Origin of the sequence: Methylobacterium sp. J-048, from assembly GCF_022829515.1 — a bacterium.
Classification (GTDB): Bacteria; Pseudomonadota; Alphaproteobacteria; order Rhizobiales; family Beijerinckiaceae; genus Methylobacterium.
Window position 1 is genome coordinate 1 of record NZ_JAKSYL010000230.1, and the last position, 41,543, is coordinate 41,543.

43 protein-coding genes and 1 pseudogene are annotated in these 41,543 nt (G+C 69.5%); 23 read left to right on the forward strand and 21 right to left on the reverse strand.

Annotation, left to right across the window (positions count from 1 at the left end; all coding sequences use genetic code 11):
* Together MKL09_RS23270 and pgeF are read right to left on the reverse strand one after the other, a co-directional pair.
* A pseudogene (locus tag MKL09_RS23270) lies at positions 1 to 254 on the reverse strand (porin family protein); the annotation flags it as partial.
* A gap of 285 nt (positions 255 to 539) precedes the next feature.
* Complete coding sequence (gene pgeF / locus MKL09_RS23275) at positions 540 to 1,310, reverse strand: peptidoglycan editing factor PgeF (protein ID WP_244024217.1); 771 nt, start codon at positions 1,308 to 1,310, stop codon at positions 540 to 542.
* Between the two features lie 147 nt (positions 1,311 to 1,457).
* Between pgeF and MKL09_RS23280 the strand changes: the two genes are divergently transcribed.
* Positions 1,458 to 1,655, forward strand: coding sequence for a fibronectin-attachment protein (FAP) (locus MKL09_RS23280; protein ID WP_244024151.1), 198 nt, complete (start codon positions 1,458 to 1,460; stop codon positions 1,653 to 1,655).
* 34 nt (positions 1,656 to 1,689) lie between these two features.
* On the opposite strand, the gene MKL09_RS23285 is transcribed toward MKL09_RS23280, so the two are convergent.
* The 14 genes from MKL09_RS23285 to MKL09_RS32095 all read right to left on the reverse strand — a co-directional run bounded on the left by MKL09_RS23285 (position 1,690) and on the right by MKL09_RS32095 (position 11,990).
* Positions 1,690 to 2,730, reverse strand: a complete 1,041-nt coding sequence (locus MKL09_RS23285) for a class I SAM-dependent methyltransferase (RefSeq protein WP_244024153.1) — start codon at positions 2,728 to 2,730, stop codon at positions 1,690 to 1,692.
* A gap of 26 nt (positions 2,731 to 2,756) precedes the next feature.
* Positions 2,757 to 3,662 carry a prolipoprotein diacylglyceryl transferase gene (gene lgt, locus MKL09_RS23290; protein ID WP_244024155.1) on the reverse strand — a complete coding sequence of 302 codons (906 nt, stop codon included), beginning with the start codon at positions 3,660 to 3,662 and terminating at the stop codon, positions 2,757 to 2,759.
* Between the two features lie 63 nt (positions 3,663 to 3,725).
* Positions 3,726 to 4,109 (reverse strand): type II toxin-antitoxin system VapC family toxin, encoded by a 384-nt coding sequence (locus tag MKL09_RS23295; protein ID WP_244024157.1) that lies wholly within the window; start codon positions 4,107 to 4,109, stop codon positions 3,726 to 3,728.
* A complete protein-coding gene (locus MKL09_RS23300; RefSeq protein WP_244024159.1) occupies positions 4,106 to 4,426 on the reverse strand; it encodes a type II toxin-antitoxin system Phd/YefM family antitoxin in 321 nt (106 codons plus the stop codon). The genes MKL09_RS23295 and MKL09_RS23300 overlap by 4 nt, the downstream gene beginning before the upstream one ends.
* Before the next feature lie 14 nt (positions 4,427 to 4,440).
* Entirely contained in the window at positions 4,441 to 5,343 is a 903-nt protein-coding gene (locus tag MKL09_RS23305; protein ID WP_244024160.1) for a VOC family protein, read from the reverse strand.
* Entirely contained in the window at positions 5,340 to 6,242 is a 903-nt protein-coding gene (locus MKL09_RS23310; protein ID WP_244024162.1) for an SMP-30/gluconolactonase/LRE family protein, read from the reverse strand. Before MKL09_RS23310 ends, MKL09_RS23305 begins: the two co-directional genes overlap by 4 nt.
* Before the next feature lie 10 nt (positions 6,243 to 6,252).
* Positions 6,253 to 6,702 (reverse strand): cupin domain-containing protein, encoded by a 450-nt coding sequence (locus MKL09_RS23315; RefSeq protein WP_244024164.1) that lies wholly within the window; start codon positions 6,700 to 6,702, stop codon positions 6,253 to 6,255.
* A 91-nt stretch (positions 6,703 to 6,793) separates the two neighbouring features.
* Positions 6,794 to 7,291: a DUF29 domain-containing protein gene (locus MKL09_RS23320; RefSeq protein ID WP_244024166.1), complete on the reverse strand. Its 498-nt coding sequence runs from the start codon at positions 7,289 to 7,291 to the stop codon at positions 6,794 to 6,796.
* 109 nt (positions 7,292 to 7,400) lie between these two features.
* Positions 7,401 to 8,888, reverse strand: coding sequence for a replicative DNA helicase (locus tag MKL09_RS23325; protein WP_058194725.1), 1,488 nt, complete (start codon positions 8,886 to 8,888; stop codon positions 7,401 to 7,403).
* Between the two features lie 298 nt (positions 8,889 to 9,186).
* A complete protein-coding gene (gene rplI, locus MKL09_RS23330) occupies positions 9,187 to 9,759 on the reverse strand; it encodes a 50S ribosomal protein L9 (protein WP_243965212.1) in 573 nt (190 codons plus the stop codon).
* Positions 9,760 to 9,800: 41 nt separating this feature from the next.
* Entirely contained in the window at positions 9,801 to 10,823 is a 1,023-nt protein-coding gene (locus MKL09_RS23335; protein WP_244024168.1) for a hypothetical protein, read from the reverse strand.
* 127 nt (positions 10,824 to 10,950) lie between these two features.
* Positions 10,951 to 11,208, reverse strand: coding sequence for a 30S ribosomal protein S18 (rpsR, locus tag MKL09_RS23340; RefSeq protein ID WP_091712669.1), 258 nt, complete (start codon positions 11,206 to 11,208; stop codon positions 10,951 to 10,953).
* A gap of 3 nt (positions 11,209 to 11,211) precedes the next feature.
* On the reverse strand, positions 11,212 to 11,679 hold the full coding sequence (gene rpsF, locus MKL09_RS23345) for a 30S ribosomal protein S6 (RefSeq protein WP_244024170.1): 468 nt from the start codon (positions 11,677 to 11,679) through the stop codon (positions 11,212 to 11,214).
* 185 nt (positions 11,680 to 11,864) lie between these two features.
* Complete coding sequence (locus MKL09_RS32095) at positions 11,865 to 11,990, reverse strand: hypothetical protein (RefSeq protein WP_279606078.1); 126 nt, start codon at positions 11,988 to 11,990, stop codon at positions 11,865 to 11,867.
* 55 nt (positions 11,991 to 12,045) lie between these two features.
* On the opposite strand from MKL09_RS32095, the gene MKL09_RS23350 reads away from it, so the two are divergent.
* The 5 genes from MKL09_RS23350 (at position 12,046) to era (ending at position 16,012) form a co-directional block, all read left to right on the forward strand.
* Positions 12,046 to 12,795: a pyridoxine 5'-phosphate synthase gene (locus tag MKL09_RS23350; protein ID WP_244024172.1), complete on the forward strand. Its 750-nt coding sequence runs from the start codon at positions 12,046 to 12,048 to the stop codon at positions 12,793 to 12,795.
* Positions 12,792 to 13,202: a holo-ACP synthase gene (gene acpS, locus MKL09_RS23355; RefSeq protein ID WP_244024174.1), complete on the forward strand. Its 411-nt coding sequence runs from the start codon at positions 12,792 to 12,794 to the stop codon at positions 13,200 to 13,202. The genes MKL09_RS23350 and acpS overlap by 4 nt, the downstream gene beginning before the upstream one ends.
* A 250-nt stretch (positions 13,203 to 13,452) precedes the next feature.
* Complete coding sequence (lepB, locus tag MKL09_RS23360; RefSeq protein WP_058194718.1) at positions 13,453 to 14,253, forward strand: signal peptidase I; 801 nt, start codon at positions 13,453 to 13,455, stop codon at positions 14,251 to 14,253.
* Positions 14,250 to 15,029, forward strand: a complete 780-nt coding sequence (gene rnc / locus MKL09_RS23365; protein WP_409566973.1) for a ribonuclease III — start codon at positions 14,250 to 14,252, stop codon at positions 15,027 to 15,029. Before lepB ends, rnc begins: the two co-directional genes overlap by 4 nt.
* On the forward strand, positions 15,026 to 16,012 hold the full coding sequence (gene era, locus MKL09_RS23370; protein ID WP_244024176.1) for a GTPase Era: 987 nt from the start codon (positions 15,026 to 15,028) through the stop codon (positions 16,010 to 16,012). The genes rnc and era overlap by 4 nt, the downstream gene beginning before the upstream one ends.
* A 131-nt stretch (positions 16,013 to 16,143) precedes the next feature.
* On the opposite strand, the gene MKL09_RS23375 is transcribed toward era, so the two are convergent.
* Positions 16,144 to 18,222: a prolyl oligopeptidase family serine peptidase gene (locus MKL09_RS23375; protein WP_244024178.1), complete on the reverse strand. Its 2,079-nt coding sequence runs from the start codon at positions 18,220 to 18,222 to the stop codon at positions 16,144 to 16,146.
* A 244-nt stretch (positions 18,223 to 18,466) separates the two neighbouring features.
* Between MKL09_RS23375 and MKL09_RS23380 the strand changes: the two genes are divergently transcribed.
* Positions 18,467 to 19,372 carry a class I SAM-dependent methyltransferase gene (locus MKL09_RS23380; RefSeq protein WP_244024180.1) on the forward strand — a complete coding sequence of 302 codons (906 nt, stop codon included), beginning with the start codon at positions 18,467 to 18,469 and terminating at the stop codon, positions 19,370 to 19,372.
* Positions 19,369 to 20,109, forward strand: a complete 741-nt coding sequence (locus MKL09_RS23385) for a pseudouridine synthase (protein ID WP_244024182.1) — start codon at positions 19,369 to 19,371, stop codon at positions 20,107 to 20,109. Before MKL09_RS23380 ends, MKL09_RS23385 begins: the two co-directional genes overlap by 4 nt.
* Before the next feature lie 36 nt (positions 20,110 to 20,145).
* Here MKL09_RS23385 and MKL09_RS23390 read toward each other — a convergent pair whose 3' ends face one another.
* Positions 20,146 to 20,391: a hypothetical protein gene (locus MKL09_RS23390; RefSeq protein ID WP_244024184.1), complete on the reverse strand. Its 246-nt coding sequence runs from the start codon at positions 20,389 to 20,391 to the stop codon at positions 20,146 to 20,148.
* Positions 20,392 to 20,608: 217 nt separating this feature from the next.
* On the opposite strand from MKL09_RS23390, the gene MKL09_RS23395 reads away from it, so the two are divergent.
* Together MKL09_RS23395 and tsf are read left to right on the forward strand one after the other, a co-directional pair.
* Positions 20,609 to 21,676 carry a 30S ribosomal protein S2 gene (locus tag MKL09_RS23395; protein ID WP_244024186.1) on the forward strand — a complete coding sequence of 356 codons (1,068 nt, stop codon included), beginning with the start codon at positions 20,609 to 20,611 and terminating at the stop codon, positions 21,674 to 21,676.
* A gap of 117 nt (positions 21,677 to 21,793) precedes the next feature.
* The gene (gene tsf, locus MKL09_RS23400; protein WP_244024188.1) at positions 21,794 to 22,720 is read left to right on the forward strand and encodes a translation elongation factor Ts; all 927 of its coding nucleotides are present in this window, start codon (positions 21,794 to 21,796) and stop codon (positions 22,718 to 22,720) included.
* 770 nt (positions 22,721 to 23,490) lie between these two features.
* On the opposite strand, the gene MKL09_RS23405 is transcribed toward tsf, so the two are convergent.
* Together MKL09_RS23405 and MKL09_RS23410 are read right to left on the reverse strand one after the other, a co-directional pair.
* Positions 23,491 to 24,306 (reverse strand): metallophosphoesterase family protein, encoded by an 816-nt coding sequence (locus MKL09_RS23405; RefSeq protein ID WP_244024190.1) that lies wholly within the window; start codon positions 24,304 to 24,306, stop codon positions 23,491 to 23,493.
* Positions 24,303 to 25,205 (reverse strand): diacylglycerol/lipid kinase family protein, encoded by a 903-nt coding sequence (locus tag MKL09_RS23410; protein WP_244024192.1) that lies wholly within the window; start codon positions 25,203 to 25,205, stop codon positions 24,303 to 24,305. Before MKL09_RS23410 ends, MKL09_RS23405 begins: the two co-directional genes overlap by 4 nt.
* 186 nt (positions 25,206 to 25,391) lie before the next feature.
* On the opposite strand from MKL09_RS23410, the gene pyrH reads away from it, so the two are divergent.
* The 4 genes from pyrH (at position 25,392) to dxr (ending at position 28,863) form a co-directional block, all read left to right on the forward strand.
* Complete coding sequence (pyrH, locus tag MKL09_RS23415; RefSeq protein ID WP_243967233.1) at positions 25,392 to 26,114, forward strand: UMP kinase; 723 nt, start codon at positions 25,392 to 25,394, stop codon at positions 26,112 to 26,114.
* Positions 26,115 to 26,219: 105 nt separating this feature from the next.
* A complete protein-coding gene (frr, locus tag MKL09_RS23420; protein WP_244024195.1) occupies positions 26,220 to 26,783 on the forward strand; it encodes a ribosome recycling factor in 564 nt (187 codons plus the stop codon).
* Between the two features lie 19 nt (positions 26,784 to 26,802).
* Positions 26,803 to 27,651, forward strand: coding sequence for a phosphatidate cytidylyltransferase (locus MKL09_RS23425; protein WP_244024197.1), 849 nt, complete (start codon positions 26,803 to 26,805; stop codon positions 27,649 to 27,651).
* A 33-nt stretch (positions 27,652 to 27,684) separates the two neighbouring features.
* A complete protein-coding gene (gene dxr / locus MKL09_RS23430) occupies positions 27,685 to 28,863 on the forward strand; it encodes a 1-deoxy-D-xylulose-5-phosphate reductoisomerase (RefSeq protein ID WP_244024199.1) in 1,179 nt (392 codons plus the stop codon).
* 110 nt (positions 28,864 to 28,973) lie between these two features.
* On the opposite strand, the gene MKL09_RS23435 is transcribed toward dxr, so the two are convergent.
* Positions 28,974 to 29,612: a TetR/AcrR family transcriptional regulator gene (locus MKL09_RS23435; protein WP_244024201.1), complete on the reverse strand. Its 639-nt coding sequence runs from the start codon at positions 29,610 to 29,612 to the stop codon at positions 28,974 to 28,976.
* 139 nt (positions 29,613 to 29,751) lie between these two features.
* Here MKL09_RS23435 and MKL09_RS23440 point away from each other — a divergent pair, with 139 nt between their 5' ends.
* From MKL09_RS23440 to lpxB, 9 genes are all read left to right on the forward strand, one after another.
* A complete protein-coding gene (locus MKL09_RS23440; RefSeq protein ID WP_244024203.1) occupies positions 29,752 to 30,996 on the forward strand; it encodes an HlyD family secretion protein in 1,245 nt (414 codons plus the stop codon).
* Between the two features lie 62 nt (positions 30,997 to 31,058).
* Entirely contained in the window at positions 31,059 to 32,588 is a 1,530-nt protein-coding gene (locus tag MKL09_RS23445; protein ID WP_279606079.1) for a DHA2 family efflux MFS transporter permease subunit, read from the forward strand.
* Between the two features lie 183 nt (positions 32,589 to 32,771).
* Entirely contained in the window at positions 32,772 to 33,926 is a 1,155-nt protein-coding gene (locus tag MKL09_RS23450) for a M50 family metallopeptidase (RefSeq protein WP_244024207.1), read from the forward strand.
* Between the two features lie 418 nt (positions 33,927 to 34,344).
* On the forward strand, positions 34,345 to 36,915 hold the full coding sequence (bamA, locus tag MKL09_RS23455) for an outer membrane protein assembly factor BamA (RefSeq protein WP_244024209.1): 2,571 nt from the start codon (positions 34,345 to 34,347) through the stop codon (positions 36,913 to 36,915).
* A 50-nt stretch (positions 36,916 to 36,965) separates the two neighbouring features.
* A complete protein-coding gene (gene lpxD, locus MKL09_RS23460; RefSeq protein ID WP_244024211.1) occupies positions 36,966 to 38,036 on the forward strand; it encodes a UDP-3-O-(3-hydroxymyristoyl)glucosamine N-acyltransferase in 1,071 nt (356 codons plus the stop codon).
* 122 nt (positions 38,037 to 38,158) lie between these two features.
* Entirely contained in the window at positions 38,159 to 38,635 is a 477-nt protein-coding gene (gene fabZ, locus MKL09_RS23465) for a 3-hydroxyacyl-ACP dehydratase FabZ (protein ID WP_147855074.1), read from the forward strand.
* Positions 38,632 to 39,450: an acyl-ACP--UDP-N-acetylglucosamine O-acyltransferase gene (lpxA, locus tag MKL09_RS23470; protein WP_244024213.1), complete on the forward strand. Its 819-nt coding sequence runs from the start codon at positions 38,632 to 38,634 to the stop codon at positions 39,448 to 39,450. Before fabZ ends, lpxA begins: the two co-directional genes overlap by 4 nt.
* Before the next feature lie 10 nt (positions 39,451 to 39,460).
* Positions 39,461 to 40,324 carry an LpxI family protein gene (locus MKL09_RS23475; protein ID WP_244024215.1) on the forward strand — a complete coding sequence of 288 codons (864 nt, stop codon included), beginning with the start codon at positions 39,461 to 39,463 and terminating at the stop codon, positions 40,322 to 40,324.
* Positions 40,321 to 41,508 carry a lipid-A-disaccharide synthase gene (gene lpxB / locus MKL09_RS23480; protein WP_409566974.1) on the forward strand — a complete coding sequence of 396 codons (1,188 nt, stop codon included), beginning with the start codon at positions 40,321 to 40,323 and terminating at the stop codon, positions 41,506 to 41,508. The genes MKL09_RS23475 and lpxB overlap by 4 nt, the downstream gene beginning before the upstream one ends.
* Positions 41,509 to 41,543 lie beyond the last annotated feature (35 nt).

Sequence of the window (41,543 nt, forward strand, 5' to 3'; positions counted from 1 at the left end):
AAGGTGGCGACGGCGGCCGGGCCGCTGGTCAGGCCGACACCGCCCGGCACGACGAAGGTCGAGTTGTTGGAGCGGCTGCTGGCGTCGAAGGCGTAGCCGGCGTTGATACCGAAATAGGCGCCGGTCCAGGTGAACACCGGCACGGGGGTGAACACCGGCGGCGGGGCGGCGCGACGCGGCAGGTCGGCCGCGAAGGCGGATCCGGCGAGGGCGACGCCCGCGAAGGCGGTGGTGGCGCGAAGCAGGGATTTCATCATCTGGTCCTCACTGGTGGCCCCGCACCGGCCTCACAGGACCGACACGGAACACGGATCTGGTTGTCGTCCAGCGGTTCCAGGGCGCTTTGCGCTCTGCGGTATTGCCGACCGCTCATCGCGGCCCCTTTTGGCAATCCGCCGTTTTTCCCCGGCACCTTGTGCGTCTAAACGCGCCCGAATGGTCAAGGTTCGCTTACGGTCACGCTTTTTTTCGGCGCCACGGTTTGACAAAGTGTCGCACCCCCTGGTCAGCAACGGCCGCGCTTGAGCATTCGACCGGGGTTACGGCGTCAGCGCGATGGCCGAGATCAGCCGTCCGTAATCGGTTTCGCCGCGGTGGGTGGTCCGGCGGTAGCTGTAGAAGCGCTCCGGGTCGACATAGGTGCAGAGGCCGAGCATCGCGGCCTCGCCGATGTCCGCCTCGCCGAGCCGGGCCAGGATGAAGCCCGGGAGATCGAACTGCGCGTGGCCCTCCCGGACGCCCGGCCCGAGAAACCGTTCCATGCCGGGGGCCTCTGCGCGGAAGCGTGCGACAAAATCCGGACCGACCTCGTAGGAGGCTTGGCCGATGGTCGGCCCGAGCACGGCCACGATCCGCCGCCGCCGCGCACCCAGCGCCTCCATGGCCTGCACCGTCGCGTCGATCACGCCGCTGAGCGCGCCCTTCCAGCCGGCATGGGCGGCTCCCACCACGCCGTTCTCGGGATCGGCGAACAGGATCGGCCCGCAATCGGCGGTGGCGATGCCCAAGGCGAGGCCGGGCACCCGCGTCACCATGGCGTCGGCCTTCGGTCGATCCGCGGCGGGGAACGGCGCCTCGACCGTGACTACCGCGGCGGAATGGACCTGATACAGGCTGACCAGCCGGTCCGGCGGCAGGCCGAGCTGGGCGCACATCCGCGTCCGGTTCTCGGCGACGCGCTCCGGGACATCCTGCGAGCCGAGGCCGCCGTTGAGCGTGGCATAGACGCCCTCCGACACGCCGCCCGCCCGGGTGAAGAAGGCGTGACGCACACCGGCGTGCGAGGAGAGTTCCGGCGCCTCGATAAACATGCCTGCGGTCACGGTCGGCTCCCTGGCGATCCTGATGTCACGCTCGATACCGGAATGGCCGCCCCTTGACGATGTCGTGGAACCGTCAGATTCTTGCTGCATTGCAGCATGAGTCCGGGTCCCGGATTCATTCCGAGAAGGATCGCAATGTCACGACGGAACGAGAACGACTCCCCGATCGAGACCAAAGCGCAGGAAGCTCCGGAGCACCGGAGCCAGAGCGCGGCCGAGCAGCCCGCCGAGCGTGAGCCCGGCGCCTTCGACCCCTCCGATCCGAACCCGCCCGCGCCTCCGACACCGCGGGCGCCGAGCGCCTCCGACGCGGGGTTCGGTTCGTTCGGTTGATCACATCCCGAGCCGCCGCCCGGAGGCCGAAGCGTCAGGCTTCGGGAAATCCGGGCAGCGGCCCGAGATCCCGGCCGCTCACGGCCAGGACCTTGAACAGGCTGCCCATCCCCTCTCGGCTCGCATCCGTGAGCCGTTGAACGGCGGCATCGATCGCCGCGGCCTGAGCCGCGGTGGCGCGGGTCTTGAGGCGCTCGGCCCGCGCGTTCAGACCGAGGGCGAGCAGGAAGTCCCGCTGCGCCAATGGACCGTGGACCATCGCACCCTCCGCCTGGGCGGCCTTCGCCAGGGCGGCGAAATCGACATGGTGCGTGAGATCCGCCTCGCCCGGCGCCGCCAGCGGGTCGGCGAAGCGATGCCCCGCCAGGGCCTGGAGCGTATCGCCGAAGCCCGGCCGGACGTGGCCGTAATCGATCGCCAGCAGCGCACCGCCGGCTTCGCGCAGGCGCCGAGCCAGCTGCCGCATCAGCGCGAGGCCGACTGCCGGCACGCTCATCAATGCGCCTTCCGGCCCGTCGGCGTCGAGCCCCAAGGTCGCTTCCGGGGCGAGCCCGAAGACGAGATCGCCCTCGGGCCCCAGCCCAACCTGGCGCTCGTGCCAGCCGGTGGCACGGCGCTCGAACTGGCGCACCGGCAGGCAGTCGAAGAACTCGTTGGCCAGGAGGATCGCCGGGCCTTCGGGCAAGGTCTCGAGTCCCGCATGCCAGGTCGCGCCGGTGCCCGTCAGGGCTCGCTCCTGCACGGCCCGCAGGATGGGGCTGGTCTCGACGAGATGCGGCCTCACCCGGGCGTCCGGGGCCGCTGCCCGCAGCGCACGCAGGGCGTCCGCCATCAGCGTGCCCCGGCCGGGACCGAGTTCCACCAGGACCAGCGGGTTCGGCCGGCCCATCCGACCGTGGACGTAGCCCGTCCAGGCGCCGAGCAGCTCGCCGAACATCTGGCTGATCTCGGGCGCCGTGGTGAAGTCGCCCTGCGCCCCGAGCGGATCGCGGGTGCGGTAGTAACCGTGGACCGGGTGGCCGAGGCAGAGCGCCATGTAGCGGTCGATGCCGATCGGCCCGCCATGCCGGATCATAGCCGCGATTTCGGCTCCGAGCAGTGTCACGCCTTCGCGGGCGCCTCGCGCGCCGCCTCCTGCGGATCGGACGCAGCGACTGGATTGCGCGGACGGGTCCGCCCGGTCCCAGCGAGCACGATGTAGGTCAGCCCGACGATCATCATCGGCACGCAGAGCAGCATGCCCATGGTCACGCCGCCGCCCATCGGCCCGAGATGGTCGCCGAACAGGAATCCGAGCTGCCGATCCGGCTCGCGGAAGAACTCGCAGACTGTCCGGGCCAGGGCGTAGCCGAGGACGAAGATGCCGCCGAGCAATCCGGGCTTGCGGAAGCCGAACCGGCGGACGGCGAGCGCCATGACGATGAACAGCACCAAGCCTTCGGTGACCGCCTCGTAGAGCTGGCTCGGATGGCGCGGCAGCGGCCCGCCGGTGGGGAACACGATCGCGTAAGGGAAATCCGGCGCGACCCGGCCCCAGAGCTCGCCGTTCACGAAATTCGCGATCCGCCCGAAGAACAGGCCGATCGGTACGACCACGGCACCGATATCGAGCAGGGTGTAGCCGTTGAGCTTCTTGGCGCGGGCGAACAGCAGGAAGGCCAGGATCGCGCCCAGGAAGCCACCGTGAAACGACATGCCGCCGTTGCGGATCGCCAGGATCTCCATCGGGTCGGCGAGATACATGGGCAGGTTGTAGAACAGGACGTAGCCGATCCGCCCGCCCAGCACGACGCCGAGCGCCACCCAGACGACCAGATCGTCGATGTCGACCACCTGCGGGCGCTTGACCACACCCCACAGGCCGTCGGCCATGACGAGGCGGCGCGCGTAATACCACCCGCCGATCAGGCCGGCGATGTAGGCGAGCGCGTACCATTTGATGGTGATCGGCCCGATCGCGAGCGCCACCGGATCGATGGCCGGAAAGGGCAGGGCGAGGAGCGGCATCGGTCTGGCCTCCGGGGCGGCCGGATTGGACGCCGGAGGGGCAGCGCGTCAAGTGCGCGGGATCTACCAGATCCGCGGGACGGTGCCGTCGAAGGCCGTGTCCGCGGAGATCAACGGGTAGCCGTAGTGGAGCGCCGTGGCCGCCAGGAGCCGGTCGAAGGGATCGCGATGGCTCCGGCGCATCAGGCCGGCGGAGAGACAGATCGCGGGTTCAAGTGGGGCGACCTGTCCGCCTTGTTGGTTGAGCAACGCGACCAGTCGATCGACATGGGCGGCCATCTCTGGCCATTTGCCCACCCGGACCTTCTGGGCGATCTCGAAAAACGAGACAGGACTGACCGTCACCGAACCGGCTGCCGCGATGGCATTCCGTGCACCTGCCGACAGGCGCGGATCGGCCGTCAGGCTCCAGGCCCAGCTATGTGTGTCGAGCAGGACGGCATTCACCGTTCGCCTTCCCAGAGGGCAAGATCGTCATCCGGCATCGGTTCGAGCCAGTTTGGTCCTGTCCCGAGCGTCTGGTGCGCAAGGATGCCGATTCGGAATGGCGACGCGGCGATCGGGACGATCCGTGCGATCGGCACGTCGTCGCGCGCCAGCACGACTTCCTCGCCGCCCGAGGCGACCTCGATCAGTCGGGGCAACTGACCTTCCGCGGCTTCGACACTGATGCGCATGGCGGCGATCGCTCTCAGAATCTGAAGTTCGGAGCCTATCCACTCTGCAGGCATGGGCAAGCCGGCATGTCCGGGCATGCGATCCACCGGCGAGATCCCCTTCAGGCATTTCGGAACAGGAACCCGTGCCCGTCCGGCCCTGCACAATAGGCCGTTGAACCATCCTCGGACCTGTGCGGCGCGAATCCGGCCCCACGCAGCGCCTGCAGCAGGCATTCCATGTCTTCCACCGCGAAGACAAAGCGGGTCGAGGCCCGGTCGGCCGGGCCGAACAGAGCGGGGCATGCTGGTCGGGAGTTCGGCCTTCGGTAATGCAGCAGCTCGACATGCGGCGCGGGTGCGGGCGGTTCGAGCGCGAGCACGTCGACGTCCGGATCGTCGAGCCCGTCGAGCCGTGCCTGTTCGGAACCCCGGTTCAGCCCGGTTTGCGCGACCGTGAGGCCGAGGGGGCCGGTGAGGAACGCCAGGGCCGCCTCGAGAGCGGTGACGGTGATCGCCGAGTGGTCGATGCCGAGGAACAGGCCCGGCGCGTCGCGCCAGCGCTCCGCCGGCGGGCCGTCGGGAAAAAAGATCAGCTCCAGCGGGTGACCGTCCGGGTCGCGGAACTTGTAGGCGGTGACGCCGCCGGAGGAGGCCGGCAGGACCTGCGCGCCGCCGCGGCTGATCGGCGTCGGCCCGAGCCGGGCGAGCCGCGCCATCGCGGCCGCCATGTCACGCACCGGGATCGCGAGGTGCTGGAAGAACGGATCGGTCGCGGCCGGATCGGCGGGGTAGGGCGCGCCGGGTGGATCGACGGACAGGAAGGTCACGATCTGGCCGCCGAGCTGCAGGCGCAGCTGCCTCGCCTGCCGCCCCGCGAGTCCCATCGCCTCGGCTTCCGCGTCCGGTACCGGCTCGGGCGGGGCGACGCGTTGGAAATCGAGGCCGTCGCGGTAGAAGGCTTCCGTGACGGCGAGGTCGGCGACGGTGCGGCCGAAGCCGGCGATGGCCCGGACGCCGCTCACAGCAGCCGCGCCCCGCGCACGTTGGTGTAGATCGCGTAGAGCGTGTGCGAGGCGCACAGGAACAGGCGGCTGTCGTTGCGGCCCCCGAAGGTGAGGTTCGCCACCGGGGAGGGCACCAGGAACTTGCCGAGCAGCTCGCCACCGGGATCGAGGCAGTGGACGCCGTCGCCGGCGCTCGACCAGAGGTTGCCGTGCTCGTCGCAGCGGATCCCGTCGGCGTTGCCCGGCGCGATCTTGCAGAACACCGTCCCTCCGGACAGGCGGCCATCCTCGGCGACGTCGAACACGCGCACGTGCTGGATCGGATCGGCGGCGAATTGCAGCCCGGTCTCGACGACGTAGAGTTTTCGCTCGTCGGGGGAGAAGCACAGGCCGTTCGGCCCCTGGAAGTCGTCCGCGACCACGCGCAGCGCGCCGTCGCGCGGATCGAACCGGTAGAGCGCGGCCGGCAGCTCGGAGTCCTGCTTGCCGCCCTCGTAATCGGTCTGGATGCCGTAGGGCGGGTCCGAGAACCAGATCGTGCCGTCGGACTTGCAGACGATGTCGTTGGGCGAGTTCAGCCGCCGGCCCTGGTAGTGCTCGACCAGGCTGGTGATGCGGCCGTCGAGCTCGGTCCGATGGATGCGCCGGCCGCGATGCGAACACGAGAGGAGCCGGCCCTGGCGGTCCCGGGCGTGGCCGTTCTCGAAGTCGCTGTCCTCACGATAGACGCTGAGGCCGCCGGGATCGGTCCAGCGCATCACCCGGTTGTTCGGCAGATCCGAAAACAGCAGTTCGTTGCGGTCGCCGAAGAACACCGGCCCTTCGGTCCAGCGGAAGCCCTCGGCGAGCTTTTCCAGCGGCGCGTTCGGCAGCACATACGCCTTGAAGCGCGGCTGCGTCAGCTCGATCCCGTCCATGCCGCGGCCCCTACGTGAAGCGCCCGGGCTGGTTCACGGTGGGCTCGACCTGGAGGCCCGTGACGATCATCGTGCAGGGCTCGTCGCCCACGGTGCCCGAGAGGTGGCCCTTCTTGCCGTCGCGCGCCTTGGTGTTCTGGTCCTCGCCCATCATCAACTCGCCCGGGCCCATCTCGACCCTGTGGCCGTCCATGGTCTCCACGAACCAGCGGCCCGACAGGATCGCGATCCATTGCGGCCGCGGGTTCTCATGCCACTCGCCGACCCAGCCGACCGGAAGAACCGTGAAGGTCACCACCGAGGGCGCCGGGTCCATCTTGTCGTTCCATTGCGGCGCGGTCTCGGGATTGATCCCCTCGAACTTGAAACGCGCGAGGGAAAAGAGCTCCTGGCGGCTCACCCCCTCCGCGTCGGTATAGACGTGCCAGTACGGCATCTTCGGAGGGGTCGGCTCGCTCATCGTCGATCCTGCGCGGCGGAAAAAATCGTCTTCCGCACAACGGCCGGATCTGGTGTTGGTTCGCGGCGCCCCGGCGCCGACCACATTGATCCTAGCTCCGGCGAAAACCGGTCTCGCCGTCGCTCGGCGGCCAGGGGATCGGCCGGGTCATCAGGGTTGTGAAATCGTAGGGGCAAGCTGACGGAAAGGCCGCCTCGTCGAGCCCGGTCTCGCCAGCCGCCTCGATCCGCGCACGGTGATAGGCCCGCGCAACCAGCACCGCGATCTGAGGCTTGAGGCTCGGGCTGTCTTTGAGACGCTCAGCTACGATACTGCGCTGCGTCCGGATCGATGTCACCCAGCTGCGCGTCCGCCGGGCCGGCTGATGATCCCACTTCAGAAGGTGCAGCAGGATCACGCACAGAGCGCCGGTCAGCGCGTGACGTTCGCTGCGACCCACGTCCGCGATCTCGTCCGCAAGGTGCTCGACGTCGAGGCGCGCCCAGGCGCCCGCCTGCAGGAAATGCACCTGCTCCTGCGCCCAGGCATGAACGTCGTCCTCGTACCGCGTCGTCTTCAGCTTCTGCGGTGCGCGCTTCGGAGCTGTCACGACCGCCTCCTCGCAGCCGCCCATTCGCACGGGCGGCTCTGAGCCCTTGCTTCAACGCGCTCGCTGACGCCGAACCGGTATCCACTTCGGCGGCGAGCGCTCTAGCCTATCACATCTGCTCGGGCAGCCGCTCGCTCTGCGCCAAGTTCGAGAACCGGGTGATGTTGGCGTCGAACTGCAGCTCCACCGTTCCGGTCGGGCCGTGGCGCTGCTTGCCGAGGATCACTTCGGCCTTGCCGTGGACGCGGTTCATCTCCGCCTCCCAGGCGAAGAATTCTTCTGTGCCCTCGCGGGGCTTCTTGTTGTTGACGTAGTATTCCTCGCGGAACACGAACATCACCACGTCGGCATCCTGCTCGATCGAGCCGGATTCACGCAGATCCGAGAGCTGCGGGCGCTTGTCGTCGCGGTTCTCGACCTGACGGGAGAGCTGCGACAGGCCGATGATCGGCACCGCCAGCTCCTTGGCCAGCGCCTTCATGCCGGTGGTGATCTCGGTCATCTCCTGCACGCGGTTGTCGCTGCGCTTGCCGGAGCCGGAGAGCAGCTGCAGGTAGTCGACGATCAGCAGGTCGAGCCCCTTCTGGCGCTTCAGACGCCGGGCTCGGGCAGCGAGCTGGGCGATCGAGATGCCGCCGGTCTGGTCGATGTAGAACGGGATCGTCTGCATGTCCCGGGCGGCGTCGGTGATCTTGTAGAAATCCTCAGGCCGGATGTCGCCGCGGCGGATCTTGTACGAGGGCACGCCCGATTGCTCGGCGATGATACGGGTGGCGAGCTGCTCGGCCGACATTTCGAGGGAAAAGAACCCGACGATGCCGCCGTTGACGGTCTGCATCGTGCCGTCGGCCGCCTTCTCGCCGCGATACGCCTTGGCGATGTTGAAGGCGATGTTGGTCACCAGCGAAGTCTTGCCCATGGCCGGGCGGCCCGCGAGGATGATCAAGTCGGAGGGCTGCAGGCCGCCCATCTTGGCATCGAGGTCGGACAGGCCGGTGGCGATGCCCGAGAGCTTGCCGTCGCGCTGGTAGGCCTTGGCGGCCATATCGACCGCGGCGGTGAGCGCGTCGGAGAATTTCTGGAAGCCGCCGTCGTATTTCCCGGCCTCGGCCAGTTCGTAGAGGCGGCGCTCGGTCTCCTCGATCTGGTCGCGGGGCGCCTGCTCGACCGGCGCCTCGTAGGCGCCGTTCACCAAGTCCTCGCCGATGGTGATCAGGCGGCGGCGGATGGCGAGATCGTAGATCGTCCGGCCGTAGGCGCCGGCATTGATCACGGTAGTCGCATCGGCCGCCAGTCGGGCGAGATACTGCATCACCGTCTGGCCGCCGAAATCGGCGTCGCCCAGATAGGTCTTCATGGTGATGGGCGTGGCGAGCTTGCCGGCCCGGATCAGGGATGCCGCCACCGAAAAAATCTGCTGGTGGGCATCCTCCATGAAGTGCTCGGCCAGGAGGAAGTCCGACACCCGGTAATAGGCATCGTTGTTCACCAGGATGGCGCCGAGCAGCGCCTGCTCCGCATCGATGTTGTGCGGGGCGACGCGGTACTCGGCCTGGACCGCTTCCAGCTTGGCCGTGAGCGCATTGGGCAGGGCCATCGGCGGACGACTCCGAATCAAGCGCCGGGACGGGCGCACCAGGATCACACCGCGCGACCTTGGCTACGGTATGGTTGACCAAAGCTTAGCCGACGGCCGGTTCGTCCGGCCTCGGCCCGGACGAACGGACGCCCGCCGACTCTCACGAGGGGCGGGCGTCCATGCTGGAACAAAACTGGAACGTGTCAAGTCTCGGGGCGAAGGATCCCCAATCTTCACCGGTATACAGGGAGGTGGCCGACGCCATCCCGCGAGGGCCACAGGGCCCTCACGGAACGGCGCAAGCCAAGTCCCGAAATCAACCGCGGTCGTCGGCACCCTCGCCGGCATCGGCCAGCGCCGCGCCGACTTCCAGGCCGAGGTCGTCGAGGTTGAACGCCTCGCGCTCGGTGACCGACTCGCCGCGGGCCTGACGCTCGGCCTCTTCGGGGCTGCGGGCGACGTTGACCGTGACCTGGACCTCGACCTCGGGGTGCAGCACCACCGGCACGTTGTGCAGGCCGAGGGTCTTGATCGGCTGGTTCAGGATGAACTGGCCGCGATCGACCGTGAAGCCGTCCTTGGCCACCACCTCGGCGAGGTCGCGGGTGGAGACGGAGCCGTAGAGCACGCCGGACTCGCCCGACTGGCGGATCAGGACGAAGCTCTGGCCATTCAGCTTCTCGGCGACGGCCTCGGCGTCCTTCTTGCGGTCGAGGTTGCGGGCCTCGAGCTGGGCGCGCTGCGCCTCGAAGTGCTTCTTGTTGGATTCCGTCGCGCGCAGGGCTTTGCCGCGAGCGAGCAGGAAGTTGCGGGCGAAGCCCGGGCGGACGTTCACGGTCTCGCCCATCTGGCCGAGCTTGGCCACGCGCTCGAGCAGGATCACTTCCATCGTTTTTCTCCTTCAGTTGGTCGGCCTCGCGGGCCGGGGACTCACGGCGCCGGGGTGTCCTTGGGACGGCGGCGATCGAGGGCGGTGTCGGCCAGGCCGAACAGGGTGAGTGCCACCAGGGCGACGCCCTGGGTCACGAACAGGATCAGGTACATGCCGAACAGCATCAGCCCGCGCCCGGGCCGGCCGCGCGAGCGGTCGTGGAAGGCGGCGAGCCCCTGGAGCGCGAAGGCCGCGCTGAACGCGCCGACCAGGGCGACGCCGAACACGCCGACGAAGCCGGGGGCGAAGCACATCAGTACCGCCGCTGCCAGGGTCACCAGGGTCGTGCGCGGCATCGCGGTCGCCGGCAGGTCGGGCCAGGGCCGCGGCAGCCGGCCCGAGATCTTCACAATCCTGGCCGAGGCCCAGAGATAGAAGGTCAGGAGCAGCGCCAACCCGTTGGCCGCGAAGGCCGGGACGACCCGGGCCAGGGCGTCGGCAACCTCGGTTCGGGTCACCTCGGCGTCGTCGGTGCCGGGCTTCGGTGCCGGGTCCGGCGCCTCCTGCGGCCCGGACTCGCTCGCCTCGACCTGGGGCGTGTCAGCGCGGCTGTCCGTCGTCTGCGTTGCGGGGTCGCGTACCTGCACCAGCGTGCGGGCGAGACCGCGCAGCTGCGTGTCGAAGGCCGCGTGGTTCGGCGAGGACAGGACCGCGATGGCGATGAAGGCGAGGGCGGCGGTCGCGGCGGTCCAGCCGAGCAGGCGGCCGGTCGGATACCATTCGAGCCCCGACGGCGTCTCGCGGCCGAGCAGGGTCAGGTAGGCGAGCCACCAGGCGGGCAGGGCGATGTAGGCGGCGAAGGCGAGGCCCATGAAGGGCGCGATCACCAGGGCCAGCGCGAGGCTGCCGGCCGCCACCGCAGCGAGGGCGGCTTTGTGGCTCCAGCCGAGGCCGACGATGAGGATCGGCAGCGGCGCCACGAGGTAAAGCAGGATCGCCAGCGGGGTCGCCTTCAACAGCACTCCGAACAGGAGTGCGGAGACGAGGCCCGCGCCGATACCGATGCCGATATGCTGTGCCATGGGTTCCGCTGTCCCGCTGCCCATTCGGCAGGGTTAGAGGCGACGCTGCGCCCCAACGATCGAGCGATGCCGGATCGCTCTGTGAAGGCCGGCCCGGACGGATGCCGGGCCGGCCGCTCTCGAAAACCTACTTGATCACGTAGGGCAGCAGGCCGAGGAAGCGGGCGCGCTTGATCGCCTGGGCGAGCTCGCGCTGCTTCTTGGCCGAAACCGCGGTGATGCGGGACGGGACAATCTTGCCGCGCTCGGAGACGTAGCGGGACAGAAGCTTGACGTCCTTGTAGTCGATCTTCGGCGCGTTCGCGCCGGAGAACGGGCAGGTCTTGCGACGACGGAAGAAGGGACGGCGTCCGCCGCCCGCACCAGCACCAGCACCAAATGCCATGGCTCAGGCCTCCCCGCCGAAGTTGCGCTCGGGACGATCGCCACCGCGATCGCCACGGTCCGGACGGTCGCCGCCGAAGCCGCCGCCGCCACCGAAGCCATCATCGTCGCGACGCCGGCCGCGCTCGCGATCCTTGCGGTCGTCGCGGTCGCGCTTCTGCATCATCGCCGACGGCTCGGAATCGAGATCCTCGACCCGGACGGTCATGAAGCGCAGCACGTCCTCGGAGATCTGCATCTGGCGCTCCATCTCGGCGATGGCGGCCGGGGGGGCGTCGATGTTGAGGAGCGCGAAATGCGCCTTGCGGTTCTTCTTGATGCGGTAGGCCAGGGACTTCACGCCCCACATCTCGATCTTCTCGAGGCGGCCGCCGTTCTGCTCGATCACACCCTTGTAGGTGTCGATCATCGTCTCGACCTGCTGGGACGTCACGTCCTGCCGGGCCAAGAGCACGTGCTCGTAGAGAGGCATGTTCGGGCCTTTCAGTGTCAAAAGGAGCCCGGCCGCTGACAAGCGGCTGGTTCGGGCCGGTTCATTCGCGAGACGCTCGGCGCCAAGCCCTCCGAGCCGATTTTCAGGCCCGAGCGGTTGATCGAAGGCGGAGACACCGGACGACGGATCGATGAAGACCCTATGCCGCAAGCGGCACCATCCGTTCAGCCCCCGGCCGGAGCGAACGCGAGGGGCGGCGCATAATCGGTTTTTTCCGAACTGGCAAGACCGGAGGCCCACGACGGGTCCGTGAGCTGGCGCGTCTTGCCGGTGAAGCGCAACGCCAGCATATCGGCGCTTCGAGGGCGCCCGCCGGACCGCGGCGGCCCTGGGACGAATGAGCCCATGACATCCCAAAAGCAGCGCCTCGGCGTCAACATCGACCACGTCGCCACCGTGCGCAACGCCCGCGGCGAGCATTATCCCGACCCGGTGCGGGCGGCCCTGCTGGCGGTCGAGGCGGGGGCGGACGGAATCACCGCGCATCTGCGCGAGGATCGCCGCCACATCCGCGACACCGATATCACCGCGCTGAAGCGCGATCTTACCGTGCCGCTGAACTTCGAGATGGCGGCAACCGACGAGATGGTGGCGGTCGCCCTGGCGACCCGGCCGCACGCCGCCTGCCTGGTGCCGGAGAAGCGCGCGGAGCGCACCACCGAGGGCGGCCTCGATATCGTCGGCGGGCGCGATCACCTCGCCCCCCGCATTCGGGTACTGGCCGAGGCCGGCATCCGCGTGTCGCTGTTCGTCGAGCCGGAGCCCGCGATCATGGACGCCGCCCGGGCGCTCGGGGCGCCGGTGGTCGAGCTGCATACCGGCCGCTACTGCGAGGCCGCCATCGCGGGCGATGACGGGCGCGTCGCCCACGAGCTGGCGCGGATCACGCGGGCGGCCGAGCATGGCGCCGGGCTCGGGCTCGAGATCCATGCCGGGCATGGGCTCACGGTCGAGAGCGTCGGGCCGGTGGCGGCGCTGCCGCAGATCCGGGAGCTGAATATCGGCCACGCGCTGATTGCCGAGGCGATCTTCGTCGGGCTCGCCCAGGCCGTGCGGGACATGCGGTCCGCCATGGACCGCGCGCGGCGCCCATGATCATCGGCATCGGCTCGGACCTCTGCGACATCGACCGGATCGGGCGCACGCTGGCGCGCCACGGCGACCGCTTCACGCACCGGGTGTTCACGGATGGCGAGCGCGCGCGCTGCGACCGCCGCGCCGCGCGCGCACCGGGCTACGCCCGACGCTTCGCCGCCAAGGAGGCCTGCGCCAAGGCCCTGGGCACCGGTCTCAGCAACGGCGTGTTCTGGCGCGACATGGAGGTGGTGAACCTGCCCTCCGGCCAGCCGACCCTGCGGCTCTCCGGCGGCGCCGCGGCGCGCCTGGCCGAGATGCTGCCCCCGGGCCATGAGGGCCGGCTGCATGTGACTCTCACGGACGATCCGCCGATGGCTCAAGCCTTCGTGATCATCGAGGCGCTGCCGACGGCCCAAGCCGGTTGAGACCCCGGACGATGGATTAGGTCGCCACGCTCGCGCGTTGCGGGGGGCTCGCGCTTGGTCTAGACCCCCGCACCAGCGGACACGATTGCGGCGCATTCCTCGGGACAACCGCAGATCAGCCGCAAGCGGCGGGGCTCAGCCTCGCGGGCGGCTGGCGTATGATGCGGAAAATGGAATCCGGTTTTCCGAAGCCATCATGCGATAACGGAAGCGCCGGAGCACGCTCCGGCGACGGAATCTGAGTCTGAAGATGGAACGCGCACGCGTGGATCACGACGGCAAGCCGCTGATGAAACAGGCCGAGACCGGCACCTGGGCCAGCATCCGCGAGACCCTGAAGGTCGGCATCCAGGCGCTGCTGATCGCCCTCGTGGTGCGGACGCTGCTGTTCCAGCCGTTCAACATCCCGTCCGGATCGCTGGTGCCGACGCTGCTGATTGGCGACTACCTGTTCGTCTCGAAATATTCGTACGGATACTCGAAGTATTCGCTGCCGCTGTCGGAATACATCCCGATCCAAGCGGATGGGCGGGTCTGGGCGGCCGAGCCGAAGCGCGGCGACATCGCGGTGTTCAAGCTGCCCAAGGACAACGCGACCGACTACATCAAGCGCGTGATCGGCCTGCCGGGCGACAAGATCCAGATGATCGACGGCGTGCTCAACATCAACGGCAAGGCGGTCAAGCGCGAGCGGATCGCCGATTACGAGACGACCGATCCCTACGGCCAGGCGACCAAGGTCCCGCAATACATGGAGACGCTGCCCAACGGCGTCGTCCACCGGGTGATCGAGCGCGACGGCGACAACGGCTTCTGGGACAAGACCGAGCTGTATACCGTGCCGAGCGGGCACTTCTTCATGATGGGCGACAACCGCGACAACTCCACCGATTCGCGCGATCTGGCCAGTGTCGGCTACGTGCCCTTCGCCAACTTCGTCGGGCGTGCCGAGATGATCTTCTTCTCGATCGACGAGGGCACGCCGGCCTGGCAGCTCTGGAACTGGCCGGCCCATGTGCGCTGGTCGCGCCTGTTCTCGACCATCCATTGAACGGCCCGGACTTGGACGAGGCTGGACAGGCCCGACCGTCTTCCCGGGCACGCCGTTCCCACAAGCCCAGGCCGCCCCTCGGCGTCCTGGAGGAGCGGATCGGCCACAGCTTCGCCGACCAGACCCTGCTGACCCGGGCCCTGACCCATACCAGCAAGGCCACCGGCCGCGGCGGCAGCTACCAGCGCCTGGAATTCCTGGGCGACCGCGTGCTCGGTCTCGCGGTGGCGGACCGGCTCTACGGTGCCTTTTCCGACGCGGACGAGGGCGACCTGTCGCGCCGGCTCGCCGGCCTCGTGCGCCGGGAGACCTGCGCGGCCGTGGCCGCCTCCTGGGAGGTCGGGCCGCACCTGATCCTCGGGCAGGGCGAGGTCATGGGCGGCGGCCGGCGCAACCAGACGATCCTGGCCGACGTGTGCGAGGCGATCCTCGGAGCGGTCTACCTCGATGCCGGCTTCGATGCGGCCCGGGCGATCGTCGAGGCGCATTTCCACCCGACCGAGCCCCTGTCGGCCCATCGCGGCCGCGACGCGAAATCCGCCCTGCAGGAATGGGCGATGGGCCGGGGCCTGCCGATTCCCGCCTACGCGGTGGTCGAGCGCACCGGCCCGGATCATGCACCGCGCTTCCGCATTGCCGTACAGGTCGAGGGGCTCGAGCCGGGCCATGGCGAGGGCACCTCGAAGCGTGTCGCCGAGCAGGAGGCCGCCCGCGCGCTGTTGGAGCGCGAGGGAATCGGCACCGTCCCGGAGACGGGGCCGACGGAGACAGCATGACCGAACACGATCACGACGACGCACAGGACGACGGCTCCGCCGAGGGGCCGGCCCGGAAGGCCCCCACGGCGCTTCCCGGCACGCCCGCCGATGCGCGGGCGGGCTTCGTCGCGCTGATCGGCGTGCCGAATGCCGGCAAGTCGACGCTGCTCAACAACCTGGTCGGCACCAAGGTCTCGATCGTCTCGCGCAAGGTGCAGACGACCCGGGCGCTGGTGCGCGGTATCCTGATCGAGGGCTCGGCCCAGGTCATCCTGGTCGACACCCCCGGCATCTTCGCGCCGAAGCGCCGACTCGACCGGGCGATGGTCCATTCGGCCTGGAGCGGCGCCGCCGATGCGGACGCGGTCTGCCTGCTGGTCGACGCCCGCAAGGGCCTGGACGAGGAGGTCGAGGCGATCCTGAGCCGCCTCGGCGACGTGAAGCGCGAGAAGATGTTGATCCTCAACAAGATCGACCTGATCCCGCGCGAGCGGCTGCTCGATCTCGCCGCCAAGCTCAACGCGGCCTCGCCGTTTGCCGAGACCTTCATGATCTCGGCCCTCAAGGGCGACGGTGTCGGCGACCTACGCCGGGCGCTCGCCGCCCGGATGCCGGCCGGCCCGTGGCTTTACCCGGAGGATCAGGTTTCGGACGCGCCGCTGCGCATGCTCGCCGCCGAGATCACCCGGGAAAAGATCTACGACCGGCTCCACGAGGAGCTGCCCTACCGTTCCACGGTCGAGACCGACCAGTGGCAGATCCGGCCGGACGGCTCGGTGCGGATCGAGCAGACGATCTTCGTCGAGCGCGAGAGCCAGCGCTCGATCGTGCTCGGCAAGGGCGGCCAGACCATCAAGGCGATCGGCCAGGCGGCGCGGATCGGGATCTCCGAGGCGGCGGATGCCAAGGTCCACCTGTTCCTGCACGTGAAGGTGCGCGAGAACTGGGCCGACGACCCCGCCCGCTACCGCGAGATGGGGTTAGAGTTTCCGCGCGGTTGAATGGGGTTTCCAAAGGGCCTCGCCCTTTGGCGGGGTTCGGGGGCGGAGCCCCTGAGTGCCAAGAGCGAAGCTCTGCAGCAGGGCTCTGCCCTGCACCCGCAAAAGGTCGAAGACCTTTTGAAACCAGGATTTCAGGCGTCCGGGATATCCCAGCCAATCGAGCGGCGTAGGAAGGTCAGGCCGAGCGCCAGGAACGCGGCCGTCTCGGCGTTGTCCTTGCCGTAGCCATGGCCGCCGGACGCGGGCTCGTAGAAAGACGCGTCGTAGCCCAGGGCGTTCAGCTTCCGGGCCATCTTGCGGGCGTGGCCGGGATGCACCCGGTCGTCGCGGCGGCTGGTGGCGAGCAGGATCGGCGGGTAGGGCCGCCCTGCCTCGGCCGCATGGTAGGCCGAGATCGCGCCGAGGAACGCCCAGTCCTGCGGATCGTCCGGATCGCCGTATTCCGCGATCCAGCTCGCCCCGGCCAGGAGCTTGGTGTAGCGGCGCATGTCGATCAGCGGGATCGTGCAGAACAGCGCCCCGAACCGCTCCGGATACCGGGTCAGCATGTTGGCGATCAGCAGGCCGCCGTTCGATCCGCCCTCCGCGGCGATCCGGCCCGGCCGCGTCACGCCGCGCGCCACGAGGTCGGCCGCGACCGCGGCGAAGTCGTCATGGGCCCGGGCCTTGCCCTCCCGGCGCCCGGCATCGTGCCAGCGCGTGCCGAACTCGCCGCCGCCGCGGATATTGGCGACGACGCTCGTGCCGCCCCGCTCCAGCCAGAGCTTGCCCAGAACCGGCGCGTAGCTCGGCAGCAGCGGGATCCGGAAGCCGCCATAGGCCGTCATATGCACCGGAGCCTCGCCGGTCAGGCCCTCCGGCCCGGTCTGGACGTAGGGAACGCGGGTTCCGTCCGCCGAGATCGCCTCGTGGCGGGTCACGCGCAGGCCTCGCGCGTCGAAGGCCGGCGGTGTTTCGCGGAGAATTGCGGGTGCCCCGAGATCCGGCGCGATGCTGAGGAGCGTCGCGGGCGTCACCGGGTCGTGGACCATCGCCAGCAGGGCACCGTCCGCCTCCTCGGGGTCGCCGTCGAGGGGCCAGACGTTGACGCTGCCGAGCGTCGGCAGGCCGTCCAGCGGCCGCGTCGCCCAGGTCCCGCCGTCCGGCGTGCAGACCGTGTAGGTCGGGCGCAAGTCGTCGAGCGCATGCACGAACAGGCGCCCCGCCGACCAGAACAAGTCCTGGAGCGCCCGGCGCTCGTCCGGCCGCCACAGCACCGCGAAGTCGCGGCGTCCGGCCAGGAAGCCGGAGAGGGGCAAAGCCAGAACGGTATCGGTCGCGTGCTCGGTGCCGCCAGCGCGCCAGGGCCGGCGCGGTCGCACGGCGAGGTAATCCCGGTCGATCTGCACGTCCGCGTCCGTGGGCAGGTCGAGTTCCGTGTGCGGCCCCTTCCGGTCCCCGAGATGGATTTTTGTGTCGAAGAAACCGACCTGCTCGATGAAGACCAGCCGCTCGAGTCTGGTCTGCCGATCGACTGAGGCCCACGCCGCCATGCTGGTCTCGGGCACGGCGAACAGCACCGCGGCGGCCTGCGGATCCGATCCGCGCGGCAACACCCGGATCGTGCGCGGGTAACCCGCGCGCGTGGCCATGCCGTCGCCGTAGGCGCTCGACACCAGCAGCGTGTCGCGGTCGAGCCAGGCCGCCCCACCCTTCGCCTCGGGCAGGACGAAGCCGTCCGTCACGAAGCGGCGCTCGATCAGGTCGAATTCGCGCACGACCTTGGCGTCGCCGCCGCCCCGGCTGAGGGAGAGCAGGGCGCGGTCGTGGCCGTCCTTCAGGACCGAGGATCCGGCCCAGACCCAATCCTCGCCCTCCGCGGCAGCGAGGGCGTCGAGGTCGAGGAGGATGTCCCAGGCCGGGGATTCGGTCCGGAAGCTCGCCTCGTCGGTGCGTCGCCACAGGCCGCGCTGGTGCTCGGCATCCGTCCAGAAATTATACAGCCGCCCACCGCGGCGCGAGACGAACGGGATGCGGTCCGGCCGGTCCAGGATGGCGCGCGCCTCGTCGCGGTCGCGGGCGAAGGCGGCGTCGCCGTAGCGGGCCAGAGTCTCGGCATTGCGCGCTTCGACCCAGGCCAGCGCTTCCGGCCCGTCGATCTCCTCCAGCCAGAGGTGGGGATCGTCGTCCGGGTGCTGCAGGGACGGGCGCGGGTCGATCTGAGCGGTCATGGCAGACACGATAGACCCGCGTTGGGGGATTCGTGAACGGCCCTGGCTGCGTCAGGTTGGGCGCACGCATAGGTTGCTGGATTATGGCTCGGATTCCGGGCGGTGCGGATCCGGAGGCTGGGCTTTTGGGGCCATTCCGGTGTAACAGGCGACGTTCCCCCCGGATGATCCGAGTCGGGTGCGGGTTTCCCGCTCCGCCGTGGATTCGCGTTCCGATGCCGGCTCTCCAGATCCTGAATTGTTCATGCGCCACGCCGTTTACGGCCTGCCGCCGGTCGACCTCGCTGAGGTTCCCGGTGATGCCGTCCAGCTTTCTCCCTTGATCCCCGGCTCCGCCCGGCTCGAGGATTTGTCCGAAGGCAGCCTTGAGGCCGTGACCGTGCTGGCACCGCCCGGCACCGTCGAGCGGCGCTATGTGCTCGCTCATACGTTGCGGGCCCTCGTGCCCGGCGGCCGGATGATCGCGCTCGCCCCGAAGGATCGGGGCGGCACCCGGCTGGCCAAGGAACTGGCGGCCTTCGAATGCCACGCGGCTGACGAGCCGCGCCGCCACCACCGGATCTGCCGGCTCGTCCGCCCGCCCGTTCCAGCCGGGCTCACCACTGCGATCGACGAGGGCGGGCCGCGCCACGTCGACAATCTCGCCCTATGCACCCAGCCCGGAATCTTCTCCTGGGACCGGCTCGATCCCGGCACGGCGCTGCTCCTCGCCAATCTCCCGCCGCTGAAGGGGCGGGGGGCCGATCTCGGCTGCGGCCTCGGGATCCTGTCCCGGGCGATCCTGGGCTCGCCTGCGGTCACCGCGCTGACGCTGGTCGAGGTCGACCGCCGCGCCGTCGAGATGGCTCACCGCAACGTCGCCGATCCGCGGGCCACGATCGTCTGGGCCGACATCCGGGCGGCCGGCACGGTGCCGGGCAGCCTCGACTTCGTCGTGATGAACCCGCCGTTCCACGACGGCGGCACCGAGGATCAGGCGCTCGGCCGGACGTTCATCGCCCGGGCCGCCGAGGCTTTGCGCAAGGGCGGCACGCTGTGGCTCGTGGCCAACGCGCATCTGCCCTACGAGACCGCCCTGTCGGCGGCCTTTCGCGACGTCTCAGTCACGGTGCAGGCCGGGGGCTACCGGGTCTACGAGGCGCGCAAATGACGGCCGCGAAGTCCGTCCGCCTCGACAAGCTGCTCGCCAATCTCGGCTACGGGTCGCGCCGCGAGATCCAGGGTCTGGCCCGGGCCGGTGCGATCCTGTTGGACGGCGCGGAGGTGGTGGATGCCGGCGACCGGATCGCCCTCGACCCCGATCTCCCGAGCCGGCTGACGATCGACGGCGCGCCGGTCGATCCGCTGCCCGGCCTGTGCCTGATGCTGCACAAGCCGCTCGGCGTGACCTGCTCGCACAAGGAGGCCGGTCCGCTGGTCTACGGCCTGCTGCCCGAGCGCTGGCGCCGGCGCGACCCGCCGCTCTCTACGGTGGGACGCCTCGACAAGGAGACCTCTGGCCTGCTGCTGCTCACCGACGACGGCGCGCTGCTGCACCGGATCATCGCCCCCAAGGCGAACGTGGCGAAGCGCTACCGAGTCGCTCTTGACCGGCCGCTCGACGGCACCGAGGCGGCAACCTTCGCGTCCGGGACGCTGATGCTGGAGGGCGAGGAGCGTCCCTTGCTACCAGTGCAGCTGGAGTTGGAGGATCCCACCCATTGCGCGGTGACGCTGACCGAGGGTCGCTACCATCAGGTCCGCCGGATGTTCGCGGCGATCGGCAACCATGTCGTGGCGCTGCATCGGGACCGGGTCGGCGGGCTCGACCTGCCGGCGGACCTGCCGGCCGGGGGATACCGGGTGATGACCGAGGCGGATGTTGCGGCGGTGTTCGCGGGCGCGTGACGCGCGGGGATCGTGGGCGACCCTCCGGTGGAGCGATCAGGCGAAGGCGACCACGGCCCCGATGATCGCCAGCGTCTGAAAGCCGATCAATCCGGCGACCCAGCGCACGATCTCGGCCCGGGTCTCCGCCAGTTCGGCGCGCAGATCCGCCTTGGTGGCGTGATCGCCCCGGAGCACTTCAGCCACGGCGTCGGCCAGAGCCTCGGCCTGCCCAGGTAAAAACTTGGCCTTGTCCCGGAGCGTCCGGGCGAATGTCAGCGTATCGAATGCTACGGCGGCCATGCCGGGTCTTATCGGTGTCCAGGGCACCGGGTTGCAAGCTCTGACGGCTGGCTACCTCCACTCGAATCCTTGCGTCCGGCTCCGGGCTCTGCTAAGCGCCCGCCCATCCCACACGCGGAGCCGGCCTCATGCCTGAATGAGGCGTCTTCCGGTGGCCGTCCGAATTTTCGGGCGGCTGCATCCCTCCGCGGCGGATCCAACCGGAGAATACAAAGATATGGCCGTCGATTTCTCTATGCGTCAGCTCCTCGAGGCCGGCGCCCATTTCGGTCACCAGTCGCACCGCTGGAACCCGAAGATGCAGCCGTACATCTTCGGCACCCGCAACAACATCCACATCATCGACCTGGCCCAGACCGTGCCGGCGCTGCACACGGCCCTGCAGGCGGTGAGCGACACCGTCGCCAAGGGCGGCCGCGTGCTGTTCGTCGGCACCAAGCGCCAGGCGGCCGACACGATCGCCGACGCCGCCAAGCGCTCGGCCCAGTACTACGTCAACTCCCGCTGGCTGGGCGGCATGCTCACCAACTGGAAGACCATTTCGGGCTCGATCTCGCGCCTGCGCAAGGTCACCGAGACGCTGGAGACCGGCGGCCCGGGCCTGACCAAGAAGGAGCGCCTGATGCTGTCCCGTGAGAAGGACAAGCTCGAGAAGGCGCTGGGCGGCATCAAGGATATGGGCGGTGTGCCCGACCTGCTGTTCGTGATCGACACCAACAAGGAGCAGCTGGCGATCAAGGAGGCGAACCGCCTCGGGATCCCGGTGGCCGCGATCGTCGACACCAACTGCAACCCGGACGGCATCACCCACATCGTCCCGGCCAACGACGATGCCGGCCGCGCCATCGCGCTCTACTGCGACCTCATCGCCAAGGCCGCCATCGACGGCATCTCGCGGGCGCAAGGGTCGTCGGGTGTCGATCTCGGCGCCTCCGAGGAGCCGCAGGCCGAGGAGCTGCCGGCCAACGACGACGCGGCCGTCACGGTCGAGTCCGATGCGCTCGATCCCGCCGACGTGGCGATGCTCGCCGAGACCACCGAGCATTTCGAGCTGCTCGCCGCTCCGCGCGGCGCGCCGGACGACCTGACCAAGCTGCACGGCGCCGGCCCGCAGATCGTGCAGAAGCTCAACGATGCCGGCATCTACCATTACTGGCAGATCGCCGCGATGACCCCGGACGAGGTCGCTAAGGTCGATTCCGACCTGAAGCTCAACGGTCGCATCGACCGCGATTCGTGGGTTTCGCAGGCCCGCGGCTTCGTCGAGGCCGCCGCCGCGGTCTGAGCCTCCCGGATCTCGCGGCGCCCCGTCATCCGGGCGTCGCGAATTCAGCCATATCGGGCCCGGCCGCTCACCCGCGTGCCGGGCCTCTCTCATCCAGACCACACGAAAGGGACCGCCATGGCCAACATCACCGCCGCGATGGTGAAAGAGCTCCGGGAGAAGACCGGCGCGGGCATGATGGACTGCAAGGGCGCGCTCAACGAGACGCAGGGCGACATCGAGGCGGCCATCGACTGGCTGCGCAAGAAGGGCCTCGCCAAGGCCGCCAAGAAGGCCGGCCGCGTCGCCGCCGAGGGCCTGGTCGCCGTCGAGTCGGCCGGCCGCCACGCCGCGATCGTCGAGGTGAATTCCGAGACCGACTTCGTCGCCCGCAACGACGCCTTCCAGGCCTTCGCCCGCGAGGCCGCCAAGATCGCCCTCGACACCGACGGTACGCTGGAGGGCCTCCAATCCGCGAAGTTCCCGGGCGCCACCGAGACCGTCTCGGAGGCGCTGCAGAGCCTGATCGCCACCATCGGCGAGAACATGAACCTGCGCCGGGTCGCCAAGCTCGAGGTCAAGAAGGGCGTCATCGCCTCCTACGTCCACAGCCAGATCGCCGACGGTCTCGGCAAGATCGGCGTGCTCGTGGCGCTCGAGTCCGAGGGCGATGTCGACGCCCTGTCGGCCCTCGGCCGCCAGATCGCCATGCACGTCGCCGCCACCAACCCGGTGGCGCTCGATGCCTCGGGCGTGGACGCCGCGACCCTGGAGCGCGAGTCGAACATCCTGCGCGAGAAGAACGCCGGCAAGCCGGACCACGTGCTCGCCAAGATCGTCGAGAGCGGCCTGAAGAGCTACTACAAGGAGGTCACCCTCCTGGAGCAGCCTTTCGTGCATGACGGCTCGAAGACGGTCAGCCAGGTGCTCAAGGAAGCCGCTGGCAAGGTCGGAGGTCCCGTCACCCTGACCGCGTTCGTCCGCTACGCCCTGGGCGAGGGCATCGAGAAGGAAGACGGCCCGGACTTCGCCACCGAAGTCGCCCAGCAGGCCGGCCGCGCCTGATTCTTTCGGGTCTTCTGGTTCGAGACTTTCAAGACCCCGTCCGGCGCGAGCCGGGCGGGGTTTTCTTTTGCATCGTGACGACGGCGTCGGCGAGAGGGTAGGAGACTGGATGGGAGCGGCGGGTTGGATGGAGCCTGGTCAGACGGAAGCCCGCCTCATCGAGACGATCTGTGTCGATCACACCCCTCAGGATGCAGCGCGGATCCCCTTTCCCGTGGGGGCTAACGGATTCCCACATCGCGTCTCGCCAGTGAGCACTGGAAACGCCGCGCGTTTTCTCCTCCCCCTTGCGGGGAGGGGGCAGGGGTGGGGGTGGTGCAGGATTAGGTGCAACGGTGCCTTCTGAGCCACCCCCACCTTCAACTCCTCCCCGCAAGGGGGAGGAGAGAGCGCCGCGCCATTCGCCGTGCAATGTGTGAACATCGTAGCCCACGCGGGCGGGGGGCTTCGCTTCGCGAACTCAGCAGCACCGACGGATCAATCGGTTGCGCCGCGACCGAGTCCGTTGAGAAGACGCAAACCATTGCCCGTACATATCATTTCAGCCTGGTCCACGCTAAGCCCCACATCAAGAAAACCTAATCCCGCCTGCCCCGTGTTGCAGCGCACACCCGGTTCGGTGCCGCCGCGCTACATCCCGCTCATGGCAATGAAATCCTTCTCGTACCTGATGATTGGCGTCTTCGCCTCCGGTCTCGTCATGACCCTTCTGGGCTCCGTCGGCCTCTTCGCCGGGAGCTGAACAGCGGCGCCGGCGTGACCTCCTGCGGTCATGCCGGCGCTGCATCGACCCAGGCGTCACCGTCCCACAGCCGGACCCGGACGGTGGCGCAGCCGTCTGCGATGGTGATGCGGTTGTAGGCGTTGGGCTCGTTGCCCCGCAGCCGCGTCGAGGTCGCCGAGCCGGCCTGGACCGCCAGAAGTCGCCCCGGACGAGACCGGATCGAGCCCCGGTCCAGCGTTTCGGGGGGCGATCCCTCCGCTTCCGCGTAGCGCGCGTAGTGCCGATGCAGGTGGCCGGCGAGCGTGAGGCCGACGCCGCACCGGGCAAACGCCGCCAGGGCCCGGTCGGCGCGCCCGACCAGGCGGGCCTCCTCATCCCAGGGCGGCGGCAGGAACGGGTGGTGGCCGACCACGATCTTGAACAGGTGGGCCGGCATCGCCGAAAGCCGCGACTCCGCCCGGGCGATCTGACTGCGGCGGATCACGCCGTGCGACCAGTCCGGCTCCGGCGCCCAGCGCCGCACCGTGTTCAGGCAGACGATCCCGATTTCGGTATCCTGGAAGCACGGCTCGGTATCCGGAGCGATCGCGCGCCGGTAGCGCGTGAACGGATGCACGAAGCGCTGCACCAGCCGGAACGGCGAGATGTCGTGGTTGCCCGGCACGCCGATCCAGGGCGGCGCCAGGCGGTCGAGGAAAGCCCGGGCCTGCGCGAATTCCCACGGCCGCGCCGCCATGGTGAAATCCCCCGAGGCGACGATCAGGTCCGGCGCGTCGGCGTTCAGCTCGTCGACCAGGGCCTCCACCACGGCCGGGTCGGTGCGGCCGAAATGCAGGTCGGAGATGTGGCTGATCCGCCTCACGGCTGCGCGCTCGACCGCGGCACGATCACGGTCAGCGCCTGCCGGTGGATCCGGTAGCGCAACGGGGCCGGGATCAGCGCCACCTCGCCGTCGTTCATCACCCGCAGCGCCCGGGTCTTGGATGCGATGGTCAGGTTTGCCGCCGGCAGCCGCTCCACGTCCGGCAGCTGCCGCCAGTCGCCCAGGGCGAAGCCGAGGGCGAGACGCAGCGTCCGCGCCAGCGAGAGATGCGCCAGGACGTAGAGCGTGAGCCGTCCGGCATCGATCGGCGCCCGCACCAGCACGTGGCCCGGCCGCTCGACGTAATCGCCGATGACCACTGCCAGCAGCCGGAAGCGCCAGGTCCGCGGCACGCCGTCGATCGTGCCGGTCACGGTCAGCCGCGGATACCGGCCGAGATGGCGCAGCACCCCCAGGATCCAGCGTAGCAGCGTGCGCAGGCCGAGATGCCGGCGATGCGCCTCCCGGTGCCGCGTCACCCGGGCCGGCAGGCCGAGCACCGAGTTGATCAGGAACGTGCGGCCATTGACCTCACCGACATCGATCCGGCGTTGCACGCCGGCGGCCAGGTTCACGATCGCCCCGTCGAGATCGAGCGGCACGCCGAGATCCCGGGCCAGAAAATTCATCGTGCCGAGCGGCAGGATTCCGAGCGGCGTCGTCTTGCCGACGAGCGCGGCGGCGGCACAGGCGATGGTGCCGTCGCCGCCCGCCACCACCAGGGCGTCGATCTCGGGCTCCGACGCGGCGGCGGCGATCCGCACCGGCAGGGGCGCCCCGCGATCGGCCTCACCCAGGGGCTCGATCCCGGCCGCAACGAGCTTCGCCCGGATCATCTCCGGCGTCGTGCCGGACGCCACTGCCCGGGAGGCACCGTTGATGACGAGTGCGATGCGCATGGATTCGGGCATCCCTCCCAATGACGGGCCCCGCTCCTCTGCCAAAGCTGCACGTCGTTCGCGTGTCGGTGGGAAATCGTCCCCGTGATCCCCGGCCGGATCGCCGACCGCCCCTCGACGCCGCTCCCGCGGCTGACGTAGAAGCCTCGCGGGTTCGGGTGATGCGGTATGGAGCCGGAGATCGAGATGCCGGAAGCGACGCCGTTTCGCCGTATCCTCCTCAAGCTGTCGGGCGAGGCCCTGGCCGCCCCGGACGGCTACTGGCTGCATCCGCCGACCCTGGCGGCGCTCGCCGAGGACATCGCCCGCACCATCGAGTCCGGGGCCGAGATCGCTATCGTGGTCGGCGGCGGCAACATGATCCGGGGCGCCCGCATCTCGGCGGCCGGCTGGATCGACCGCGCCACCGGTGATTCCCTGGGCATGATGGCCACGGTGATGAACTCGCTGGCGATCGAGACCGCGCTCAACGCTGCCGGCGTGCCGGCGCGGACCATGTCGGCGGTGTCGATGCCGACGATCTGCGAGACCTACGCCCGCCAGCCGGCCCTGCACCATCTCGACAAGGGCCAGGTGGTGGTTTTGGCCGGCGGGACCGGCAACCCGTTCTTCACCACCGACACCGCCGCGGTGCTGCGCGCCGCCGAGCTGCGCTGCGACGCCGTGCTCAAGGCCACGCAGGTGGACGGCGTCTACTCGGCCGACCCGAAGAAGGACCCGAGCGCCACGCGCTACGACCGCCTGACCCATGACGAGGCGATCGCCCGCGACCTCAAGGTGATGGACACCGCGGCCTTCGCGCTCGCTCGCGAGAGCCGGCTGTCGATCGTCGTCGGCTCCCTGCATCCGCCGAGCTCGATCGCCAAGATCCTGTCCGGCGAGGCGCCCTCGACCCTCGTGGCGCCCTGACCCGGCAGCCCTAGCGGTTTGCGGCACCGGGAAAATTCCGCCATTGAGGCCGCGACTGCCCGTACCGGGCGAGAAGACAACGTCAGACGTGTCGGGACGACCATCATGGCCACACCGGAATTCGACCTCAACGACATCAAGCGCCGGATGCAGGGCGCGGTCGCGTCGCTCTCCAAGGATCTCGGATCCCTGCGCACCGGCCGGGCCACGCCGTCGCTGCTCGACCCGATCCAGGTCGACGCCTACGGCTCGTCGATGCCGATGGCGCAGGTCGCCACCGTGAGCGTGCCGGAGCCGCGGCTCCTGTCGATCTCGGTCTGGGACCGCAGCATGGTCACCGCCGTCGAGAAGGCGATCCGCGAATCCGATCTCGGCCTCAACCCGCAGACCGAGGGCCAGACCATCCGGCTGCGCATCCCCGAGATGAACGAGCAGCGCCGCAAGGAGATGGTCAAGGTCGCCCATAAGTACACCGAGGAGGCGCGCGTCGCCGTGCGCCATGTCCGCCGGGACGGGCTCGACCACCTCAAGAAGCTCCTGAAGGACAGCGCCATCTCGGAGGACGACGAGAAGCGCCAGGCCGCCGACGTGCAGAAGGCGACCGACCAGTTCATCGCCGAAGTCGACGGCGTGCTGGCCGCCAAGGAAAAGGAGATCATGCACGTCTGAGGCGCAGGCCGAGACGCGCGTGACCTCCACCGCCACCCCGGCCGCACGCCCCTCCGGGCGGCGCGAGCTCTGGCTGCGCGTCGCCTCGGGCGTCGTGCTCGCCCCGGCGATCCTCGCGGCCCTGGTCTACGGTGGCTGGCCGTTCGCCGGGATCTGGCTCGCCGCCGGCATCATCGGCTTCGCCGAATGGATGGTGATGAGCCGGACCGAGCCCCGCGAGGTGCTGATCGCCCTGGGCGCGGCGACTCTGGCCGCCCTGCTGCTGTGCCAGCGCGGCGGCGCGCCCGCGCTCGCCTGCATCGCCGTCCTGCTCCTGGGGGCCGCGGCCTGCGCCACGGTGGCGCGCACCGGCTTCGGCCGGGTGCGGGCGCTCGCCGGGGTGCTCGGGGCGGCCGCGATCGCGTCGGTGCCGGTCGCCCTGCGCGACGATCCCGGGATCGGCCTGATCGGGCCGGCCTGGATGTTCGCCGTGGTCTGGTCCACCGACATCGCCGCCTATTTCGCCGGTCGGAAGATCGGCGGCCCGAAGCTCATGCCCCGGGTCTCGCCCAACAAGACCTGGTCGGGCGCCATTGGGGGGCTGATCGGTGCGGTCGCGGCCGGGTCGTTGGTGGCGGTGGCCGCCGACCTGGACCTGCCGAGCGCCGCCTCCCTGCCGGTGGTGGCAGGCGTCAGCGCCCTGGCCTCCGTGCTGAGCCAGGCCGGCGACCTGGTCGAATCCGGCCTGAAGCGCCGCTACGGCGTGAAGGATTCGAGCAAGATCATCCCGGGCCATGGCGGCGTCATGGACCGGCTCGACGGATTTTTTGCGGTCGCCGTGTTGGCCGGGCTCTATCTCGCCGTACGCGGGAGCGGTCTGATCCCATGATTCCGATCCCATGACGATGAGGGAGTTTCACCCGTGACCCAGATCGTCACCATCTTCGGCGCCACCGGCTCGATCGGTCGCTCCACCGCCGATCTGCTCGCCCAGCACCCGGACCGCTTCCGCACCGGCGCCGTGGTCGGCGGCCGCGACGCGGTCGCGCTGGCGAAAGTCGCGCGCGAGCTCGGTGCCACCTTCGCGGCGCTCGCCGACGAGACCGCCGGCCCGGCTTTGGCCGAGGCGCTCTCCGGCAGCGGCATCGCCAACGGGGCCGGGGAGGGCGCCGTGATGGAGGCGGCCGCCCGCGACGCCGACATCGTGGTCGCTGCGGTGAGCGGTGCGGCGGGTCTGAAATCCACCCACGCCGCGCTCCGGCTCGGCCGCACGGTCGCGCTCGCCAACAAGGAGAGCCTGGTCTGCGCCGGCGACGCCTTCATGCGCGACGCGGTGCGCTACGGCGCCACGATCCTGCCGATGGATTCCGAGCACGATGCGCTCAGCCAGGCGCTGGCCGGCCGGCCACTGGCGGACGTCCGCACCATGATGATCACCGCCTCGGGCGGCCCGTTCCGGACCTGGACCCGCGAGCGGATCGCCGCCGCCTCCGCCACCGAGGCCGCGGCCCATCCGACCTGGTCGATGGGCATGAAGATCAACATCGATTCGGCCAGCCTGATGAACAAGGGCCTCGAGCTGATCGAGGCGCACCACCTGTTCGGCATCGAGCCCGGGCGCCTGGACGTGGTCGTCCACCCGCAATCGGTGATCCACGGCCTGGTCTACTGGCTCGACGGCGCCGTCACCGCGGAGCTGGCCCTGCCGGACATGCGCGTGCCGATCTCGCATTGCCTCGGGCTCGGTGACCGCCTGACCATTGCCCGGGGCCGGCCCCTGGACCTGGTGAAGCTCAGTTCACTGACCTTCGAGGCCGCGGACGAGGAACGGTTCCCGTGCCTGCGCATCGGCCGGGCGGCGCTCGCGGCGGGTGGCGCCGCGCCGACCGTGATGAACGCGGCCAACGAGATCGCGGTGGCGGCCTTCATCGCCGGCCGGATCGGCTTCTACGGGATCAGCGACCTGGTCGAGCGCGCCTGCGAGCAATTCGCCGGCGCGTACCGGACGGCGCCGGTCGACGTGGACGAGGCGCTGGCCATCGACGCCCATGTCCGGGTCTGGAGCGCCGAGGCCCTGCCGGAGCTGCGCGCGGCGGGCTGAGGGAGCGCCTAGAGCCGTGCCCGACCACGTTGGGTCGGGTCACGCCTCTAAGCTCTTGTTTTGACGCGCTCGCTTGCGCCGAACCGGTATCCACTTCGGCGGCGAGCGCTCTAGCGACCCGCCCCATAACCAGCCAAAAACACCCGCACCGCCTCCGCGACCTGAAACTTTTTCCGGGCTTCGTCGGCCATGCCGCCAGCGGCGAACAGGAGGCGTGTCAGAAGCCCCGCCAGGCAGAGATGCAGGAAGTGCTGCGCGGCGAGCGTGGTGTCGGTGACGCGGAGCCGGCCGCCCTGCACCTGCACGTCGAGATAGGCCGCCAGCCGCGCGACCCCGCAGGCCGGCCCGGCCTCGTAATAGACCTGCCCGAAATGCGGGAACTTCTCGCAGACCCCGATCACCATGCGATGCACCGAGATATGCTCCGGCTTGGACATCTCGGCCAGGAAGCTCAGGCCTAGGCGCGTCAGCACGGCTGGAATGTCCGTGTCGGCCGGGTCGAAGGTGAATAGGGTCTCGGCCAGGCTGGACTTCTCCAGGACGATCAGGGCCTCGAACAGCGCCTCCTTGCTGTCGAAGTAGACGTAGAGCGTGCCTTTGGAGACGCCCGCGGCCCGGGCGATCTCACCCATGCTGGCCCCGTCGAACCCGGACGCCAGGAACACGCGGCGCGCGCCGTCGAGGATCTGCCGCCGCTTGTCGCTCTCGACCTGCGACGATCCCCGTTCAAGCACCACGCCCTGAACCATCACCCTGCTCCGCGTCCGAGACGCCGCTCTGCTTGACCGAACCGTTCGGTCAATCTAGCCTGACGTTAGATCGGGTGTGCGTCAAGGCACGTCCGAATCATTGACCGAACGGTTCGGTCATGAGGCTAGAGGCGCTGAGATGTCCCTTCGCGAGGATGGCGACCGGTCCGCTGCCGGCATCGAGGTTGCGGATGACGAGCGCGCCGAGGGTCAGGCTCCGACGCCCGCGGCCCCGCGTGCGGCCGACGTCCCTCAGACGACTGCCTCGTCAGCTCCCGGAGCCGCTCCGGCCCAAAAACGTCCGCTCAAGAGGGTACTGCTCCTCGGACTTCTGACGGCCGCCATCGGTGGCGGCGCTTACGAAGGCTGGCACTGGTGGAGCGTCGGGCGGTTCTTCGTCTCGACCGACGACGCCTACGTGCAAGCCGACATCTCGATCCTGGCCGCGAAAGTCTCCGGCTACCTGGAATCGGTCCCGGTGGTGAATGGCGTCTCGGTCAAGAAGGGCGACGTGATCGCCAAGCTCGACGACGGCGATTACCGCCTCGCGCTCCAGGCCGCGCAGGACAAGCTCGCTACGCAGGAGAGCACGATCGTGCGGATCGGCCGGCAGGTCGAGGCCGCGCAGGCGCAGGTCGCCCAGGCCGCCGCGCAGATCGACGCGACCCGTGCCGACGCCGTGCGCGCCCAGGCCGATTTCACCCGGGCGACCCAGATGCAGGCGGATTACGTCGCCAAGTCCCGGATCGACCAGGCTCGCGCCGACCGGGACCGGACCGAGGCCTCGGTGAAGGGCATGGAGGCCGGCCTGCTGGCGGCCCGCGCGAATGTCGACGTGCTCCAGGCCCAGAAGCGCGAGGCCGAGCGCCTGTCGGCCGAGCTGCGCACCGCCGTCGACCGCGCCCGGCGCGACCTCGACTTCACGGTGATCCGCGCGCCCTTCGACGGCGTGGTCGGCAACAAGGCGGTCGAGGCCGGGGCCTACGTGGCGCCCGGCACCCGGGTCGCCGCGCTGGTGCCGCTCCAGAGCGTGCGCATCGACGCGAACTTCAAGGAGACGCAGGTCCAGCGCATGCGCCCGGGCCAGCCGGTGATCGTGACCGTGGATGCCTATCCGGATCGCGAGATCGAGGGCGTGGTCGAATCGTTCTCGCCGGCCTCCGGCTCGGTGTTCAGCCTGCTGCCGCCGGACAACGCCACCGGCAACTTCACCAAGATCGTCCAGCGCCTGCCGGTGCGGGTGCGCGTGCCCGAGGCGGTCGCCCGCGAGGGCCTGCTGCGGCCCGGCCTCTCGGTGGAGGTGCGCGTCGATACCCGCGCCGGCACCGACCGGTCGGTCCTCGACCACGCCGAGAACCGGCGGTTCGACGCCGCGAGCCGCTGAGCCCGTCCGTGGCCGCAACCGCTGCCATTTCGGCCGGAGCCCCGGCCGCTGCCGAGCCGCCGATGGACCGCCGCCGCATGGTGGCGTTCTTCTGCATGGTGTTCGGGATGTTCATGGCGATCCTGGACATCCAGATCGTCTCGGCCTCCCTCAACGAGATCCAGGCCGGCCTCTCGGCCTCCGGGGACGAGATCCCCTGGGTCCAGACCAGCTACCTGATCGCCGAGGTCATCTCGATCCCGCTGTCGGGCACCCTGTCGCGGGTGCTCTCGACCCGCTGGATGTTCGCGATCTCGGCGGGCGGCTTCACGCTGATGAGCGTGATGTGCGCGACCTCCTCGTCGATCTCCGAGATGATCGTCTGGCGGGCCGCGCAGGGCTTCATCGGCGGCGGCATGATCCCGACGGTGTTCGCCGCCGCGTTCACGATCTTCCCACCGTCGAAGCGGACCATCGTGTCGCCGGTGATCGGCCTCGTCGCGACGCTGGCGCCGACCATCGGCCCGACGATCGGCGGCTACCTGACCGACCTGATGTCGTGGCACTGGCTGTTCCTGATCAACGTCGTGCCCGGCATCGCCGTGACCATCTCGACCTGGATCCTGATCGACTTCGACAAGCCGAACTACGACCTGCTGAAGTCGTTCGACTGGGCCGGCCTGGCCTTCATGGCGGGGTTCCTCGGCTGCCTCGAATACGTCCTCGAGGAGGGGCCGAACCACGACTGGCTGCAGGACGACGCCGTCTTCGCCTGCGCTTTGGTCTGCGGGGTCTCGGGGCTGCTGTTCTTCTGGCGCGCGTTCACGGCCAAGCAGCCGATCGTCGACCTGCGCGCCTTCTCCGACCGCAACTTCGCCAGCGGCTGCGTCGCGAGCTTCGTCCTCGGCATCGGGCTCTATGGCCTGACCTACATCTACCCGGTCTACCTCGCCCGGGTGCGCGGCTACTCGGCGCTGATGATCGGCGAGACCATGTTCGTCTCGGGGCTGTGCATGTTCGCCACCGCGCCGATCGCCGGCCGGTTCTCCGGAAAGGTCGATCCGCGGATCATGATGGGTCTGGGCTTCTTCGGCTTCGCCTGCGGCACCTGGATCGTCACCGGGCTGACCAAGGACTGGGATTTCTGGGAGCTGCTGTGGCCGCAGATCCTGCGCGGCTGCTCGCTGATGCTGTGCATGATCCCGATCAACAACATCGCCCTCGGGACCCTGCCGCCGGCCCGGATGAAGAACGCCTCCGGGCTCTACAACCTGACCCGCAACCTCGGCGGCGCGGTCGGGCTGGCGCTGATCAACACCGTGCTCAACGCCCGTTGGGACCTGCACCTCGCCCGGCTGCACGAGCGCTTCACCTGGGCCAACACCACCGCGCTGGAGCGCCTCGACACGATGCGGCGCGGCTTCGACTCCTACGGCAGCGCCGCGTCCGATATGGCCCTCAGGGCCATGTCCAACACGGTGCGGATCCAGGGGCTGGTCATGGCCTTCGAGGACGTGTTCCTGGCGCTCACCGTGCTGTTCCTGGCGATGGCCTGCGCCGTGCCGCTGATCCGTCGTCCCCGGGCGGGCGCCGGCGGGGGCGGGGGGCACTGACCGGGTCGAAGAGCGACGACGGCGGAGACGGTTTTCCCCGCTTCGCGCCGCAGCATCGCGCAAGCTCCGCGACCTGCCGCGGCAGCCGCGGCGGATTGCGTTGGCGGTAAGCCGCACCGATCTGCTAAACCGGCTCGATGGCCGGCCTGAGAAGCCGGCGCAAAGACGGCCAGGGATCGGCTCATGGACTTCCTCAACGCGATGGGCGGGACCGCCGGCGGCTTCTTCGGGGCCGTGATCCCGTTCCTGTTCGTGCTCACCGTCGTGGTCTTCGTCCACGAGATGGGCCACTTCCTGGTCGGGCGCTGGTGCGGGGTCGGCGTGCACGCCTTCTCCCTCGGCTTCGGCCCGGAGCTGTTCGGCTTCAACGACCGCCGCGGCACCCGCTGGAAGCTCTGCGCCATCCCGCTCGGCGGCTACGTCAAGTTCCACGGCGACGTGAACGGCGCCAGCGTCCCGGATCCGGAGGCGATCGCCCGGATGTCCCCGCAGGAGCGGGCGATCAGCTTCCCGACCCAGCCGGTCGCCAAGCGCGCCGCGATCGTCGCCGCCGGCCCGGTGGCGAACTTCCTGCTGGCGATCCTGCTGTTTGCCGGCGCGATCTGGCTCGCCGGCCGCTACGAGCTGCCGGCCCGGGTGTCCTCGGTGGAGCCCGGCAGCGTCGCCGCCCAAGCCGGCTTCCAGCCGGGCGACGTGATCACCGCCATCGACGGTGAGAAGATCGGCGACTTCAACGCCATGTACCGCACCGTGACCGGCAGCGCCGGCACGCCGCTGACCTTCACGGTGGAGCGGGGCGAGCAGCCGATCACCATCCAGGCGACCCCGGCGACCTACGAGGAGAAGACGCCCTTCGGCCGCCACCGGATCGGCCGGCTCGGCATCCGCTCGCCCTCGGGCTCGGAGGCGCGGCTCGTCCGGTACGGGGCGCTGGACTCCCTCGATCTCGGGGTGCGCGAGACCTACTTCGTGGTGGAGCGGACCTTCTCGTACCTGAGCAAGCTCGCCACCGGCCGCGAATCCGCCGACCAGCTCTCGGGACCGATCGGCATCGCCCGGGTCTCCGGCGAGGTCGCCAAGAACGGCGGGGTCGGCGGGCTGATCGGTCTGATCGCGCTGCTCTCGGTCTCGATCGGCCTCTTGAACCTGTTCCCGGTGCCGCTGCTCGATGGCGGGCACCTGCTGTTCTACGCCTTCGAGGTCGTCCGCGGCCGTCCGCTCAGCGAGCGCGCCCAGGAGATCGGGTTCCGGATCGGCCTCGCCCTGGTTCTGATGCTGATGCTGTTCGCCGCCTGGAACGACATACTCAACCTCGGCGCGTCCTGGCGGAACACCTGATCCCGGGATCCCGCGCGGGCATCGGTCCGGTCTCCACCGGAATCGGTGCCCCAATCCCGCCGCGATCCCGCCCGGCGGCCGCCCGAAAGGCGCCGCGCCACCGGCCCGACGGGTGCTTAAAACAGGGTTAACGACCAGATCATCTGGCGTGAAAACAGTCGTTGCCGCAAAGATTTACAGGCCATTCACCACGATTGGCGCTTTGCCCGCACGGTCCGCGTCCCGTTAAGTGGCGCGAAGGCCACGACCCCCCAAAATCCCCTGACGATGGCCTCCCGCGCGTTTGCTTGGCAGGGGATTCCCGCTAAGAGCTACGCTTGGACCTGAAGCCACGCTTGGACCAGGGTGACAGGACGACCGGTCAACGGCCGCCTGTGACGGGCTAACCCCCGCGACCAGAACAGAAACGGGCGATTGCATGATGTCGTTGACGGGGAAGCCCCGACGTAAGTCGGTGCGGAAGACCATCGTCCTAGTCGCTGCCGGTGCGGGCCTCGTCCTGAGCGGTGCCGCTCAGGCGCAGCAGATCGTCGTCCAGGGCAACCAGCGCGTCGATGCCGACACCATCCGGTCCTACGTGACCGGAACCGCGTCCGGCTCTTCTGAGGAGGCCCGGCGTAACCTGCTCGCCAGCGGCATGTTCTCGGACGTGAAGGTCGCCCAGTCCGGCGGCCGCACGGTGGTCACCGTCCGCGAGAACAACCTGATCAACCGGGTGGTGTTCGAGGGCAACAAGAAGATCGAGAAGGCCACGCTCGAGGGCGTGGTCGAGGCGAAGGCCCGCGGCCCCTACAGCGAGGCCATCGTCAACGCCGATCTCGCCCGCATCCGCGACGTCTACAAGCGCTTCGGCCGCGGCACCGCCAAGGTCACCTACCGGACCGTGGACCTGCCGAACGGCCGGGTCGACGTGATCTACCAGGTCGACGAGGGCGACAAGACCGGCATCATCTCGATCAACTTCGTCGGCAACAACGCCTATTCGGAGCGGACCCTGAAGGGGCTGATGAGCTCCTCCGAGATGAACTTCCTGTCGTTCATCAAGACCTCCGACGTCTACGATCCCGACCGCATCACCACCGACCTCGACCAGGTGCGCCGCTACTACCTGAAGAACGGCTATGCCGACTTCCAGGTGGTCAGCGCCGACGCCCGCTACGTCGAGGGCGACAGCTCGGGCTACGTCATCACTGTCACGGTCAACGAGGGCGAGCAGTACAAGGTCGGCGCGGTGGCGGTGGATTCCCGCTTGCCCGGCATCGATACCGCCAAGCTCGACGGCAACATCACTGCCGCGGTGGGCGACGTCTACAACGCCGACGACGTCGAACGGACGCTCAACAACGTCACCCGCGAGGTCAACCGCGCCGGCTACCCGTTCGCGCAGGTCCGCCCGACCGGCCAGCGCGATCCCGCGACCCACCAGGTTTCCCTGGGCTTCGTGGTCGAGGACGGCCCGCACGTCTACGTCGAGCGCATCAACATCCGCGGCAACACCCGCACCCGCGATTACGTCATCCGCCGCGAGCTCGATATCGCCGAAGGCGACGCCTACAACCGCGTGCTCACCGACCGGGCCGAGCGGCGCCTGAACGGCCTCGGCTTCTTCAAGAAGGTCCGGTTCTCCAACGAGCCCGGCTCCGCGGCCGACCGCGTGGTCATCAACATCGATGTCGAGGATCAGCCCACGGGTTCGTTCTCGGTGGCGGGCGGCTACTCCACCCAGGACGGCATCATCGGCGAGGTCTCGGTCTCCGAGTCGAACTTCCTCGGCCGCGGCCAGTATGTCCGCCTCGCCGGCACCGGTGGCCAGTACTCGCGCGGCGTCGACTTCTCTTTCACCGAGCCGTACTTCCTCGGCTACCGGCTCGCCGCCGGCTTCGACGCCTTCTACAAGTACTCCGACCTGACCCGGTATTCGCGCTACGAGACCACGGTGTATGGCGGCCAGCTGCGCCTGGGCCTGCCGATCACCGAGGAGTTCGGCATCACCCTGCGCTACTCGCTGTACAACACCGAGCTGAAGGTCCCGAACACCCTCAAGCGCCCGTACAACGACTGCTCGATCCCGATCCCGGGTTACACCGCGACCTACGCGGCCGGCACGATCGACCCGAATACCGGTCGTAACATCGGCGGTCAGGCCCTGTATCCGAATTGTGCCTATGACGGTGAAGCCTCGATCGCCATCAAGGGTTCGCAGGGCAACACGCTGACGTCGCTGGCCGGCCTGACGCTCGCCTACTCGACCCTCGACGTGGTCGGCGCGCCGCATAACGGCCTCTACGCCGAACTGAAGCCCGATGTGGCCGGCCTCGGCGGCGACTCGAAGTTCTTCCGCGTCACCGCGGATGCGCGCTACTACAAGGAGCTGTTCGAGGACGTGGTCGGCTTCGTCCGGTTCCAGGGCGGCCATATCCAGTCGATCAACGGAGAGCCGCTGCGCGTCACCGACGAGTTCTTCCTCGGCCCGTCGCTGGTCCGCGGCTTCGCGCCGAACGGCATCGGCCCGCGCGACGTCGGCATCGCCGACGCCCGCTCCAACGCCATCGGCGGCTCCACCTATGTTGGCGGCACCCTCGAAGTGCAGTTCCCGCTGCCCCTCATCCCACGGGATCTCGGCCTGAAGGGCGCCCTCTTCGCCGATGCCGGTACGCTGTTCGGCTACAACAGCCGGCGGACCTTCGACGTGAACGGCGACGGCTTCATCAACGGCGTCGCACCGCAGACCGGCAAGTGTAACTTCTCCGCGTTCACCATCGGCGTCGAGCCGGAATGCGTGAACGTCCGCGACACCGCCGCGATCCGCTCCTCGATCGGCGCGTCCATCCTGTGGAACTCGCCGCTCGGCCCGATCCGCTTCGACTACGCCTACGCGCTGACCAAGGACGAGGGCCAGTCGGTCTACGTGCCGCTGCTCGGCAAGGTCGGCCATATCGGCAAGGATCAGACCCAGGCGTTCCGCTTCTCCGGCGGCTCGCGGTTCTGATAAAATCCAGGCGCGCCGGCCGGAATTATCCGGCCGGCGCGTTGTCACGCATGTCAGATCTCGATTTCTTCGCCGCGACCGGCTCACTCACCCTCGCCGACATCGCCGCCGCCGCTGGCGCAGCCCTCCCCGAGGGCGCAGACCCGGAATACCGGCTGACCGGCGCCGCACCGCTCGAGAGCGCCGGACCGGAACACCTCGCCTACATGGACAATGCGCGCTACGGCGAGGCTCTGACCGTTACACGGGCGGGAGCCTGCCTGGTGAGCCCACGCTTCGCCGCGCGCTGCCCGTCCGCGACCGTCGCGCTGGTGACCCGCGACCCGTACCGGGCCTACGCTTCCCTGCTCGGACGCCTTCACCCGGAGGCCATGCGCCCCGGTTCTCAGTTCGGTGGTCGCAGCATCGCCCCCGGGGCCCATGTCCACCCGGATGCGCGGCTGGAGGAGGGGGTCACGGTCGATCCCGGCGCGGTGATCGGTCCCGGGGTCGAGATCGGCTCCGGCAGCGTCATAGGCCCGAACGCGGTGATCGGCCCTGGCGTGCGGATCGGGCGCGGCTGCTCCATCGGCGCCGGCACGACTTTGAGCCATGCCCTCGTCGGTAACCGGGTGATCCTGCATCCCGGAGCGCGGCTCGGCCAGGACGGGTTCGGCTTCGCCATGGGCGCCACCCATCTCAAGGTGCCGCAGATCGGCCGGGTGATCGTGCAGGACGATGTCGAGATCGGCGCCAACACGACGATCGACCGGGGCGCCTCGCGCGATACGGTCATCGGCGAGGGCACCAAGATCGATAACCTGGTCCAGATCGCCCACAACGTCGTCATCGGCCGCCACTGCGTGATCGTCTCCGGGGTCGGCATCTCGGGCTCGACCACGCTGGAAGACTACGTGGTGCTCGGCGGCCAGGTCGGCGTCGTCGGCCATCTGCGCATCGGCCGCGGTGCCCAGATCGCCGGCTCGTCCAACGTCAACCGCGATGTCCCGCCGGGCAGCCGCTGGGGCGGCACGCCGGCCAAGCCGGTGCGGGCCTGGTTCCGCGAGCTGACGACCTTGGCGCGCTTGGCCGAGCGCTCGGGCAAGGATCCCGAGAAGGATCCGCCCTCGGACGCCGCGTGAGATCGGCCACCTGTCCCGGAAACCCTTGCATCTCCGCCGATTTCTTCCGAAGAGGGCGTCCGCCCGTCATGGAGGGCGGTTATCGGTCCGCCCGATGGCGGTGAGGCAAGGTACGGGATTCGATGAGCGAGGCGGCGCGCGACACCAACGAGGAGCTGGGCACAGCCGATATCCAGACGCTGCTGGAGCTGCTGCCGCACCGCTACCCGTTCCTGATGATCGACCGCATCGTCGAGATCGATCGCGACGAATCCTGCGTCGGCATCAAGAACGTCACCGCCAACGAGCCGCAATTCATGGGACACTTCCCCGGGATGCCGGTCTTCCCCGGGGTGCTGCTGATCGAGGGCATGGCCCAGACCGCCGGCGCAATCTGCTGCCGTCACATCCGGACGGACGAGCTGCGCACGAAGCAGGTGTTCTTCATGACCATCGACAAGTGCAAGTTCCGCAAGCCGGTCACCCCCGGTGACCAGGTCCGCTTCCACATGAAGAAGATGAACCACCGCCGGACCATGTGGTGGTTCCGCGGCGAGGCCCGGGTCGACGGCGTGCTGGTGGCGGAGGCTGAGATCGGCGCCATGCTGGTGACGGAGTGAGCGACGCCCTCATCCACCCGAGCGCGGTGATCGAATCCGGCGCCGTGATCGGCGACGGCGTGCGGGTCGGCCCGTTCTGCCATGTCGGGCCGGAGGTCGTGCTGGGCGAGGGCTGCGAGCTTCTCAGCCACGTGGTCCTGGCCGGCCGCACCGTGATCGGGCCGCGCACCCGGATCTTCCCGTTCGCCTCCATCGGCCACCAGCCGCAGGATCTGAAATACCGAGGCGAGGCCTCGACGCTGACGATCGGGTGCGATTGCCTGATCCGCGAGGGCGTCACCATGAACCCCGGCACCAGCGGGGGCGGCCTCGAGACTGCGGTCGGCGATCACTGCACCTTCCTGGCCAATTCCCATGTCGGCCACGATTGCCGGGTCGGCGACCACGTCATCTTCTCGAACAACGTGATGCTGGCCGGCCATTGCAGCGTCGGCGACTACGCGATCCTGGGCGGCGGCGCCGCCGTGATCCAGTTCGCCCGGGTCGGCGCGCATGCCTTCGTCGGCGGCCTGTCGGGGCTGGAGAACGACTGCATTCCCTATGGCATGGTGCTCGGCAACCGCGCGTACCTGTCAGGGCTCAACATCATCGGCCTGCAGCGCCGGGGCTTCGCCCGGGAGGACATCCACGCGCTCCGGCGGGCCTACCGCCTGCTGTTCGCCCCCGAGGGCACGCTGATGGAGCGGGTCGAGGACGTAGCCGCGACCTTCGAATCCCACACCGCCGTGGCGGAGATCCTCGCCTTCATCCGGGCCGGGGGCAAGCGCTCGATCTGCACGCCGCGCGAGCTTCCGGTCCCGATCGGGGCGGCCTGAGCCTGCCCGCATGGCCGAGGCCGCTCCGCTGCCCGAGGGCACGCTCGTCCTGATCGCCGGCGCCGGCCGGCTGCCCGAGCTGGTGGCCGAGTCGCTGACCCGGACGCACCGGCCGTTCCGGTTGATTGCGCTCCGCGGCTTCACCGAGCGGTCCTTGCGTGCCCGGGCCGACGCCACCGTCGACCTCCTCGACCTCGCGGCGATCCTCAAGCTGCTCCGCGCCTGGGGGCCGGCCGTGATGGTGCCGGCGGGCGGGGTCTCCCGGCCGAGCCCGGCCGCTCTGCTCAATGCCGGCGCGGCCTTGCGCAACCGCGAGACCCTGCGGGCGATCGCCGGGGGCGGCGATGACCGGCTGCTGCGCGCCGCCCTGGCTCTCGTCGAGGAGGAGGGGCACCGGGTGCTGGGCGTCCACGAGGCCGCCCCGGACCTGCTCTGCCCGGAGGGGCGCCTCGGCCGCCTCGGCCCCGACGCGGAGGCCGACCAGTCGATCCGCGTCGGGCGCGGGGTGCTCGACGCGCTCTCGCCTTACGATCTCGGGCAGGCGGTGGCAGTCTCGGGTGAGCGGGTGATCGCCGTCGAAGGGCCGGAGGGGACCGACCGCATGCTCGCCCGCGCCCGGGCGCTTGGGCGCAAGCCGTTCGGGCGGGGGCGGGCGCTGCCCGCGACTGTTCTAGTCAAGGCGCCGAAGATCGGCCAGGATCTGCGCATCGACCTGCCGGCCATCGGCCCCCGGACGGTGCGCAACGCCGCCGCGGCCGGCTGCGTCGGCCTGGCGCTGGAGGCCGGCGGCACCCTGGTGATCGATCGCGTCGCCACGGCCGCCGAGGCCGACCGCCTCGGGCTGTTTCTGGTCGGCTACGGAGCCGAGCCGTGAGCGCCGCCGCCGTGTCCCCATCCAAGAAAATCTGGCTGGTGGCCGGCGAGGATTCCGGGGACCAGCTCGGGGCCAAGCTGATGCGGGCCCTGCGGGCGACCGCGCCCGGGACCGTGTTCGGCGGGGTCGGCGGCGAGGCCATGGCCGAGGAGGGGTTTTCCTCCCTGTTCCCCCTCGATGACGTCGCCGTCATGGGCTACCTGCCGGTGCTCGCCCGCGCCCGGACCCTGCTGCGCCGGATCCGCGAGACCGCGACCGCGGTGGTGCGCGCCCGGCCCGACGTGCTGGTGATCATCGACAGCCCGGGCTTCACCCACGCCGTGGCCCAGCGGGTCCGGAAGGCGGCGCCCGGCATCCCGATCGTCGACTACGTGTCTCCGAGCGTCTGGGCCTGGCGGCCGTGGCGGGCCAAGGGCATGCGCGGCTTCATCGACCACGTCATGGCGCTGCTGCCGTTCGAGCCGGACGCGCATTTGCGGCTCGGCGGCCCGCCCTGCACCTATGTCGGCCACCCGCTGATCGAGCGGTTCTCGGAGCTGCGTCCCTCCGCGGCCGAGAACCGGCGGCGGGAGGCGGTGCCCTACAGCCTCGTGATCCTGCCGGGCTCGCGCCGCGCCGAGATCGACCGGCTGATGCCGGTGTTCGGGCGGGTGCTGGAGCAGGTGTCCCGCATCCTGGAGGTCGAAGCGGTGCTGCCCGCCGTGACCCGCCACCGGGCGCTGATCGAGCGGATGGTCCTCGACTGGCCCGTGCCGGTGCGGGTGCTCACCGGCGGGGAGGCGAAATATGCCGCCTTCCGGGGCGCCCGGGCGGCGCTGGCGGCCTCCGGCACGGTCACGCTGGAGCTTGCGCTCGCCGGCGTTCCGATGGTGGTGGCGTACAAGGTCTCGCGCGCGGAGGAGTTCGTCGCCCGGCGCCTGATCCAGGTCCCCAGCATCGTGCTGCCGAACCTGATCCTGGCCGACAACGCCATGCCGGAATTCGTCCAGGCCGATTGTACGCCTGAGCATCTCACCAAAGCGCTGCTGCCCTTGCTGGTCGGCGGGGTGGAGCGCGTCGCGCAATGCGACGCGCTCGCCCGCATCGACGGAAGGATGCGGCTCACCGGGGATGACACGCCGAGCCAGGCTGCGGCGCGGATCGTATTGGACGCCGCCGGCGGGCGGGTGAGTGGGGTCGTTTGACGTATCGGTCGCACGCCCGACGGACAGAAAAACCA

What these genes read in the sequence shown, in the direction of transcription:
- pgeF (WP_244024217.1), bottom strand. Translation starts at nt 1,310, where the DNA reads ATGTTTATCGAGGCGCCGGAACTCTCCTCGCACGCCGGTGTGCGTCAC.
- MKL09_RS23280 (WP_244024151.1), top strand. Translation starts at nt 1,458, where the DNA reads ATGTCACGACGGAACGAGAACGACTCCCCGATCGAGACCAAAGCGCAG.
- MKL09_RS23285 (WP_244024153.1), bottom strand. Translation starts at nt 2,730, where the DNA reads ATGATCCGGCATGGCGGGCCGATCGGCATCGACCGCTACATGGCGCTC.
- lgt (WP_244024155.1), bottom strand. Translation starts at nt 3,662, where the DNA reads ATGCCGCTCCTCGCCCTGCCCTTTCCGGCCATCGATCCGGTGGCGCTC.
- MKL09_RS23310 (WP_244024162.1), bottom strand. Translation starts at nt 6,242, where the DNA reads ATGGACGGGATCGAGCTGACGCAGCCGCGCTTCAAGGCGTATGTGCTG.
- MKL09_RS23315 (WP_244024164.1), bottom strand. Translation starts at nt 6,702, where the DNA reads ATGAGCGAGCCGACCCCTCCGAAGATGCCGTACTGGCACGTCTATACC.
- MKL09_RS23325 (WP_058194725.1), bottom strand. Translation starts at nt 8,888, where the DNA reads ATGGCCCTGCCCAATGCGCTCACGGCCAAGCTGGAAGCGGTCCAGGCC.
- rplI (WP_243965212.1), bottom strand. Translation starts at nt 9,759, where the DNA reads ATGGAAGTGATCCTGCTCGAGCGCGTGGCCAAGCTCGGCCAGATGGGC.
- MKL09_RS23335 (WP_244024168.1), bottom strand. Translation starts at nt 10,823, where the DNA reads ATGGCACAGCATATCGGCATCGGTATCGGCGCGGGCCTCGTCTCCGCA.
- rpsR (WP_091712669.1), bottom strand. Translation starts at nt 11,208, where the DNA reads ATGGCATTTGGTGCTGGTGCTGGTGCGGGCGGCGGACGCCGTCCCTTC.
- rpsF (WP_244024170.1), bottom strand. Translation starts at nt 11,679, where the DNA reads ATGCCTCTCTACGAGCACGTGCTCTTGGCCCGGCAGGACGTGACGTCC.
- MKL09_RS32095 (WP_279606078.1), bottom strand. Translation starts at nt 11,990, where the DNA reads ATGCTGGCGTTGCGCTTCACCGGCAAGACGCGCCAGCTCACGGACCCG.
- MKL09_RS23350 (WP_244024172.1), top strand. Translation starts at nt 12,046, where the DNA reads ATGACATCCCAAAAGCAGCGCCTCGGCGTCAACATCGACCACGTCGCC.
- acpS (WP_244024174.1), top strand. Translation starts at nt 12,792, where the DNA reads ATGATCATCGGCATCGGCTCGGACCTCTGCGACATCGACCGGATCGGG.
- lepB (WP_058194718.1), top strand. Translation starts at nt 13,453, where the DNA reads ATGGAACGCGCACGCGTGGATCACGACGGCAAGCCGCTGATGAAACAG.
- era (WP_244024176.1), top strand. Translation starts at nt 15,026, where the DNA reads ATGACCGAACACGATCACGACGACGCACAGGACGACGGCTCCGCCGAG.
- MKL09_RS23375 (WP_244024178.1), bottom strand. Translation starts at nt 18,222, where the DNA reads ATGACCGCTCAGATCGACCCGCGCCCGTCCCTGCAGCACCCGGACGAC.
- MKL09_RS23380 (WP_244024180.1), top strand. Translation starts at nt 18,467, where the DNA reads ATGCGCCACGCCGTTTACGGCCTGCCGCCGGTCGACCTCGCTGAGGTT.
- MKL09_RS23385 (WP_244024182.1), top strand. Translation starts at nt 19,369, where the DNA reads ATGACGGCCGCGAAGTCCGTCCGCCTCGACAAGCTGCTCGCCAATCTC.
- MKL09_RS23390 (WP_244024184.1), bottom strand. Translation starts at nt 20,391, where the DNA reads ATGGCCGCCGTAGCATTCGATACGCTGACATTCGCCCGGACGCTCCGG.
- MKL09_RS23395 (WP_244024186.1), top strand. Translation starts at nt 20,609, where the DNA reads ATGGCCGTCGATTTCTCTATGCGTCAGCTCCTCGAGGCCGGCGCCCAT.
- tsf (WP_244024188.1), top strand. Translation starts at nt 21,794, where the DNA reads ATGGCCAACATCACCGCCGCGATGGTGAAAGAGCTCCGGGAGAAGACC.
- MKL09_RS23410 (WP_244024192.1), bottom strand. Translation starts at nt 25,205, where the DNA reads ATGCGCATCGCACTCGTCATCAACGGTGCCTCCCGGGCAGTGGCGTCC.
- pyrH (WP_243967233.1), top strand. Translation starts at nt 25,392, where the DNA reads ATGCCGGAAGCGACGCCGTTTCGCCGTATCCTCCTCAAGCTGTCGGGC.
- frr (WP_244024195.1), top strand. Translation starts at nt 26,220, where the DNA reads ATGGCCACACCGGAATTCGACCTCAACGACATCAAGCGCCGGATGCAG.
- MKL09_RS23435 (WP_244024201.1), bottom strand. Translation starts at nt 29,612, where the DNA reads ATGGTTCAGGGCGTGGTGCTTGAACGGGGATCGTCGCAGGTCGAGAGC.
- MKL09_RS23440 (WP_244024203.1), top strand. Translation starts at nt 29,752, where the DNA reads ATGTCCCTTCGCGAGGATGGCGACCGGTCCGCTGCCGGCATCGAGGTT.
- MKL09_RS23445 (WP_279606079.1), top strand. Translation starts at nt 31,059, where the DNA reads ATGGACCGCCGCCGCATGGTGGCGTTCTTCTGCATGGTGTTCGGGATG.
- MKL09_RS23450 (WP_244024207.1), top strand. Translation starts at nt 32,772, where the DNA reads ATGGACTTCCTCAACGCGATGGGCGGGACCGCCGGCGGCTTCTTCGGG.
- bamA (WP_244024209.1), top strand. Translation starts at nt 34,345, where the DNA reads ATGATGTCGTTGACGGGGAAGCCCCGACGTAAGTCGGTGCGGAAGACC.
- lpxD (WP_244024211.1), top strand. Translation starts at nt 36,966, where the DNA reads ATGTCAGATCTCGATTTCTTCGCCGCGACCGGCTCACTCACCCTCGCC.
- fabZ (WP_147855074.1), top strand. Translation starts at nt 38,159, where the DNA reads ATGAGCGAGGCGGCGCGCGACACCAACGAGGAGCTGGGCACAGCCGAT.
- MKL09_RS23475 (WP_244024215.1), top strand. Translation starts at nt 39,461, where the DNA reads ATGGCCGAGGCCGCTCCGCTGCCCGAGGGCACGCTCGTCCTGATCGCC.